At 42.9% G+C, this 42,131-nt stretch carries 40 protein-coding genes and 1 pseudogene; 18 read left to right on the forward strand and 23 right to left on the reverse strand.

The genetic code is table 11. The features are described 5' to 3' along the window. A partial coding sequence (locus ACIQ0C_RS19875; protein WP_403063106.1) for a hypothetical protein occupies positions 1 to 489 on the forward strand: 489 nt, incomplete at its 5' end. A gap of 13 nt (positions 490 to 502) precedes the next feature. Here ACIQ0C_RS19875 and bioB read toward each other — a convergent pair. Together bioB and ACIQ0C_RS19885 are read right to left on the reverse strand one after the other, a co-directional pair. Then, positions 503 to 1,468 carry a biotin synthase BioB gene (gene bioB / locus ACIQ0C_RS19880; protein ID WP_053537392.1) on the reverse strand — a complete coding sequence of 322 codons (966 nt, stop codon included), beginning with the start codon at positions 1,466 to 1,468 and terminating at the stop codon, positions 503 to 505. 45 nt (positions 1,469 to 1,513) lie between these two features. Beyond that, positions 1,514 to 1,690: a hypothetical protein gene (locus ACIQ0C_RS19885; protein ID WP_402840532.1), complete on the reverse strand. Its 177-nt coding sequence runs from the start codon at positions 1,688 to 1,690 to the stop codon at positions 1,514 to 1,516. Between the two features lie 279 nt (positions 1,691 to 1,969). On the opposite strand from ACIQ0C_RS19885, the gene ACIQ0C_RS19890 reads away from it, so the two are divergent. The 6 genes from ACIQ0C_RS19890 (at position 1,970) to arfA (ending at position 6,967) form a co-directional block, all read left to right on the forward strand. Further along, positions 1,970 to 2,554 carry a biotin transporter BioY gene (locus ACIQ0C_RS19890; RefSeq protein WP_403063109.1) on the forward strand — a complete coding sequence of 195 codons (585 nt, stop codon included), beginning with the start codon at positions 1,970 to 1,972 and terminating at the stop codon, positions 2,552 to 2,554. Then, positions 2,533 to 3,240, forward strand: coding sequence for a dethiobiotin synthase (gene bioD, locus ACIQ0C_RS19895; RefSeq protein ID WP_403063112.1), 708 nt, complete (start codon positions 2,533 to 2,535; stop codon positions 3,238 to 3,240). Before ACIQ0C_RS19890 ends, bioD begins: the two co-directional genes overlap by 22 nt. Next, entirely contained in the window at positions 3,237 to 4,619 is a 1,383-nt protein-coding gene (gene bioA, locus ACIQ0C_RS19900; RefSeq protein WP_403063115.1) for an adenosylmethionine--8-amino-7-oxononanoate transaminase, read from the forward strand. The genes bioD and bioA overlap by 4 nt, the downstream gene beginning before the upstream one ends. 226 nt (positions 4,620 to 4,845) lie before the next feature. Beyond that, positions 4,846 to 5,793 carry a hypothetical protein gene (locus tag ACIQ0C_RS19905; protein WP_403063118.1) on the forward strand — a complete coding sequence of 316 codons (948 nt, stop codon included), beginning with the start codon at positions 4,846 to 4,848 and terminating at the stop codon, positions 5,791 to 5,793. Positions 5,794 to 6,470: 677 nt separating this feature from the next. Beyond that, complete coding sequence (locus ACIQ0C_RS19910; RefSeq protein ID WP_403063121.1) at positions 6,471 to 6,743, forward strand: YesK family protein; 273 nt, start codon at positions 6,471 to 6,473, stop codon at positions 6,741 to 6,743. A gap of 38 nt (positions 6,744 to 6,781) precedes the next feature. After that, positions 6,782 to 6,967, forward strand: a complete 186-nt coding sequence (gene arfA, locus ACIQ0C_RS19915; RefSeq protein ID WP_403063124.1) for an alternative ribosome rescue factor ArfA — start codon at positions 6,782 to 6,784, stop codon at positions 6,965 to 6,967. A gap of 84 nt (positions 6,968 to 7,051) precedes the next feature. On the opposite strand, the gene ACIQ0C_RS19920 is transcribed toward arfA, so the two are convergent. Further along, positions 7,052 to 8,542 (reverse strand): peptide MFS transporter, encoded by a 1,491-nt coding sequence (locus ACIQ0C_RS19920; protein WP_402840554.1) that lies wholly within the window; start codon positions 8,540 to 8,542, stop codon positions 7,052 to 7,054. 337 nt (positions 8,543 to 8,879) lie between these two features. On the opposite strand from ACIQ0C_RS19920, the gene ACIQ0C_RS19925 reads away from it, so the two are divergent. Next, positions 8,880 to 9,104: a hypothetical protein gene (locus ACIQ0C_RS19925; protein ID WP_403063127.1), complete on the forward strand. Its 225-nt coding sequence runs from the start codon at positions 8,880 to 8,882 to the stop codon at positions 9,102 to 9,104. A gap of 85 nt (positions 9,105 to 9,189) precedes the next feature. Here the strand turns inward: ACIQ0C_RS19925 and rsiV are convergent, their stop codons facing one another. Both rsiV and ACIQ0C_RS19935 read right to left on the reverse strand, forming a co-directional pair. Further along, on the reverse strand, positions 9,190 to 10,059 hold the full coding sequence (gene rsiV / locus ACIQ0C_RS19930) for an anti-sigma-V factor RsiV (protein ID WP_403063130.1): 870 nt from the start codon (positions 10,057 to 10,059) through the stop codon (positions 9,190 to 9,192). Then, positions 10,044 to 10,559 carry an RNA polymerase sigma factor SigV gene (locus tag ACIQ0C_RS19935; protein WP_403063133.1) on the reverse strand — a complete coding sequence of 172 codons (516 nt, stop codon included), beginning with the start codon at positions 10,557 to 10,559 and terminating at the stop codon, positions 10,044 to 10,046. The genes rsiV and ACIQ0C_RS19935 overlap by 16 nt, the downstream gene beginning before the upstream one ends. Before the next feature lie 185 nt (positions 10,560 to 10,744). Here ACIQ0C_RS19935 and ACIQ0C_RS19940 point away from each other — a divergent pair, with 185 nt between their 5' ends. Continuing rightward, positions 10,745 to 12,151, forward strand: coding sequence for a polysaccharide deacetylase family protein (locus ACIQ0C_RS19940; RefSeq protein ID WP_403063136.1), 1,407 nt, complete (start codon positions 10,745 to 10,747; stop codon positions 12,149 to 12,151). A 99-nt stretch (positions 12,152 to 12,250) separates the two neighbouring features. Here ACIQ0C_RS19940 and ACIQ0C_RS19945 read toward each other — a convergent pair whose 3' ends face one another. After that, positions 12,251 to 12,970 (reverse strand): YebC/PmpR family DNA-binding transcriptional regulator, encoded by a 720-nt coding sequence (locus tag ACIQ0C_RS19945; RefSeq protein ID WP_053536610.1) that lies wholly within the window; start codon positions 12,968 to 12,970, stop codon positions 12,251 to 12,253. A gap of 260 nt (positions 12,971 to 13,230) precedes the next feature. On the opposite strand from ACIQ0C_RS19945, the gene ACIQ0C_RS19950 reads away from it, so the two are divergent. Beyond that, a complete protein-coding gene (locus ACIQ0C_RS19950) occupies positions 13,231 to 13,956 on the forward strand; it encodes a DUF4261 domain-containing protein (protein WP_402840567.1) in 726 nt (241 codons plus the stop codon). Between the two features lie 818 nt (positions 13,957 to 14,774). Here the strand turns inward: ACIQ0C_RS19950 and eutC are convergent. From eutC to ACIQ0C_RS19980, 6 genes and pseudogenes are all read right to left on the reverse strand, one after another. Next, positions 14,775 to 15,509, reverse strand: a pseudogene (eutC, locus tag ACIQ0C_RS19955) (ethanolamine ammonia-lyase subunit EutC); the annotation flags it as partial. Between the two features lie 23 nt (positions 15,510 to 15,532). Continuing rightward, positions 15,533 to 16,897 (reverse strand): ethanolamine ammonia-lyase subunit EutB, encoded by a 1,365-nt coding sequence (locus ACIQ0C_RS19960; RefSeq protein ID WP_403063139.1) that lies wholly within the window; start codon positions 16,895 to 16,897, stop codon positions 15,533 to 15,535. A gap of 18 nt (positions 16,898 to 16,915) precedes the next feature. After that, positions 16,916 to 18,322 carry an ethanolamine ammonia-lyase reactivating factor EutA gene (locus tag ACIQ0C_RS19965; protein WP_403063142.1) on the reverse strand — a complete coding sequence of 469 codons (1,407 nt, stop codon included), beginning with the start codon at positions 18,320 to 18,322 and terminating at the stop codon, positions 16,916 to 16,918. Positions 18,323 to 18,340: 18 nt separating this feature from the next. Then, positions 18,341 to 19,612, reverse strand: coding sequence for an ethanolamine utilization protein EutH (gene eutH / locus ACIQ0C_RS19970; protein ID WP_403063145.1), 1,272 nt, complete (start codon positions 19,610 to 19,612; stop codon positions 18,341 to 18,343). A 145-nt stretch (positions 19,613 to 19,757) separates the two neighbouring features. Further along, complete coding sequence (locus tag ACIQ0C_RS19975; RefSeq protein WP_403063148.1) at positions 19,758 to 20,342, reverse strand: ANTAR domain-containing response regulator; 585 nt, start codon at positions 20,340 to 20,342, stop codon at positions 19,758 to 19,760. 9 nt (positions 20,343 to 20,351) lie between these two features. Beyond that, positions 20,352 to 21,725, reverse strand: a complete 1,374-nt coding sequence (locus ACIQ0C_RS19980) for a sensor histidine kinase (RefSeq protein ID WP_403063151.1) — start codon at positions 21,723 to 21,725, stop codon at positions 20,352 to 20,354. 266 nt (positions 21,726 to 21,991) lie between these two features. On the opposite strand from ACIQ0C_RS19980, the gene ACIQ0C_RS19985 reads away from it, so the two are divergent. Further along, positions 21,992 to 22,111: a DUF4023 family protein gene (locus tag ACIQ0C_RS19985; protein WP_048686276.1), complete on the forward strand. Its 120-nt coding sequence runs from the start codon at positions 21,992 to 21,994 to the stop codon at positions 22,109 to 22,111. A gap of 50 nt (positions 22,112 to 22,161) precedes the next feature. Here the strand turns inward: ACIQ0C_RS19985 and ACIQ0C_RS19990 are convergent, their stop codons facing one another. The 4 genes from ACIQ0C_RS19990 to brnQ all read right to left on the reverse strand — a co-directional run bounded on the left by ACIQ0C_RS19990 (position 22,162) and on the right by brnQ (position 27,555). Then, complete coding sequence (locus tag ACIQ0C_RS19990) at positions 22,162 to 22,857, reverse strand: hypothetical protein (RefSeq protein WP_403063278.1); 696 nt, start codon at positions 22,855 to 22,857, stop codon at positions 22,162 to 22,164. A gap of 158 nt (positions 22,858 to 23,015) precedes the next feature. Continuing rightward, positions 23,016 to 24,932, reverse strand: a complete 1,917-nt coding sequence (locus ACIQ0C_RS19995; RefSeq protein WP_403063154.1) for a vWA domain-containing protein — start codon at positions 24,930 to 24,932, stop codon at positions 23,016 to 23,018. 15 nt (positions 24,933 to 24,947) lie between these two features. Then, positions 24,948 to 25,814, reverse strand: coding sequence for an ATP-binding protein (locus tag ACIQ0C_RS20000; protein WP_403063157.1), 867 nt, complete (start codon positions 25,812 to 25,814; stop codon positions 24,948 to 24,950). A gap of 409 nt (positions 25,815 to 26,223) precedes the next feature. Further along, positions 26,224 to 27,555: a branched-chain amino acid transport system II carrier protein gene (brnQ, locus tag ACIQ0C_RS20005; RefSeq protein WP_403063160.1), complete on the reverse strand. Its 1,332-nt coding sequence runs from the start codon at positions 27,553 to 27,555 to the stop codon at positions 26,224 to 26,226. A 357-nt stretch (positions 27,556 to 27,912) separates the two neighbouring features. Between brnQ and ACIQ0C_RS20010 the strand changes: the two genes are divergently transcribed. Then, positions 27,913 to 28,479, forward strand: a complete 567-nt coding sequence (locus ACIQ0C_RS20010; protein ID WP_402840589.1) for a sugar O-acetyltransferase — start codon at positions 27,913 to 27,915, stop codon at positions 28,477 to 28,479. A 42-nt stretch (positions 28,480 to 28,521) separates the two neighbouring features. On the opposite strand, the gene ACIQ0C_RS20015 is transcribed toward ACIQ0C_RS20010, so the two are convergent. After that, complete coding sequence (locus tag ACIQ0C_RS20015; protein ID WP_403063163.1) at positions 28,522 to 29,166, reverse strand: SDR family oxidoreductase; 645 nt, start codon at positions 29,164 to 29,166, stop codon at positions 28,522 to 28,524. Between the two features lie 358 nt (positions 29,167 to 29,524). On the opposite strand from ACIQ0C_RS20015, the gene ACIQ0C_RS20020 reads away from it, so the two are divergent. The 3 genes from ACIQ0C_RS20020 to ACIQ0C_RS20030 all read left to right on the forward strand — a co-directional run bounded on the left by ACIQ0C_RS20020 (position 29,525) and on the right by ACIQ0C_RS20030 (position 31,261). Next, a complete protein-coding gene (locus ACIQ0C_RS20020; protein WP_034310602.1) occupies positions 29,525 to 29,788 on the forward strand; it encodes a CD3324 family protein in 264 nt (87 codons plus the stop codon). Positions 29,789 to 29,932: 144 nt separating this feature from the next. Next, the gene (locus ACIQ0C_RS20025; protein ID WP_402840595.1) at positions 29,933 to 30,568 is read left to right on the forward strand and encodes a FusB/FusC family EF-G-binding protein; all 636 of its coding nucleotides are present in this window, start codon (positions 29,933 to 29,935) and stop codon (positions 30,566 to 30,568) included. A gap of 135 nt (positions 30,569 to 30,703) precedes the next feature. Further along, positions 30,704 to 31,261: an MEDS domain-containing protein gene (locus tag ACIQ0C_RS20030; RefSeq protein WP_403063166.1), complete on the forward strand. Its 558-nt coding sequence runs from the start codon at positions 30,704 to 30,706 to the stop codon at positions 31,259 to 31,261. A gap of 84 nt (positions 31,262 to 31,345) precedes the next feature. Here ACIQ0C_RS20030 and ACIQ0C_RS20035 read toward each other — a convergent pair whose 3' ends face one another. Genes ACIQ0C_RS20035 through gltB form a run of 3 tightly spaced genes read right to left on the reverse strand, consistent with a single transcriptional unit; the run spans position 31,346 to position 37,573 of the window. Beyond that, positions 31,346 to 31,501 carry a hypothetical protein gene (locus ACIQ0C_RS20035; protein ID WP_403063169.1) on the reverse strand — a complete coding sequence of 52 codons (156 nt, stop codon included), beginning with the start codon at positions 31,499 to 31,501 and terminating at the stop codon, positions 31,346 to 31,348. Between the two features lie 23 nt (positions 31,502 to 31,524). Further along, on the reverse strand, positions 31,525 to 33,006 hold the full coding sequence (gene gltD, locus ACIQ0C_RS20040; protein WP_402840601.1) for a glutamate synthase small subunit: 1,482 nt from the start codon (positions 33,004 to 33,006) through the stop codon (positions 31,525 to 31,527). Positions 33,007 to 33,022: 16 nt separating this feature from the next. Then, positions 33,023 to 37,573 carry a glutamate synthase large subunit gene (gene gltB, locus ACIQ0C_RS20045; RefSeq protein ID WP_403063172.1) on the reverse strand — a complete coding sequence of 1,517 codons (4,551 nt, stop codon included), beginning with the start codon at positions 37,571 to 37,573 and terminating at the stop codon, positions 33,023 to 33,025. A gap of 133 nt (positions 37,574 to 37,706) precedes the next feature. Between gltB and gltC the strand changes: the two genes are divergently transcribed. From gltC to ACIQ0C_RS20060, 3 genes are all read left to right on the forward strand, one after another. After that, positions 37,707 to 38,609, forward strand: a complete 903-nt coding sequence (gene gltC / locus ACIQ0C_RS20050; RefSeq protein WP_096340917.1) for a glutamate biosynthesis transcriptional regulator GltC — start codon at positions 37,707 to 37,709, stop codon at positions 38,607 to 38,609. Between the two features lie 135 nt (positions 38,610 to 38,744). Continuing rightward, a complete protein-coding gene (locus ACIQ0C_RS20055; protein WP_402840609.1) occupies positions 38,745 to 39,239 on the forward strand; it encodes a spore coat protein in 495 nt (164 codons plus the stop codon). Positions 39,240 to 39,365: 126 nt separating this feature from the next. After that, positions 39,366 to 39,965, forward strand: coding sequence for a hypothetical protein (locus tag ACIQ0C_RS20060; RefSeq protein ID WP_402840612.1), 600 nt, complete (start codon positions 39,366 to 39,368; stop codon positions 39,963 to 39,965). A gap of 491 nt (positions 39,966 to 40,456) precedes the next feature. Here the strand turns inward: ACIQ0C_RS20060 and ACIQ0C_RS20065 are convergent, their stop codons facing one another. From ACIQ0C_RS20065 to ACIQ0C_RS20075, 3 genes are all read right to left on the reverse strand, one after another. Then, complete coding sequence (locus ACIQ0C_RS20065) at positions 40,457 to 41,035, reverse strand: hypothetical protein (RefSeq protein ID WP_403063176.1); 579 nt, start codon at positions 41,033 to 41,035, stop codon at positions 40,457 to 40,459. 73 nt (positions 41,036 to 41,108) lie between these two features. Beyond that, on the reverse strand, positions 41,109 to 41,297 hold the full coding sequence (locus tag ACIQ0C_RS20070) for a DUF2712 domain-containing protein (protein WP_403063179.1): 189 nt from the start codon (positions 41,295 to 41,297) through the stop codon (positions 41,109 to 41,111). A 410-nt stretch (positions 41,298 to 41,707) separates the two neighbouring features. After that, a partial coding sequence (locus ACIQ0C_RS20075; protein WP_403063182.1) for an Ig-like domain-containing protein occupies positions 41,708 to 42,131 on the reverse strand: 424 nt, incomplete at its 5' end.

Below are 42,131 nucleotides of genomic sequence, written 5' to 3' on the forward strand. Positions count from 1 at the left end.
TTTTTCTTGAAAAAGTTCCAGCTGATTTCAGAAATCCGCTCCCTTTCCGCCGACTGGCTGCCAAGCCTCCTCACCGCAAGCGGCTCCGGGGTCTTGGCTAGCCAGTTATTCGGCAGGAGGGTCGCTCATTTCTTCCATCCAATTAGGGTTACTGTAAAAAACATGAAGGATAACCTAGATTCGAAGAAATCGCGTTTGCCTGCTGTTTTTTTCTTAAAAAAGTTCCAGCTGATTTCAGAAATCCGCTCCCTTTCCGCCGACTGGCTGCCAAGCCCCCTTACCGCAAGCGGCTCCGGGGTCTTGGCTAGCCAGTTATTCGGCAGGAGGGTCGCTCATTTCCTCCATCCAATTAGGGTTACTGTAAAAAACATGAAGGATAACCTAGTCTTGTTTTATAATCATGGTTCGGGGTGGGACCAATACGAACTCACCTTTGTCGACAAACTGAAAAAAAACACCCTAGGGGTGTTTTTTAGTTTTCCTCAATAATCATCTTTTTCAATTAAAGGGCACATTCTTCAATTTCAAATCCCAGGTCTTCGATGATTCCCCAGTCCGCTGTGGGTTCTTGACCAGCTGTCGTTAAGTAGTCGCCGACGAAGATGGAATTGGCTGCATAAAGTGCCATGGGCTGCATGGAACGGAGATTGACCTCACGACCACCGGCCAGACGGATTTCTTTACTCGGATTAACGAATCTCATCATCGAAATCAATTTCAGGCATTTAGTGGGAGTCAACTCGGAAGTTCCCTCAAGCGGCGTTCCGTCAATTGCATTGAGAAAATTACAAGGAATGGAATCTGCATCAAGGCTGCGTAAGGATAGAGCGATTTCCACCGCTTCCGCTTCAGATTCGCCCATACCGAAAATGGCGCCAGAGCATGGGGACATTCCGGCTTCTTTCACAGCTTCAACAGTATCTACCCGGTCTTCGTATGTATGTGTCGATGTAATTTTGCTGTAGTTTTCCTGTGATGTATTCAAGTTGTGGTTATAGCGATGAACGCCTGCTTCCGCTAGTTTACCGGCATGTTCCTCATTTAGGAAACCTAAACAGCAGCAGATTTTAAGATCCGTCGTTTCGCGGATTTCTTTTACCGCTTCAATGACATGATCGATCTCCCTGTTGGTCGGACGACGGCCAGAAGCAACGATGCAATAAGTACCCGCCTTGCGACGAATTGATTCTTGTGCTCCCTCGACAATCTTTTCCTTAGTCAGCCAAGCATATTTATCAATCGGGGCTTCCGAGACGATCGACTGTGAGCAGTAGCCGCAATCCTCGGGACATAATCCTGATTTCGTATTGATGATCATATTCAATTTAACCTTTTTCCCATAATGATGCTTCCGTATGAGATAGGCTGCATTCAAAATTTCCAAAACCTCTTCGTCTGGGGCTTGTACGATGGATAATGCCTCTTCCTCCGTCACTTTATATCCTTTGATAACGTTCTCCGCTAACATCTTCCAATCCCTTACCAATGTTTCCAAACCTATCCCTCTTTTCTTTTATTGTGTGCCGAATCGCCATTCCTTGAAAAAGAACATAACCCGTTCCGGTTCTCCGCACATAAAACGGATGATATCTAGTAATAGACCTGCTTCTTGCAACCTGCTGCTCCAGCCGCGGGTGTCCCCATCACCAATCCACTTTCCCCTCCAACCAACCGGTCGTATATGCACCATCAACCTCAATGGGCAATCAACATTTAGCAGTATCAATGAAGCGACAATATTTGTTAACCCAAAATACATTAAGTTAACATATCGATAGAATAATAACATACAAACAAAATATTATTCAATGGTCTTTTTTCAATATTTTCCTGGTTCGTCCTTTAAATCGTAAGGAAGCTGGCACTTTATATGTTAACTAAACCATAAATCAGTTGACATATAAAATGGGAATCAGGCAAACTAATAGTGGGCATTCTGCAGAGCCATTTCAAAAAGGGGGTTAAAAATATGAAAACAAGGACGATTTCTTATGTGGCCCTTTTTACCGCGTTAACTGCCATTGGCGCCTTTATTAAGATACCTATCCCTTACATACCATTCACACTGCAAATTCTGGCAGTCTATTTGGCAGGCGCATTATTGGGGCCCAGGCTTGGGATGCTCAGTCAGTTATGCTACGTCTTGATCGGACTTATCGGGGTACCTGTGTTTGCTGAAGGCGGGGGATTCGGCTATATATTCAAACCCACTTTCGGCTATTTGCTCGGATATATACTGGGAGCCTATGTAAATGGATGGCTGATCAACCGGTTTTCCCTCTCCACGATTCGTTCCATATTCTTTGCTAATGCCGCCTCTTTGCTGACAGTTTACTTTTTCGGCTCCATTTGGCTGTATGGTGCGATGAAGTGGATTGTGGAAACGCCGCTTTCCATCAGCCATACGATTCTTTACGGCTTCTTATTACCTGTACCCGGTGATTTAATGCTATGCATTCTATGTGCTGTCATCATTCAGCAAGTACGGCCGCGCATTGCAAGATATATAAACGTAAAGGAGCTGAATCATCCATGGGCCAAGCCTACTTTATAACCGGAACTGGCACGGATATTGGAAAGACCATCGTCACGAGTGCACTCTATCTGTCTCTTCAAACATTGGGAAAAAGCGTCACGATATTCAAACCATTTCAAACTGGAATCAATGAGGAAAATAATACATACCCGGATATATCTTGGTTTGAACAGGAACTCGGTGTAAAGGAATCAGGGTTTTATACACTGGAACCCGAAACCTCCCCACATTTGGCGATTAAATTAACCGGCAGTCTTATCGATGAGAAGAAAGTCGTGGAAAGGGTCCATGAACTTGAGGAAATGTATGACATCGTATTGGTCGAGGGAGCTGGCGGATTGGCTGTGCCGCTTATTGAACGGACGGAAGGTTTCTATATGACGGCGGATTTCATAAGGGATTGCGGCATGCCTGTCCTCTTCGTATCCAGAAGCGGTTTAGGGGCGATTCATGATGTCGTGACGACCCATTCTTATGCCCAAATCCATAAAATAAACGTGAAAACCATTTTGTATAATCATTACCGGCCAGAAGATCGAATTCATCAAGATAATATCGAAACCATTGAAAAGCTGACTGGGCTGAATGGCCTCGCCTGCATTCCAACAATGGCCGATGTTAGAAAAGACTTGAGGATCTGCATCCTTGATTTGCTTGGTGATCAAGAATATACCCAACAACTGAAAGAGGTGTTCGAAGCATGAACAGTCAGGATTTAGAACAATGGGATAAGGAATATGTATGGCATCCGTTCACACAAATGAAAACGTATCGGGAAAGTAAACCGCTGATCATCGAACGCGGCGAAGGCAGCTACCTGATTGATGCGGATGGCAAACGCTACCTCGACGGCTATGCTTCATTATGGGTGAATGTGCACGGGCATAACGAGCCGGAATTAAACGGCGCCCTAATTGAACAAGTGAATAAAGTCGCGCACTCGACGCTGCTGGGATCTGCGAATGTACCATCGATCTTACTGGCGAAAAAACTGGCAGAGATCACTCCTGGTTCTTTATCGAAAGTCTTTTACTCCGACACGGGATCTGCTGCTGTGGAAATCGCCCTTAAAGTCGCTTATCAATATTGGCAGAATATCGATCCCGTCAAGCATCAGAGTAAAAACAAATTCGTCTCCCTTGACGAAGCATACCATGGCGATACTGTCGGAGCCGTTAGTGTGGGCGGAATGGATCTATTCCATAGAATCTTTAAGCCACTCTTATTTCAACGGATTTCCGCCCCTTCACCATATGCCTATCACATGACTGAGTATGGAGATCAAGAAGCCGTGAAAAACCATTGCTTGAAGGAACTGGAGAAGTTACTGCAGAAACAATCAGAGGAAATTGCAGGATTGATCATCGAGCCGCTCGTGCAGGGCGCGGCAGGCATCATAACCCATCCCCAGGGCTTTTTGAAAGGGGTCGAGCAATTATGCAAAAAGTACAATATCCTCTTGATTTGTGACGAGGTGGCCGTAGGGTTCGGTCGCACCGGAACAATGTTTGCCTGCGAACAGGAAGACGTCGTCCCCGATATCATGTGTATGGGCAAAGGGATCACTGGGGGATATATGCCACTTGCCGCAACCATCATGAACGAGCAGATCTTTCAATCCTTCTTGGGGGAACGGGAAGAACATAAAACCTTCTATCACGGTCACACCTATACAGGAAACCAGCTTGCCTGTGCACTGGCCCTGAAGAATATCGAGCTGATGGAAAGCCGCAATCTCATTGAAGACATCCAGAAAAAATCAAAATACCTATCACAAAGACTGCAAGCGCTATACAAACTTCCGATAGTCGGCAATATCCGCCAGCGCGGCTTCATGATTGGAGTGGAAATCGTTAAAGACCGCCAAACAAAAGAAACGTTCACACTCCAAGAGAATGTCGTTTCCGAAATCATCCATACAGCACGGGAAAATGGCCTGATCATCCGGGAACTTGGTCCAGTCATCACGATGATGCCGATCCTTTCCATGTCAGAAAAGGAACTCGATTTCATGGTCGAAACCGTCTACCATGCCATTCAGGAAGTCTCCATTCACAAAGGATTGATTCCAGCAGCTAACTGATACACAAAGAACCGGAAGGGCAGGGCTCACCCGGTTCTTTCCTTTCTTCACAAATGCACTTTAGAATTACGGAGTACATATGCTCATTATCTTCCATTGTCTGCACGGCTAAAATCATCATTAGCCTCTTTTTCAGTTTTACAAACCTATTAGATTAACCTAGATATTTTTAATATTTTTGGGTATTTCTGCTATAATCAGGGTAAAAGGAAAGAGGTGAACCGTTTTGTCAGGCATAGAAAAAGCGTATGATTCCCCTACCAGAAAAGACTGGATCAGGACTTTTTATACTTTTGCTTATATAAGTCTGCTCATTCTAATAATCGTCTCTGGAATTATTCGCTATTTTCAGGCACCTGCCGGTAATATTCAAGAGTCGAAACAGGAACAAACAAGTAAAAGGGAAAAAGTAAAGGAAAGTAAAGTCATTGAAAAGGATCCCACCGTTACATCACTGGTTTTAAAACCATTAGCGGAATCACCAAAAGCAAAAATCATCTTTGAACATGTCGGTTACTTTTTAATCCTGCTATTCCTTTTTATACTTATACCAATCCCGCTATTGAGCGTTAAAAGATTTAAATTCATGACCCTCGAAGTTGAAAGAGAATCTCAAGCCATCGAGGTAGCTAGGAATTTGACCATTCAACAAGATAAATTCGGACTCCTCTCTTACTGGTTAAAAGAGGATTTTAAATCATTGTTTTTAGAAGTTGAAAGGGATAATACAAGCTATAAGGACTTTCTTGAAGAAATGCTCTTTTACATGAGAGATCACTATAAAAATAATTGGGACTCCCATTTTGAATTTGATATAGTGACGGAAACCAAGTTTAAACAGAATTATTCAGCTCCTAAACTTGTTAAAAAATCTCTTCCCTCTGCAAAAGTGAAAGGAATCGGGCTTCCTATCAATAAAGAGAATGATAGATACATACACTTTAAAAACTTTATGATCCATACAATTAACGTCGAAGAAAATCTCCTGACTGAGGAAGAATGCTTAATTACGTATGTGATTGTCCTAAAGAGCTATCGAACCATTTTTGATGAATATGACGGCCATTTAGTATCAGGCCTAGCTTCATTAACATATGAATTATACCGAAGATATCACACATCCTTGGCTATTCAAGAAGAGGAAGATATTGAATCTGAGGAAGAAATTAAGTAAAATAAAGGAAAGAGGTGATAACGATGTCTTTACCTAAAAGAAAATATAGTAAATCCAAACTATTTAAATCCGCAAGTAAGGTTGGCAAGTCACAGCCTCACGAGGTCGTTATTCCAACTTATCACTCGAACAAGTTGACACCGAATAGTCCGTCAGTAAAAAAAGTATTATCAAATGTAAATTAAAAATAACCCTGATGACTCACGGGGTTATTTTTTAAGTCCAAGATATGTATTAATATACGGTTCCAGAATAGGGCTCCTGCCGATCCAATCCTTAGCTGATTTTATATGATTGGGACTCCATACTGGTGAAGATGGCATTTCAATACCTTTAGGTTTGGACCCGACTTTCCTGGCGCTTCTCAATAGTAGCTCATACTTATACTTCCTTCCCACCATACCTTCCCTCCTGCCCATAAAACACCTATCGTTATATATAATTATGTTTAAATGACTTTTTTATGCGCAGCCATTGGTCATCCCCAACAAGGAATCGATATTAAAATTTAGATAGAACCCCTATCCGACAATATTTACCTCACCTTTATGTTGGACTTTTTTTGCTCCCACATCCAAGAAAATGACCACCATCGGCTGTCTTTCTCATTCTAATATATAAAAGGAAATTCACTTATTATGGTATTATTTACATAATGAATTAGAGGAGGTTACAAAATGATGTTGGCAGTCCCCCTCCTGGTTGCTTGCGTCCCTGGAATGCTAGTATTACTTTTAGCATGGTGGCTTAGGAAATTACATTTATCTTTATTTGTTAGGCTTTTACCAGGCATATTAACCGTTATAACTTCAATTATTTTGTTTTACATTGGTTTTGTGAACATCAGAGGGTTTGAAGGAGCTGGATTCGGAATACTGGCTTTCCTTTTACTGCCCTTTGCAATTGTGGCTTCAATTATTGCGAGCAAAAACAAAGGCGTACAAAGCTAAAATTCAGTTCAAATACTATGAAAGCAGGAATATATTCAATGACTATTACGAATAAAACCAATAAGAAAACCATTGGTGAAATGACCAATAGCCGCATGCGTTGGGCGTTTGATCCCTCCACCCGTATTATTAAAAACAAAAAAGGAAAAGGTTCTTACAACCGGAAGAAAGAGCAATCCTATAAAGGATGCTCTTTTTTTCATATTCGCTTATCATATCTGTAATTCGAGTGATCTATGTAAGGATAAGTAACAAAAAAGATGACCTCGTTTTAATTCGGGGGTCATCTTTTTTATGCTGGCTAACTGTTAGCGAATGCCTTTCATGTAACCTTGAATCTTTGGTGATAAGGCCATCAGGGCCAGTCCAAGGACCATTGAAGCAACACCAATCACTCCAAAATAAGCCATTTCGGTTTGCGGTGTGTAGAATCTGACGATTTGTGCGTTCAGTGCTTGTGCTGCTGCACTTGCCAGGAACCACAGGCTCATCGTTTGTGCCGAGAATGCGGCCGGAGCCAATTTTGTAGTTGCTGAAAGTCCAACTGGAGATAAACAAAGTTCTCCAAGCACTACAAGGAAATAGCTAAGTACAAGCCATAGCGGATTGACTAATGCGTCGGATCCACCGAAATAAACGGGAAGCAGGATCACCAGGAATGATAAACCGGCGAACAGCAGACCTATTGAGAATTTTTGAGGAATGGTCGGCTGACGCTTTCCTAGTTTAATCCATAACCATGCGAATACCGGTGCAAGGGTAATGATGAACAAAGGATTCAAAGATTGGAACCATGCCGGGTTTATTTCTATTCCGGCAAAATTCAACTGTGTCCTTTTGTCTGCATAGTTTGCCAATATTGTTGCACCTTGCTCTTGAATCGCCCAGAACATGACAGCTGCTATAAACAAAGGAATATAGGCAAGCAAGCGTGAACGTTCAACAGAAGTTGTTTTCGGACTGCGATACATGAAAATGAAATAAAGGGTCGGAATAACGATCCCTAGGATACCTACAAGATTAATAAAGGTTTCAATCGTTAAGATGCCTGCAGAAGCAGTGATGCCGATGATGGCAGCTATGATAAGTGCAGCTATCCCCAATTTAGTGAATACTTTTTTCTTTTCATTCTGTGATAATGGGTTAGCAGGAAAAGTTCCAGCCAAGCCCAGGTTCTTTTTCTTTGTTGCAACAAAGACGATGAGTCCAATCAACATACCAATTGCGGCTATGCCAAACCCAAGGTGAAAGCTGTAGTTCATGACTGAACCAACAATGAGTGGTGAAAGGAATGCACCCATGTTGATACCCATATAGAATATACTGAAACCGGAATCCCGGCGTTCATCATTTTCTGCGTAAATTTCCCCGACAATGCTGGAAACATTCGGTTTTAATAAACCAGTACCCAGAACAATGAGTACCATGGAAACAAAGAACATGGAGAGATTGCCTGGTAAAGCAAGGACAATATGCCCGAGCATGATCAAGATACCACCGTATAATACGGCTTTTGAAGTCCCAAAAATCCTATCGGCGAGCCATCCGCCAATTATTCCTGACATATATACTAAAGATCCGTAGATGGATACTAGGGAAAGGGCTGTAGTTTCATCAAGGCCTAGTCCCCCTTTAGAAACTTCGTAATACATATAGTAAACAAGAATGGCCCTCATGCCATAGTAGGAGAAACGCTCCCAGAACTCAGTAAAGAAAAGGGTGAATAATCCTTTAGGGTTTCCAAAAAAACCTTTTTGAGGTACACTATCCACAATTTTCTGTTTATTTATCGTTGCCATACCTAGCTCTCCTTTTATTATTGTATAATAACTTTTATTTTTTCTGTTGTAAACAAATATTTATTATATTTAAATAATTAACTTCAGAATAAATAGAAGTGGCTTTCCACCACGCATGCAAAAGTCCGGATCTCTCACTAAAAAACAGTCCATATAATCTAATAGAAAGCGGCCATCAATGATATATTGCCCTAACTTCTCCCATGGTATTACGTTTGATATCACTTTGGTTGCCATGCACTTATTAATGAGAATAGGAAATGGTGAATTTTGAAATAACCCCACCACAACCGTTATATTCCCCATATAATAGATATAAAAACGAGGAGGCACCATAATGTTAGGGATCATAACCGTCGTGATGGTTTTTTCCATCCCTATAATCGCCATACTGACAAGCCATTTGGAAAAACAGTCAAAGACCAAACAGAAGATGCTACAAGTTGAATTGGAACTTGAAAAACTTAAACATGAAAACTTCCTTATGGAAACGGAAAAAATGAGGCTGGAACTGGATCAGATGAAATTAGATCAAAAAAGAGACGAACCAAGGTTACTGTAATCAAGTAACGTTGTTCGTCTTTTTTAATGGGTATAGTGCCGTTTTAAAAACCTTCCGCCCGTCATAAGAATTACAATAGGCCGTTTTAATGAATATATTGATCGCCAACAAGAAGGTCTGACAGCACCTTTGTCGGGATGACGAACTCGACGGCCCCCATATATCCCGGCGCAGCTTCATAGCTGTTAAACGCGATGACTAGCTTGCCATCTTCGTTTATATAAAAGTTTTGGTTTTCATCGATGCCTTTAAAAGCAGTAAGATCATTATCTTCGACCCAATATATCTTTTCCGGATCTTCAGCCATTTGCCGCTTCATCTGTTCCTTGATGTTCTCGCTGATCACCTGAAGATAGCGATCATCTTTAAATAAACTATTTAGCGTTAACAGCACTTCGTTTTTCTTGTCGACTGTATCGAATTGACTTTCTGTAGAACTGGAAGCAGAAATCGTATCCGTATAACGCTGTACGGATAAGATCGTTTCATTATCCGTCAATATCACATATCCGCTTTCCACCGAGATATAGCCCTTTTCCCCTTCCTTCAGTTTTGCCATGGAGTCCGTGAATTCCTTATAAAGCTGCTTGCTTTCCGATAAGTATTTATCATTCAAGCTATCTTCGAGCTGTTTATTCTCGAGACCGGATATAGCAGGTGTTTTGATTACTGCCGAGGAATTATTCGCTTCTTCTTTCCATTCGACGAAGGTAATCACTTTGATGACCTTCTCGACTATCGGAATATCACTCATGGCTTTCGCCGCTGCCGGGCTGATGTTTACGGAAGCTGTCACAATCAGAAGCGCTGCAGCCGCTGACACGAGGATATTCCTGCCAACCCTTGGCTTCTTCCTTGGCTTTTCATTCAAGGCTTCTTGAACGACATCATTCAATTCCTTTGGTATCGGTATTTTAAGATATTCTTCCCGCAGACCTTTTAATTTTTTTTCCATCTTTTCGTTTCCTCCCGTTCAGTCATGTTGATCCGCAATAGTTGCAGCGCTTTATATAATCTCGTTTTAATCGTGCTTACGTTCTCTTCCAGCACTTCCGCTATCTCGTCCAACTTCAGGTCCTCAAAGAAACGGAGAACGACTACCGTTTTATACTTGACCGAAAGTCCTTCCAGTGCCTTTTGCAAATCCAGGTCAGGATAGTGATCTTCCTCACCGCTGCTTAAGTATTCTATTGTTTCGTCATCGGCGACGGTCAGTTTCTTTTTCTTCCGCAAAACATCCAGTGCCGTTCGGACGATGATCTTATATAACCAACTATCTATAGAAGCGGCGTCTTTGATTTTGCTGCTGGAGGCTAGCGCTTTCCTGATTGATTCCTGCACGATATCTAGGGCATCCTCCTGGTTTTTGACATAGTAAAAAGCAAGTCTGTACAAATTCTCTTGCCGTTCGGTTATCCGGGCCGCGATTAATTGATTCATATCTAGATTTTTCATTGCATGATAGAGCTCCTTACATTTAAATTACGTATCCTAGGTACAAAGAATAGACGTTGCTGCAGCCATAAAAGTTTGAAAATGAACAAGGAAATATATAAATATAAAAAAATGAAATTTTTAACAAACTTTTAAGGCTTTTGGCGCGTCTATATAGTAGAATGATTATCGAGGTGGAGTGCATCATGAGGAAATTAAATTATAAAAAAGTCTTTATTTTTCTATTTTGTCTAACAGCTGCCATCGGAACGATGGGGTTAGCTATCAAAAGCCTTGCTTTTGATAAGAAGAGAACCGTTTCGGCCTATACAACTGATAAAAATTACCCAGAAGCCGATATTCAAACGTATGTGAAAGATAATACGAAAGGCGGGTATTCAGCCAGCAGGCCCGTTCTGCATTTAGAAAATATCGACAAGCAGCTAGATGCATACATAAAGAAAGAAATTAAGGATTATGAAAAGAAATGGAAAGCTTCCGAAGGAAAAGCTTCCGAGCTTAACCTCACCTATACGATCCTCCATTTCAGCAAACAGACCATTACGATTTCCTTCGATAAATATGAGCAAGTGGAAGGAAAGAAGCAGTCTGGAACCCAGATCTTCACTTATGATATTCCATCTCAGCAAAAACTCTCTATAGAAGACATCTTTGCCACGGATACTGATTATTTATCCGTTTTATCCGATATCGTTTTTGAAGAGTTAACGCAGAAGGAAGAAGAAGGCATTTCAAACAGTCTCATTAAAAAGGAAAACAAACTGAAGGCAGCCAACTTCAATTCTTTTTCAGTCTTTAAAAATACGCTCGTATTCTACGTTAAGACTGATGATTCAACTAAGACCCATACAATAGCCATCAAGAAGGATCTTTTTAAAGATAGTTTGCTAGATTCATATCAAAGTCAAGATTTGAATGAAGATCGTGTAAAGGAATGGCAGCCGAAACATATCGTCGCCAAACTGCCCGTGAAAAATGATTGGATCGACCCTTCAAAAAAGGTCATAGCCTTGACGTTCGATGACGGGCCGCATCCAAGTCATACCATGTCCATTCTTGAAGCCCTGGAAAAGTATGACGGACACGCGACGTTTTTCGTACTTGGAAGCCGTGTACAGCACTATCCGAAAGTACTGCAAAAAATGCTGCAGCAAGGAAATGAGATCGGCAACCATTCATGGGATCATCCGCAACTGACGCGCTTAAGCAAGAACAAAATCGAAGATCAAATCGAAAAGACCCAAGACGCTGTAGAAAAAGCTACAGGTATTGAGCCAAATCTCGTCCGTCCCCCATATGGAGCGATTAACAATAATGTGCGGGAATACATGGAGGACATGAAAGTCGCACTTTGGGATGTCGATCCCGAAGATTGGAAAGAGCGCAATGAAAAGAAAATCGTAAACAAAGTGATGGGCAAAGCCAAGGATGGCAAAATCATATTAATGCATGATATCTATCAAACTAGCGCCCAGGCTGCAGGAAAAATCATCAAACAACTGCATGACCAAGGTTATCAACTGGTCACCATTTCGGAATTGGAAAAGGTAAAGAAAGACCGTGAACTTTCCGGAATCACCATAAGTGAATAATCAAAAGGAAAGAGCCTGTTTCGTGATTCGGAACAGGCTCTTTTCATTCAAATAAAATAAGCAGACCTTTGATCTTATAGCAAAGGTCTGCTCATTTTCTCATTCACCAAGATCTACATTATGATAAACTTGTTGAACATCTTCCAAATCTTCCAATGCATCAATCATTTTTTCGAATTGTGCTTGTGCATCCTCTGGAAGGGTTAGGTCATTTTGTGCAAGCATCGTCAGCTCCGCCACTGTAAAATCGCTGATACCTGCATCCTTGAATGCTTGTTGTACAGCATGGAATTGTTCAGGCTCGGCATAAACGATGACACTTTCTTCTTCTTCAATGATGTCACGTACATCAACATCCGCTTCCATTAACAGTTCAAGAACATCATCAGCCGTTTTACCTTCAATCCCGATGACAGCCGTTGCATCGAACATATAAGCAACAGATCCGCTGACACCCATATTCCCGCCATTCTTCCCAAATGCTGCACGTACATCAGATGCCGTCCGGTTCACGTTGTTTGTCAATGCATCCACGATGACCATTGAACCATTTGGACCGAATCCTTCATAACGAAGTTCGTCATAGTTTTCTTCCGAACCGCCTTTGGCTTTTTCAATCGCACGGTCAATGATCGCTCTTGGAACATTGTACGTTTTTGCACGCTCAAGTACGACCCTTAATGCCTGATTGGATTCTGGATCTGGTTCACCTTGTTTTGCCACTACATATATTTCCCGCCCGAACTTAGCATAAATCCGACTAGTATTAGCATCTTTTGACGCTTTTTTTTCTTTAATGTTATTCCACTTACGACCCATTATATTCCACTCTCTTTCATCATTGATATATACGAATAGATTATTAAGATACGGCCCTATGAGAAAACCCACAAGGGGAATTCCTTTGAAGATAGGCTATACGTTTACTAGATTATATTATACATCAATTGTATAATTTTGAAAAAGTCCTGCACATCCCTCACTGGCATTTATCGGTGCTTTGCGCTATTTTTCATGAAATACTATGGAAAACATCAGTAGTGGTATAGTATGAAGTGATCGGAAAGGAGAGATGATCCATGAAGGACAACCAAATCATCATCGGGATACCCGGTAAATGGAAGGACCGGACAGAATTGATTCAAACGGTCGCTTCCCGAAGCGAAGGGTATCTGTTAGCCGGGAATGTTTTTCATAACAGTGATAAGAACATTACGTTTCAGGCGGAGATCCATGATTATGAACCCACTTTAAAAGAGAGCTTTTCTTACGCCAGTAAAGACGCCTTTTCAGAGAATGCATTAGAGGAAATCAATGGCCATACCCTTACCGTTTATATAATAGCCGATGTATCCGATACCGGAACTGTTATCGATTTGATCGATGCCGGGGCAGCGATCCTCAAGGCAGGCGGAATGGCAGTGAAAATAGAAACGGCTGGAATTGCCCATTCAAAGGAAGATTGGCAGCATCTTCATCATAGCCCGGATATTCTCTCGGTATATGCCCATTTTGTCACGATCATCGGAGAGGAAGACTATTATTGTTCTTTCGGAATGAAAGCCTTTGGTCTTCCGGATGCCGTGACACTTAACACAATGAGTCCGAAAGAGGCAGCTGCTCTGCTTAACACATTTAATTATTACCATGTAGGTGAACGGCCTCTCTTTAAGAATGGCGAAACCTTTAGCATTCAACAAAATGCACCCGACTTTATATTGACGGGCCTTCAAGACTTTAGATATGAAGAAGGCCATCCCTTCTACAACCCGTTTGGATTATGGAATTTAGGGACAAGTAAATAGAGGAGCGATCCGCTCCCCCCAGACTGCAGGCAAATTCGAAAAAAATCGAGTTTTGCCTGCAGTTTTTTATTTAGGCTCTTTTCGTAAAGATTGTTGTTTTTAAAACGAAACTATTTAAGGTTGATTGGAGCGGAAGTGTGAGACTCCTGCGGGAGCAGCCGGACAGGTGAGACCCCACAGGCGTTTACGCCGAGGAGGCTCACCGCCCGCCCCGCGGAAGCGAGCATCTGGAGGGGAAATCAACCACACCGCACTACTTGGTAAATAGCAACAAAGTATGTGAAAACAGCCTTTATTTAAAAGACGTTCCAGTTGATTTCAGAAATCCGCCCCCTTTCCGCCGACTGTCTGCCAAGCCTCATCAAAGCAAGCGTCTGTGGGTCTCGGCTAGCCAGTTATTCGGCAGGAGTGTCGCAACTTTCTTCAATCCCATAAGGATTACAGTAAAAAAACATCAAGATAGTCTAGTCTTGTATTAAAATCAGGTTCGAGATGAGACCGTTCCGGACCGCCCGTGGGAAGCGAGTGCCTAATCAACGAGCTAGCCTCAATCATCGTCTGGAATGAGCCATTCCGAAACCCCTTTTTAGACAAAAGGGTTTCTATCTAAAGTTTTAAACATAGTTGATTGGAACGCAAGGTTCGAGAATCCTGCGGGAAAAGCGAGTCCATGGGAGACCCCGCAGGCGCAAAAGCGCTGAGGAGGCTGCCGGACCGCCCGCGGAAAGCGAGTGCCTGGAGAGGAAATCAACGACCTAGTCTTAATCATCGTCCGGAATGAGACCATTCCGAACCCCCTTTTTTTAGACAATAGGGGTTCAACCGAGTTTTTCACGCTTTTCTTCTTCATGTTCCTTCTTCACGAGGGACATGCCGCTTGCTTTGTATTTGAGTATCTTTTGTATGACCGTGCCCAGATGCGCTCCAGCTTCAACAGGGGGGATCCCTCCTTTATGGATGTTGGAAATGACCATCCTCTCTGCTTCAATGGTGCCCAAACGTGGTTTATAACAAATGTAAGCGCTCAATGATTCAGCACTGACCAGACCAGGCCGTTCACCGATCAACAGGACAATGACCTCAGGTCCAAGGATTTCACCGATATCATCCATCACGGCAACCCGGCCCTTTTCAATATAAAAAGGTGTACCCGTATCAAGACCTGCCACTGCCAAAGATTGTTTGAAAGATAAATAGACGTCCTCCACATTTTCTTCGATCGCCTTGGCACTTAAGCCATCGGAAATGATGATTTGAACCGTTGGGGCCTTTATGCATTTGGCTTCTATCACCCTCTTTGCTTCTTCCGAAAGCTTCCTGCCATAATCCGGGCGCCGTAAATAGATTTCCTTATCATCGGCCTTCGTTTTCACCTTGAATAAATCCAAGCGCTTCAAAAGAATATCACTGACTTCACCATATACAGCATCGACGGCCGCCGCATGGTCAAAACGGAATTTCAGCCAAGAATCCGTTTTTGGCCGTGTCCCTGACCTGCCTACCCCTATCCGCGCAGGGGTTTTCGCTATCATGGCATCCAAATCTTCCTTATTGTTCATTCCCATATCATCCACTCCTAACGGTTAAATATAGTTGGATCACCGGCACTCTTCGTTAATTTTCCGTTCTCCATGATCCCCATTTTCTCCAGCCAAGCTTCATATAATGGGGCAGGCCGCTTATCCATCGTTTGCCTCAAAGTCGCTATATCGTGGTAACTCAAAGACTGATAGTTTAACATGCAGTCATCACCCATCGGAGTTGCGATGATGAAATTCACACCAGCCGCCGTTAAAAGTACACCCAAGTCCTCGATATCATTTTGATCCGCCTTCATATGATTCGTATAGCAAATATCCACTCCCATCGGCAGTCCATGCATTTTTCCCATGAAATGGTCTTCTAACCCGGCCCGGATGACCTGCTTGCTGTTATATAGATATTCAGGTCCGATGAACCCGACGACCGTATTGACAATGTACGGATCAAAATAACGGGCAAATCCATAGTTCCTGGATTCAAGCGTCACCTGATCGATTCCGAAATGCGCTTCGGCCGATAATTCGGAGCCTTGCCCCGTTTCAAAATAAAGATGCTGCGGGCCTGTGCCGGTGCCAAAGGCCTTCGCGATCTCATTAGCTTCTTCGAGCAATTGCACGTTAATTCCAAAAGACCGATTGGCCGTTTCCGTTCCGGCTATGCTTTGAAAGATCATATCAGCAGGCGCCCCCTGCTGTACGGCCTTCATTTGCGTCGTCACATGCGCAAGCACACAATTCTGGGTCGGGATTTTCCATTTCTGGATGACATCCTGTGTCGCATGAAGCAGCCGCTTCACGCTTTCGACCGAATCATCGACAGGGTTGATTCCAATGAGTGCATCCCCGATTCCATAGGAGAGGCCTTCTTTTAAAGAAGCCAGCATGCCATCCACATTGTCTGTCGGGTGGTTAGGCTGAAGGCGCGAAGCAAGCGTTCCTTTGTATCCGATCGTGCTATTATTCTTGGTGAGCACTTCGATTTTATTGGCTGCATGGATAAGGTCGAGGTTTGACATCAACTTGGCTGCCGCTGCAATCATTTCACTATTCAATCCCCTGCTTAATCGCTTTAAATCCTCACCGGTCGTTTCGTCACTCAAAATATATTCACGCAGCTCGGCAACGCTCCAATTCTTCACAGATTGATAAATGGTTCCATTGATGAGACCATCTATGATCCGCGACACCTCATCCTCTTCCGGGGAGAGCAGGGGATAGTTCCTAATGTCCGCCAAAGTCAATTCGCTAAGGACCGCTTTCGCCGCAACCCGTTCTTGAACGGAATCTGCCGCAATTCCCGCAAGCCTATCTCCTGATTTCTCTTCATTCGCTTTGGCCAGGACTTCTTTCAACGATTTGAATTGATGGATTTCCCCAAAGTATTGAGTGGATAATTTCATCGTATAATCCTCCTTTTCCTAACTGTGAAAGGTTAGCGTTTTTACTACAACCGGAACGACCCCTGTCCGCAGCAGCCTTCCTATATCTAAATAATCACCATGTTCCACTTCTGTCTGATCAATGCAGATGACCGGCAGATCCGGTTGGTTCGCTAGAATGGTTTGACCAAGTGCCTTCCCATAATCACTATCCATTACAATGATCAGAGGCTGCTGCCGATTCGGCTTTTGCTTCAGTGCCTCGATAAAAGCGACTGCGAGCCGATGAATGTCCCGAAATGATTGATAAGGTAAATTCGTTAAATAAAAGGCAAAATTCAGCCCCTCCTGCAAGGCGTCGTATACTGTGATCGCATCCTGAACTGCTTGTGCCATTCTCGCAGTTACATCATCAAGCACACCATGAAAATCGACCCGATAGACCGGGATATTGCGAACTGGCAGATGAGAATCATTCACCTCGATAGTTGCTCCGCTGATTTCAGTTGTATGTGCGCCTGCTCCAAGTACAGTCGCCCGAACCGTTTCAACAGGCTGTTCCCACTCCCATGCGGCCAATTCTTCATTTTCCATTATAGAGGCGGCAAGCATCATCCCGATATCCCGGAAGCTTTTGTCCTCCCTTTCTTCATGATAGATGCAATCACTGACACCGCCCGAGAACATCAACACTTCTATTCGTTCTGTCCAAGATGGCTCCTTTCCAACTAATAGAAGTTCATCTTCTTTTGTGAAGGAACCAGCCAAAAACCTCGAAAGCACCTTCGCCATTTCATTTGCGATGATTGCCCCATCACCATTCATAGGAAAGTGCCCTTTTGATTTCAGCCATTTTCCTATTGAAGGAGCAACCTTCACCTTCGCTTCCTCCCACTCCACCAAACGGCCCCCTATATGCAGTGTGCAAGTTCCGCAAAGCATACCAGAACAGTATACGGCAATATTCGCCGTCCCCCCGCCAATGTCTATGTTCGCTACAGTCTTTCCTGTCTTGATGGAATGTTGATAGGCGCCGGATCCCTTGGCGGCAATGATTCCCTCCAAATCCGGGCCGGCTGCCGCTACAAGGAATTCCCCCGCCGCTTTAGATAGCCGGTATACCATTTCTTCTGCATTTTGTTTGGTTGCCGTTTCCCCAGTGATGATGACAGCCCCTGTTTGTATATGATCGATCGTGATTCCTGCTTTTTGGTATTCACTTTCCACCATTCTCTGAACAGCAGGTATATCAATTATCGTCTCGGATAAAAGCGGGGTCCTGAAAATGGGACTTCGATACAGAATTTCCTTATCGGTAATTTCGATTTTTGGCACCTGTCCGCCGCCCGCCACATTCCTAAGCGACAGCTCGCTGATAACAAGTTTCGTCGTACTTGTGCCAATATCAATTCCTGCACTGATGATTCGTTCCACCTGTTCATTCATTAAAATCACACCCCAGTTTTACACCACTTGGATTTCATTGCTGTTTTCATCCTCATTTTTCGTTTTATATTCATTTATGCCGATAACTCCTGCTGCACGATCCTTTTCTTCTAATTCCATAGCTTTCGGAACCGACAGCCAGTAAGCAAGACCGATTCCAATCGCTCCGGCAGATAGCTTCCCGACAATGATCGGTAATATTAAAGAGGGCTGAAAGTTGGCTGTGAATGATAAATGATCGCCCAATAGGAAGGCCGCACACACAGCGAAGGAAATGTTTATGACCTTATCCTTCGGCGGCATATCTTTAACAAGCTTGAACATTGCTAATATATTGGCTACCGTGGCTAATATCCCTGCACTCCCAGCTTTGCTCAAACCGATTTTCCCGCCCATCGCTTCCAATGGCTTGCCAGCATATTTTTGAATCAGGTAAATCATTGGAAATGCACCTGCCAGCATGATCCCGATATATCCTGCCGTTTCCAGGGCACGGAACTGGTCTGCACTATCGGCCATGATCGGATGGAAGCCCCAGGCACCAAAGACATTGGAAAATAATCCGGTGAAAATTTCAACGATTGAAAACACGAGTACAAGTTTAATCGCGGCATCCAATATTTTTCCAAACCACATGAAACCTTTGATCATCAAATCCGGCAGGAAATAAAGACCTAACGCGAGCAAGACCACAAAAATAAGAAGAGGGGAAAGATTCAGGGCAATTTTCAAATAGCTCAACGCGAATTCGTATGTAGAATCCGCATTCGTGGAAATCACTTCGCGGATTTTCGAATTCGTTGCCACCACCAGCACGCTAGAGATGAAAGCGCCAATCGGAATCGTCAGGATTCCTGACATGACGCCAAGTGCCATGTATTTATGATCACGCTTCTCCAGCATCGCAAGCCCCATTGGAATCGAGAATACAATCGTTGCCCCGGACATAAAGCCGACAATCATCGCCATGATCCAGCCTTCATATGATTCCTTCAGCTCGGCCGCTAATTGGTAACCCCCCATATCCGTCGCCAAAATCGTGGTTGCGGCGAGGGCGGGATCTGCACCGATCGCAGCGAAAACCGGACCGCATACTGTATTGATGAACCAAGATAAATAAGGGATCGAGGCCATGATCCCAGCTGCCGGGATAAATATATGGCCAACGGTATGCAAACCTTCCATGAAATGTTTCCCCAAGCCTTGCTCACTGTCTTTAATCGATGCAATTGCACCGACAACGGCACACACCATAATGATATAAATAACGAATTTACCTACCATCTCCATACATATTCCCCCTGAATTCCGATTTGATTTGGCCTATCGACTTTTAAAAAAGGGTATAAAAAAGACGCCTCTTATAGCCCAAACTTAGGTTTTTCGGCAGAAATGCATGCCTGTAACCAATTTGGTCCATCAAAGCGCCATTGCTTCATCTATTTACTTGTTTTTGATCATTTGCAATGATTCGACGCGCCACCGTCTCCATGGAAAGCTGTTTATCCATACTAAGCCTTCTCAGCTTATTGTAAGCGATTTCTTCTGTTACATTCTTCCTTTTCATGATGATTCCTTTTGCCTTTTCAATGACTTTGCGATTTGTGAGCGTTTCACCCAATTGAGCATTTCGTTCCTGATACTTCTTTGTATTGGCTGCTTGCAGCAAGGCTATCTCCACTGCCGGAATCAAATTAGCCTCCGTAATTGGCTTTACAAGATATCCGACGATATTCGCTCGCTTCGCCTCGTCGATATATTCACGCTGGCTGAAGGCAGTTAAAAGTAGGACCGGAATCTGAAAGGTATTGGATATTACATCGCTAGCCTTAAGCCCATTCATTTTCGGCATTTTGATATCCATCAAAACGAGATCCGGCTGTAGTGCATGTGCCAATTCAATCGCCTTCTCGCCATTACGGGCATGTCCAACCACATCGAAGCCTGCATCCTTGAGCATGATCGTTATATCAAGCAGAACAATCGATTCATCCTCCACGACCAAAATCCTCTTGACCACTTCTCCCACCTACCTCTTGTATGGAAATCTTACAGAAGCCAGGGTACCTTCTTTAATCCGCTGAATCGAAAACTCCCCATCCAAATCATTTTCCACCGTCATGCGGATGATATCCAGCCCCAAAGAAGGTTTCATTGCAGGTGAATATCCAATGCCATCATCTCTTACTTGAATTTCCAATTCAGGACCATCCTTTTGCAAGCATACGGTAATCTTACCTTCCGTCCCTTCCTTGAAAGCATGTTTCACACAATTATGAATGAGCTCATTCACCACCAGCGCGACAGAAATGCCAATATCGGAATCAATCGAATGAAGTTCACCTCTATATTCAATGCTTAGGCATTGACGCGCTTGATCCTCCGTATGAACAATCATATCGCCTATTTTTTCAATAAGCTCCAACAGATCCACATGATCGACCTGACTGCTTGCCAAAATGATTTCATAAACCGAGGATATGCTTAACACCCTGTTCAAACTGACCAATAAATGGGGCTTGCTTTCTTCAGGGGCTCCTAGCCTCATTTGCAGCCGAAGTAAACTGGCTACTGTCTGCAAATTATTCTTCACCCTATGATGAATTTCTCGAATGGCTACTGACTTGCTGATCAACTCCCTCTCTTTATCCCGCAGTTCAGTCAGGTCCCGGATTATGATGAACGTTTCATTGGAATTCTTGTTGCCCAAATGGAATTTCTTTATTTGGATAATCTTTTTACCAATGTTCATTTCCTTCATTAAAATGTCCTCTTTTGAAGCAAGAACATCGGCAAAGCCAGGAAAATAATCGAAAATCGATTCACCTAAAACACAGTCCGTCAAACAGATTTCCGATACTAAATTAATGGCGGCAGGATTCGTATAAACAAGTCTGTTTTGGTTATTAATCAGGAAAATGGACTCCTCGATAAATTCAGGAACTAAGGAATTTTGTTGATCTTGCCTATCAAACTGATTTAAAGATTCGGGTTCTTCATGAATCACCTTTTCCATGATCAAAACGGCGATGACCCGATTGCATTCCCCCTTGATTGGAACGACACTTTGCTGGACCATCGCTCCCTCTTGAGTCAATGCCCGATTCACGAACATGTCCTTTCCGGTGCGCAATACATAAAATACGGCCGGTTCAAAAGCCTCATAGGCAAATTTCCCGACAACCGGATGATTGTAAACCGATTTCACGGAATGTCCGCATGCCTCTGCGACGACAATGGCATGCCTCCCTTCACGCACCGGACAATCAATAAACACATTCGCTTTATTCAAATCGGCTATCAACGATAAATTCATTGATAGGTTTTCAAGAATTTGAATATCACTGTCCAGTAAATGAGTATGCAATTCACATAAATCTCGGACAGTCATTGTCCGTTCCATAGGCAAAACCCCAATAAACGTTTATTCATGGATATTATTATTGATTATTATAGATACCGCCCCTATTTTTGTCAATATTCAAAATATTCTAATGTGATGTATTCTAACATTAGATGGCGTTATTTAAAACGATTGACCCACATTCTTATCAACTCACTTGTGGAGCAAAGTTACCACCTCTCCATATAGTCAGATCCCTTACATACTCATGAATTCCACCTCTTCTGGTTATAGTAAAAAAGAAATTAACAGAGGAGGTACATTCCATGAAAAGTTCAAAGGAGTTTGTTGAAAGCATTCAAGAGCAGCAAAAAAAGGAAGAAGGCAATATGCGCCGTCAAGGCAATGGGAATCCCGCTCAGAAATTACCGAATAAAAAACATTAATGAAGACAATCTTCAAAAGATCCCAGCCTTAAGATAGGCTGGGATTCTTTTCACTCCGATGCACTTTTTTTCTTCTTCATCGCTTCGATTTCTTTTGAGAATGTTTCTTCAATCTCTTTTTTATTTCCATATAAAAAGAGGTTATCCCCTAATTTGATTTTATACTCATATAGCTCTTTTCTGATTTTCACTTCTCCGCTTTCAATAAATAAAATATTGATGTCGGCTCCATGTGATATGACATCAAAGGCTTTGACATCGATGAATTCGGAGTCCTCATAAATATCGATCTCCATGACCACGTCTTCATCTTCTAAAAATAGGACCTCTTCTATCGGGTGTTCCCATAGTTCATAATGATTGTACATTTCACTTTTCAACTTATTCGATATTCTATTATTCAGGAATGGAGCTTTCACTAAAACAGTTAAAACCACCAGGATTCCAATAATGATGCTTAACTCCATCAAGCGCAGATCATCTGTAAGCAATGTACTGATCGATGAAATGATGACAGCAAGCGAGAAAGCACCAAATAAAATTAAGAACATGCTAATTTTCCTTCGAACGGGGTGATCGATAATGGATTTTGACTCGTCAGTTGTAAAACCAGTACCCGTCAGCATGGAGATAACCTGAAATCTTGCCACTGTGGTTTTTAATCCTGTCAATTTCATCAAGGTGACCGATATTTCAATAACAAGAACAATGATTATTAAATAAAGCAACATAAAAAGTAAATTCATCAAAATGTTCACTTCCTCATCTATGGTTTACCCCAATCACGACAAAAGAAATCTCATTCGATGTTCATTTTAAGTTTCCATCTATAGCTGACATAAGCAAACAAAAAAACACAGTAAGATCCAACTTGAACCCTACTGCGTTTTTATCTATATATTTCTTAAATGGTCTTCAGCAGCAGTTTTTTTAACAGCGGTGTAAATTGTTCTGGCAACTCAGCTACACTTGGAATCATCAGGCGTTCTTTGCCATAGATGTTCTTCATCGTCATTTCTTCACTTTCATCGATGCCTCCATCCGCTAAAAACAGGCCGATGACTTCGATGCCTTTCTTCCTGGCTTCCGAAACAGCAAGGTGTGTATCGACAATGCCATTTTGATCATAATCGCTTGCTGCCGGCTCACCGTCTGAAAATACGAGCAAGAAACGGTTTTTTTCACGTCTTTTTTCCAATTCCATTGTGGCAACCCTGATACTGTATCCATCCCGGTTGTCTTCCTCTGGCTCAAGCTGCATGATTTTAGCTCCTGAGTTTAGATAAAGGGAATCGGAATGGGACTGGATCACATGGAAATAGTTCGGCTGATATCCTTCTCTCACTTCATTTGCATCTTCCCAAAATCCCACGATCGAGTGGGGGATCCTTAATTTCTTCAGCACTTCATGAAACAGGACGACCCCTCGTTTCGTTTCATCCATTTTGTTATGCATGGAAGCCGAGCAATCGATAAGCAATGTGAATACGGCATCCATTTCATTGGAATCCTGGTTCTTTTTATAAAAGACCCTTGGATTTTCTTCAAATACAAGCGGCAGTAATTTCTTTGATAAACGGCCAAAAACCAAATCTTTTCTTGGTGCGTTCTTTTTATTTTCCAGCGTCTTTTCAATTGTACTGGAGAGTTTTCTCTTGAACGGTTCAATATCCGCAACAAACTCTCGGTAGTGTTTCTCTTCCGTAAGAGTTGGTATTTTTGCTTCTTTGATTACCTGAACGACGTCTTTATTTTCTTCACCAAATGGATGTTCACCGCTTTTGCCCATATTGGTTTGTTTCTTCTCCAGCGTTTCTTGCTGATTGTATTCCTTTTGTTGACTTTCCCCTGATGAACCCTGGATCGAAGCCAGTGCTTGGTCGGCATCTTCCGCTTCCCGGGCACCTCCGCCCATCAGGCTTGTTTTCGTTCCCTGCTCCAATTCAAATTGGAGAAAAGTCGAATTACTCTCGCCGTTCTTGTTCTCCCGATGCCAAGTCGAGAATTTTTCATCAATGAACTCACTTTTTTCTTCATCTGCATCATCTGTATCATCGTTCAACAGTTCATCATTTCTAGTCAGTTCATCAAATAAAGTATTTGCTTTATACTTTTCCACACTTGCAATGGGGAAAATGAAATATTCATTCATCGTATCCTCGTATCCATCGTTCACACGGAAAACGATTTGCTCGCAAATCCTTGTGATATCACTGGTTTTAGTAGCTTCAAAGACCAAATGGATGAACGGTTTGAGCTTCTCCAGTTCTTCCAGCTGCCTTTCATTGGCTCTTGGAAAAATCGGATCCGGCCTGTCAGATTGAAGCAGTAAATATATGAGGCAGTATAATTCATCCAGTGCAAAACTTCTTGTGACATTCGTCGCCAATTGGCTTTCGAAATATTGTTTAAGGTAAGCACCCCTTACCGAAAACCATTTTTTCGTGCCTGGCCTTTCTTTCTTCACCAATTCTTCCAATCGCAAATCTTCCAGTAAAGCGAATAATTGGGCTGCAAACTTCGGAAGCGAACTTTCCCCAATGCTCTCCTGGTACTCCTTCATGCTCTGGATCGTTGTATGATGCAGCGTACCTATCGTTCTAAGAAGCACGTCCGTTTTCAGCCCCGCTTCCTTCACTTCCTTATTGCCATTTTCCCAAAAATGGCTGGCTGTGACCTTATTCTCGATCAGATCAATGAAGGAGCCATAATTGTATTCGAATTCCAGCTCAGGAATGCCGGATAAAACAGTCGAGAGATCTTGAAGCTGTAAAAAAAGAGCCGTATCTATTATTGAATCATTGAACCGGATATACTTCATGAGGCATTCTCCTAGTTAGAATAATGTGTCAGCCAAGTTCTTCACGAACTCACGCTCACGTTCCTCGTCCAACTTATCCACAATGGAACGAAGAATCGCCCGTTTCGGCGGGATCAACACACTCAGATCGCAAGCATCAAGCAAAGCCCTGATCGATGCCGCATCTTCAGCCACCTTCCCTTGATTCACGGCATTTATCAAATCACTCGACAGTTTAACGAACAAATCAATACTTCTTAGGTCCTTCAACTTTGTATTAGTTTCTATCAATTGCTTTAACTGCTCCCCTTCGATATAAGGAACTTCAATTACGACAAATCTATTTTTTAGCGCTTCATTCAGCGGCACTGTACCAACATACCCTTCGTTGATTGCAGCAATCACATTAAAGCCTTCTTTTGCCGTTATGACTTCATTCGTGAACGGATTCGTTATCGTCCTTCTGTAATCAAGCACACCGTTGATAAGCGGCAGAGTTTCCGGTTTCGCCATGTTGATTTCATCTATATATAGGAAGTGACCGTGATTCATCGAATTGGTCACTGGTCCAGGTACGAATTCTATCACTTGTTTTTCCTCTTTGTAAGCCAGCGTCTTGAAGCCCAATAAGCTTTCGGCATCCAAGTCTACTGAGCAGTTGACACTGAACATCGGCTGGTTGAATAAATTCGATAATGTCTCGGCAAACTTTGTCTTTCCAGCCCCTGTCGGACCCTTCAAAAGGATATTCTTCCCCATGCTCAAGGCCGTGATGGCATCCACCATCAACTCCATCTCGGGAGGCAGATATCCGCCGCTCCTGATCAATTCCTCAAATTGAGCAGGATTCTTTTGGCTTGCTTGTAATATATTCGCTATTTCTATTGGTAATCGATTGATCATTATGTTCCTACACCCCTTTCTGAACATTTTAAGGCTCTTTCGCATTAAAAACAAACACTAAGAAAAGGAGCTGTCATCAAGACAGCTCCCAGACTGTAGAAAAACTCGGAGTAAAGCGAGTTTGCCCTGCAGTTTTATTCAGAAATCCGCCCCCTTTCCGCCGACTGGCTGCCAAGCCTCCTCACTGCAAGCGGCTGTGGGGTCTCGGCTGGCCAGTTATTCGGGAGCAGTGTCGCAAATTTCTTCAATCCAATGAAACAACCCAGTTAATTGGAACGGAAGGTACGGGACTCCTGCGGGAAAAGCGTGTCCAAGGGAGACCCCACATGCGCAAAGAGCGCCGAGGGCGGACCGCCCGCGGAAAGCGAGTGCCTGGAGGCAACGTTATTCGAGTTCATTTTGATGACCCTTAATAGGCTTCCTTAGGGTCACCTTTCAATAAGTATACCATATAGCCCAATACACCGCCGATGATGGCAGGAATCACCCATCCCACCCCTACACTATATAGTGGAAGGTATTGATTGAAAAGGTCAGAAACAGCTTCCATTTTAATGCCTGATGCCACTATTCCATCCATTATGCTGATGATGGCCGTTAATAATAAGCTTCCTAAATATACCTCCGATTTCCCTTTGAAAAAGGAATGGAAGAACGTAAGAACAATCAAAACGATCGCCACGGGATAAAGCGCCGTTAACACAGGCACTGTAATGGAAATCAGCTTGGTCAAACCTACATTGGCAACAGCCGCACTGAAAACGGAGAAGATGACGACGTATGATTTATACGATACGGCAGGCATTAATTTATTGAAATACGTAGCACAAGCCGTTATCAAACCGATGCTTGTCGTCAGGCAAGCAGCGATTACAATCAACCCTAACAACACGGCGCCAGCCGATCCGAAAAAATGATTCGAGGCTTGAGCCAAAACGTCTCCGCCATTACCCAGCAGACCGAGTTTTTCCACACTTGTTGCCCCGACATAAGCTAAGGACGTATAAACAATCACCAGCAAAGCGGCAGCTATAATGCCGGCTTTCAGACAAAAGCCTAACACTTCTTTTCTGGATGTTATCCCTTTATCTTTGATCGCGTTGATGACGATGATCCCAAAAGCAAATGCTGCCAGCGTATCCATAGTCAAATATCCTTCTTTAAATCCCTTGAAGAAAGAATTATCTGAATAATCTGCCGCTGGTGACTGGATTTCACCCATTGGGTTAATAATTGCGACCACAATGAGAATCCCGATGAAAATCAATAATAAAGGTGTTAATATTTTTCCGACGATATCCAGCATTTTTGATGGATTGATGGATAATAAACAGGCAATTCCAAAGTATATGATCGTGAATATCAGCAGTGGTAAAAAACCGACATCATTAGATAGGAAAGGTTTAATCCCTATTTCGTAGGATACACTCCCTGTTCTGGGAAGCGCGAAAAGCGGTCCCAAAGATAAATAAAGAACGACTGTGAAAATGATGCCGAATAACGGATGTGCCCTGCTCGCAAGCGATTGAACATCATTTTTTCCCGAAAAACCAAAGGCCAATATTGTAATGAATGGCAGTCCAACACCAGTAATGATGAATCCTAAACTGGCCGACCATAAATTGGTCCCTGCGGATTGACCGAGCATGGCAGGGAAAATTAAGTTTCCTGCACCAAAAAACAAAGCAAAAAGCATTAATCCTGTTACAATGACAAAAGACAGCGGTGCTTTCTGTGACATATAGAGCCCTCCATTGTTTTGATTATCTTAAAGAAGAAAGAGTTGTCCAACAATTCCCGGTAAAAAAGACATGAACTTCGAACCATTCTACTAATCAGTTAAAATGGACCTCATGCTATGAATCATCCATGACTCTCCTTACTATAAAATCCGGTGGAACGTTTGTCAAAGCTATTTCATTCATTATTCGGAAAAATCTTTCTTTTCTTACTTCTTTTTAAGAAAACGAGAGAGACATTTAGATTCAACAGAAAAGTTGAGTAAAAAGTACTGCAATTTATTTTGCGGAAAGAATGTTTTAATATTCAGATATTTATCCAAACTATATAAAAAACAAGAAAAACAGGAGGAGTAAACATGAATACCGAAAAAGAAAAGATGGTGAGCGGGAAACCTTACATGGCCGCCGATCCGGAATTAATCAGAGATAGGGAAAATGCCAGAAAGTTGACCCGGTTATACAATCAGACAACGGAAAGCGAAGGGGATGAACGGACTGCACTGCTGAAAAGGCTTTTAGGTTCCACTGGGCTAAATGTATATATTGAACCCACTTTCCGTTGTGACTATGGATACAACATTTCTGTCGGGGAAAACTTTTATGCTAATTTTGATTGTGTCATTTTGGATGTTTGTGAAGTGACAATTGGCAGGGACTGCATGTTGGCTCCCGGAGTGCATATCTATACAGCCACACATCCACTGGATCCCTTTGAACGCAGTTCTGGAGTGGAATACGGAAAACCGGTTACGATAGGGGATCATGTATGGATAGGCGGCAGGGCCATCATCAATCCTGGCGTTACAATAGGGAGCCATTCCGTCGTCGCCTCAGGGGCAGTCGTAACAAAGGATGTTCCTGAAGGCGTTGTTGTCGGCGGAAACCCAGCGAAGGTCATCAAGCATATCGAAGGAATTAAATAAGCAGAGCCTACTCCCCCCGAGTGGCTCTGCCCCTGTTTTTCGTTAAATTTTCCTCAATGCTTCCGCGATTGCAGTATCGCCAGAGATTAAATCAAATGAACGCTTATAGGTATTTTCTTCGGTCAATGAAGCAAGAATCGTTCGAGCCACATCTTCACGGGCAATCGAACCTCTTTCCAATTCCTCGGCCGCGGTCACTTTGCCTGTTCCCGGTTCATTCACCAGTCCGCCAGGCCGAATGATCGTATAATTTAAATCGCTTTGTAACAATGCCCTATCCGCATAGTGCTTGGCCACATAATACGGTTTGATGGCTTCATTCCAGTTTTCGCGATTATTGGCCTGAAAAGCACTCACCATGATGAATCGGTCGATTCCCAAGTTTTCTGCCGCTTCAATCGTTTTAACTGCACCATCCAGATCAATCAACAGCGTTTGATCAGCGCCGGTGCTCCCTCCGGATCCTGCTGTGAACACGATGGCATCACAGCCTTTTGCCGCATTCGTAATCTCATCCACTGATCCAGTTAAACTGACGACTGCAGATTCAATTCCATTTTTCTCTAAATGCTCACTTTGCTCTTCTTTGCGTACCATTGCCCGTACACGATGTTCCGGGCTATCTTTTAATAAATCTACAAGATGTTTACCGATCTGCCCATTTGCCCCAACTACGAATACTTTCATAAAGTCAGCTCCCATAATGGTTAGTTTGGATTCCTTTCAAATTATTTCATGGACTCAGAACATTATCAAACAATCAGCCCGCCGATTCAGCTTTAACATTGGAAAAAGTTTGGCAACTACACTTATATATTTTATAATAAGAACAACACGTGTTATTCAGAAACACAAAGGGGAGGTGTAAAGATGGCAATAATAATGTTAATGCCACCTTCTGCAGCGTCTCATGCAAAGCCTAGTATTGGAGGCGATACTTTGCATGGGGTTGAATTAAGCTAAACTCAATCGCCCGCCTTATCATTTCTAATATTCGGCTTTGCACCTTATTTCATTCTTAATAAAGAATAAGGGGCTGGCAGAAATGAAATATGTAAAAGCGACGGCCGTTTTACCTGAAAAGCTGATCGTTGAAATTCAAAAGTATGTGCAAGGTGAAACCATATATATCCCTAAACCCGAAAAGGCCCATCACAAATGGGGAACCCGTTCGGGATCAAGGGAATTGATCGATGACCGGAATGCCTCTATAAAATATGCATTCAAAGACGGTCATTCCATCCATCAATTAGCCGAGGAACATTTTCTTTCCGCGGAAACCATCAAGAAAATCGTTTATTCTAAATAGGATTACACGGGTAGCACTGATAATGATGTCAGTGCTATTTGTATGCCGAGTATGTTTCTTAGTCGTTTTCCCCCTTTTAAAGCAGATGCAATTTATGTAAAGTAAAGTGAAACGGTAACACATGCAGAAACAGGAGTGAAGAAAATGGAAGCTTTTATCAGGAGCGAGCAGTATAACTTCATAAAATCCCAAACACAAATTCTCATAAATGGACACGCGACTGCCAACGATAAGGATGTGATCAACACCCTGAAAACAGTCGCCAAAGAACGAGTACTAAGCTTATTCAGTGACTTGAACGAAGAGCAAAAACAACTGCTGGACCCAGTGGATACCATCAAGGATTCCGCACAAGCCGAGGCCTTTCTCTTACAGGTGAAGCCATTTGTGATCCCATTTAAAGAAGTAACCGAAAAAACGATAAAAAAATTATTTCCTAAAGCAAAGAAATTAAAAACCCCTTTGTTGGAGAACATCGATTTGAGAGAGATTTCATACCTGGGATGGGATGATGTCGGATCCGGAAAGAAATTCATCATTGCACCCCATCATAATAAACTCACCGGATTGCACGGGACCATTAAACCTGCAAATAAAAAGGGGATCTGTGCCATATGCAGCCGGTTTGAAGAAGTAGGGATGTTCATGTCTGAAACAAAAGGAACAGTCCAAGGGACATTCATTAAAAAAGGGAATTATATTTGTCTGGACAGTATGAAATGCAACCAGAACATAACCACTTTGGATAAAATGACCGACCTGATCGAACGGCTGAAATAACAAGGAAAAGCAATCCTTCAATGGTGAAGGATTGCTTTTTCCCTTGTTAAAAAATTCTCATTTTGTCCTGTCTATCGAATTCCAGTATAATGGAGGCGATACTAGAAAGAAGGATTGATATATTGAAAAAGCAAAATGAATCAGTTGTTCGAAGACCAGAAAAATGTTCATGTGCTGTATTCCTATACTGAAATGGAAAATTACATTAAACAAGTTTTAAGTTATATCCAAGATGGCATCATGGCGGGAGATCATGTCATTCTTGTTGAAAATGACCGTATTTACCCCATTATTCATAAAGAACTAAGCACTCGGTTAACGAAAGATCAAATGGAGCTCCTTCACTTTGTGAACAACTTCGATTTCTATTGCTCAAGCGGCAGTTATCATCCTCATGCAATCGAGGAATACTTTAATAAAACGGTACAGCCCTATGTGGAAAATAAAATCTCTTTCCGATCATGGGCACATTTGGAATGGGCGACCTTGGAAGAACCGCTGCATATCATAGAGGAATTTGAGAGAACAGTAGATAAAGCTGTAAATCTGCTGTCATTTCCATTAATTTGTGCGTACAAAGGTGAGAGGATGCCAGAATACCTGAAAACCATATTGCTGGAAACACATCCTTATGTTCTAAAAGACGATGATATCATCACCTGTGAACAATACTTGCCAACTAGCTTGAAATAATACACAACACGCTTAGGAATTCCCCTAAGCGTGTTGTTTTTGTATCATTATTGAATTATCATCATGAATCCCTAATGGTTTTAGTTAGTCACCCTTTGAGCTTTGTGCTTTACTCGTGAGTTTTGGCGTTTTACTCGTGAATTCGGGGCATTTACTCGTGAGTTTTGCCGTTTTACTCGTGAATTCCGGCCATTTACTCGTGAGTACACATTTCACACCACACAAAAAAAGAAGCACCATAACGGCACTTCCTTTTTTCGGAATTAAGGTAATACGGTCGCGCCCATCAAGTAGCGGTCCACTTCTCTTGCCACTTCTCGACCTTCATTGATTGCCCAAACGATGAGGCTTTGCCCTCTTCTAGCATCTCCGGCAGCGAACACCCCTTCAACATTCGTTCTGTATTCGCCATAAACGGCATCAATTTTTTGATTTACTGTTTCTACGCCAAATTGAGTTAATAGCGGCATTTCGGTTCCTTCAAATCCGATTGCGATGAAAACGAATTGTGCAGGCCATACTTTTTCAGTTCCTGGAACTTCCCTGAAAATGTACATTCCGTCATCGCCTTTGATTTTTTCCATTGAAATTGTGTGCAGTTCCTTAACGTTGCCGTTTTCATCGGCTACAATCTTCTTTGTTTGGATTGAATATTGACGCGGATCTGCACCGAATTTCGCTTCCGCTTCTTCATATGCATAATCAAGGGAAAATACATTCGGGTAGGCTGGCCACATATTATCAGATGTACGGGCCGTCGGAAGGATTGGATGCTTCCCGAATTGTACGACGCTCTTACATTCCTGGCGAAGGGCAGTTGCGACACAGTCAGCTCCTGTATCCCCGCCGCCGATGACGATGACGTCCTTCCCCTTTGTATCAATGAACTTGCCGTCTTCAAAATTGGAATCCAGCAGGCTTTTAGTCGAGGTCGTCAAGTAATCCATTGCAAGGTGAATGCCTGATGCCCCGCGTCCTTCAATTACCAGGTCACGCTGCTTTTGGGCACCTGTGCAAAGGATGACTGCATCATATTGATCTTGCAGTTCTTCGGCTGTTATATCTTTGCCTACTTCTGTATTGGTAATGAAATCGATGCCTTCCTGAGTCAATAATTTGATTCGGCGTGCAACGACATCTTTTTCAAGTTTCATGTTCGGGATGCCGTATGTCAACAGCCCTCCTGCACGGTCTGAGCGCTCATAAACGGTGACCGAATGCCCTGCTTGATTCAACTGGTCGGCACTCGCCAATCCTGCCGGGCCTGAACCGATGATGGCAATTTTCTTGCCGGTCCTGCTTTCAGGGATGCGAGGCGTTATCCAGCCATTTTCAAATCCTTTATCGATGATGGTCCGTTCAATGTTCTTGATGGTAACGGCAGGATCGCTTATCGCTACCGTACAAGACCCTTCACAAGGGGCCGGGCAGACGCGCCCGGTGAATTCAGGGAAATTATTTGTTTTCGATAAACGGTCCAATGCTTCTTTCCATCTGCCGCGGTACACCAAATCATTCCACTCCGGAATCAGATTATGAATCGGACAGCCCGTTGTGACTCGGTTCAATTCCATGCCCATATGGCAGAAAGGAGTGGCGCAGTCCATACAACGCGCTCCCTGTGTACTTAACTTTTCATCAGAGAAAGGAGCTGTATACTCTCTCCAGTCGTTTAAACGAGTGAGAGGATTCCGGTCTTTTGGTTTTTCTCGCGGATAATCCATAAATCCTGTTGCTTTTCCCATCTTTCTCTCCCCTTCCTTACTGCATCACAGCTTGTTTAGTGATTTTTTTATCTTGAACGGCATTTGCTTGGAATGCACTCATGATCGCTTCTTCATCCGTTAGCCCTGCACGCTTCTGCTCATTGATGCTTTTGATCATCCGTTTGTAATCTTTCGGAATGACTTTTACGAATTTCTTGGCGAAATCCTCCCAGTTCTCCAGTACATACGATGCTTTGGCACTTTCTGTATAATGAAGGTGGCTGTAAAGCATTTCTTTTACCTCGTTTGCATCATCCATATCATCAAGCGTCTCGAATTCTATCATTTCACCATTGCATAATGCCTTGAATTCTTCTGCATCATCAGCAAGTACATAAGCGATGCCGCCTGACATGCCTGCCGCAAAGTTTTTGCCGACATCGCCCAGGATGACCACGCGTCCGCCTGTCATATACTCACAGCCATGGTCTCCAATTCCTTCAACGACGACATTGACTCCGCTATTCCGCACTGCAAATCGTTCTCCCGCACGGCCATTAATGTAGGCCTCGCCGCTTGTTCCACCATATAAGGCGATATTTCCGGCAATTACATTGTCCCCAGCCTCGATCTGATTGCCAGCAGGTGCTGTGACAATGATCTTCCCGCCAGATAAGCCTTTCCCAACATAGTCATTGACATCACCTGTCAAATACATCGACATCCCTTTTGGAATGAACGCACCGAAGCTCTGGCCCGCCGATCCCGTAAAACGAAGTGTGATCGTATCTTCAGGCAACCCTTCTTCACCGTAGCGTTTGGATATTTCACTGCCGACAATCGTTCCGACCACACGGTTCACGTTTGTAATCGGGAAGCTGACATCCACCTGGGTTTGGTCATTTAAAGCAGGCTCCACAACAGGTAAAATCTCACGGATATCCAAAGATTCTTCTATTTTATGGTTTTGAGGAAGTTGGTACGTACGAATCCCTTCCGGTTGGAAAAGAAGTGTCGTCAAGTCCAGGTGCTTCGCTTTCCAATGGTTTTGTGCCCGCTCGCTCACTTGTAAAACATCAGTGCGGCCGACCATTTCTTCCAGTGTTCTAAAACCAAGCTCAGCCATCGTTTCCCGGACTTCCTCAGCGATGAAGCGCATGAAATTCACGACATGATCCGGATCTCCAGTGAATTTGCTGCGAAGCTCAGGGTTTTGAGTAGCTACCCCTACAGGACATGTATCCAAATGGCAAGCACGCATCATGACACAGCCAAGGACCACAAGCGGTGCTGTAGCAAAGCCAAATTCTTCCGCTCCAAGGATAGCTGCCATGACTACATCGCGTCCCGTCATTAACTTTCCATCCGTTTCAAGGACTACACGGCTGCGCAGGCCATTCAGCATCAATGTTTGGTGTGCTTCGGCAAGACCCAGCTCCCAAGGAAGACCAGTATGTTTGATACTCGTTTTTGGTGATGCACCCGTACCGCCATCATACCCGCTGATAACGATGACATCTGCGGCTCCTTTGGCAACACCGGCTGCAATCGTGCCTACGCCTGCTTTTGACACAAGCTTGACGCTGATCCTGGCATCACGGTTCGCATTTTTTAAATCATGGATCAGCTGTGCCAGATCTTCAATCGAATAGATATCATGATGCGGAGGCGGTGAAATCAGGCCGACACCTGGTGTGGAACCACGGACCTCTGCTACCCAAGGATATACTTTGTTTCCTGGCAGCTGGCCGCCTTCACCCGGCTTTGCACCTTGTGCCATTTTGATCTGAAGTTCATCGGCATTAACAAGGTAATGGCTTTTCACTCCAAAACGACCGGACGCAATTTGTTTAATACCGCTGCGGCGGTCATCGCCGTTTTCATCCAGTTGGTAACGGCCAGGGTGTTCCCCGCCTTCACCGCTATTGCTTTTTCCGCCTAATCGGTTCATCGCAATCGCTAATGTTTCATGTGCTTCCTGACTCAATGAACCGAATGACATCGCACCCGTTTTGAATCGGCTGACGATGGATTCCACGGATTCCACTTCATCTATTGAAATGCTTTGGCGTTTTTGATCGAACGAGAATAAATTCCGTAAAAACCCGAGTCTCTCTTCATTCGCCAAGTTTGAATATTGCTTAAATAAATTATAATCGCCTTTCCGGCAGGCCCATTGCAGTGTATGGATCGTTTTAGGATTGAAAGCATGATGTTCCCCTGTTTTTCTCCATTGAAAGTCACTTCCGCTTTCAAGAGTTTCATCAAGGGAATCGGCAGCAGCTTTCCTATGGCGAATCAACGCTTCATCCGCGATCGTTTCCAAATCGATCCCGCTAAGCTGCGATGCCGTACCGCTGAAATAGCGTTCGATAACGTCAGCACCGATTCCGACCGCTTCGAAAATTTGTGCGCCGCGATAACTTTGAATCGTTGAAATCCCCATTTTCGACATCACTTTTACGATGCCTTCTGTCACAGAGCTTACATATTTCTTCACCGTTTCTTCGTAGCTGATGGCCAAACTGCCTTCCAATACCGCCTGCTTATATGTTTCATAAGCAAGGTACGGGTAAATCGCATCCACTCCATACCCGATCAGGGACGCATAATGATGGACTTCCCTTGCTTCCCCCGATTCAACGATAATGCTCACTTTCGTACGGTTCCCATGACGGATCAGCTCTTGATGAAGGGCACTCGCAGCCAGCAGGGAAGGAATCGCAGCTTTTTCTTTGCTCATATCCTTGTCAGATAATATCAAAAGGCTGACACCATCAGCGATCGCTTGTTCCGCTTCACGGCAGATGCGATCGAGTTCGCTCTCTAAATCTTCTGAAAATAAAGTGTGAATGACTTTGCTCCTGAATTCAGGATAGGCATTTTCTTTCAACTGCAGCATTTGACCTGGCGTCAAAACAGGTGAATCCAATTGGATGCGGCGGCTGTTCGTTTCATCCGGTTTCAGCAAATCTCCTTCCGCACCGAGAAATGTCATCGTTGACGTGACGATCTGTTCACGCAGCGAATCGATCGGCGGGTTGGTTACCTGTGCAAAAGATTGCTTGAAATAGTTGAAAAGCGATTGCGGACGATCTGATAAGACCGCTAACGGAATGTCATTGCCCATGCTGCCCAGTGGATCCTTGCCTTCGTTAATGACCGGCAGTAAATATTTTTGGACATCTTCATACGTGTATCCGAACGCTTTTTGCCGGAATGATAAATCACTCAAAGGCTCAACTTCGAGCACAGGTTCTTCGTCACTTAATTGAACAAGCTGTTCGTCCAGCCATTGCTGATATGGATTTTCCTGAGCCATTTCCGACTTGATCTCTTCATCGGAAACAATACGGCCTTCCTCTAAATCTATTAAAAGCATTCTGCCTGGGCTTAAACGATCTTTATATAATACATTCTCCGGCTCCACATCGATCACTCCGACTTCAGAGGAGAAAATGATGTAATCATCTTTTGTCACATAATACCTTGCCGGCCTTAAACCATTTCGATCCAGGATGGCACCGATTTGCTTGCCATTCGTAAAGGATATGGCCGTAGGTCCATCCCATGGCTCCATGAGCATGCTATGATATTCGTAAAATGCTTTCTTTTCTTTCGTCATATGCGGATTTTCCGTCCACGGTTCAGGAATGAGCATCATCGCCGCATGTGCCGGTTTACGCCCGGCAAGCACGAAGAATTCAAGTGCATTATCAAGAATCGAGGAATCACTGCCGTCTATATCCAGAATAGGCAGGACCTTTTGCAGGTCATCCCCGAATGCTTCCGAAACAAACTGCTGCTCACGCGCTTTCATCCAATTCACATTACCTCTAAGCGTATTGATTTCGCCATTATGGATCAGGTAGCGGTTTGGATGTGCCCTTTCCCAACTTGGAAAAGTATTTGTGCTGAAGCGGGAATGCACTAAAGCGAAAGCCGAAACGAAAGACTCCTGTTGAAGGTCAAGATAAAAAGCATCCACCTGCTCTGGCGTCAATAATCCTTTGTAAACGATCGTAGCACTTGAAAGGCTGGCAAAATAAAAACGATTGCCGCGTTCACGAGCCCAGTTTTCAGCTTGTTTCCTGATAATGAACAATTTACGCTCAAAAGCTAAATCATCGGTCATCTCTACGCTTGCCCCGATGAATACTTGGCGGATCGTCGGACATGTCTCCTTGCCGACCTCCCCGATTTTCGTTGCATCAACAGGAACCGTTCTCCAGCCTAATAACGTTTGGCCCTCTTGTTCGATAAATGCATTCAAACGAGCTTCGATTTCATTCCGTTCATCATCATTGTTAGAGAAAAAGAGCATGCCTACACCATAGCGTCCTTTTGCCGGCAAGTTCATTTCCGGGCATGCCAGCCTGAAATATTCATCAGGAATCTGTACCATTAATCCTGCGCCATCTCCTGTAAGGGGATCGCTGCCTTGTCCGCCGCGATGATCTAATTGGCACAGCATATTCAATCCTTGTTTGACGATGTCATGTGTAGCAAGCCCCTTTAAATGAGCATATAAACCGATCCCACATGCATCATGTTCAAATTCAGGATGGTAGAGCCCTTGTGCTTTTGGTATTTGATTGTATGTCATATTAATCGCCCCCATCGTATTCTTACACCGTTATGTCACTTACATTTATTCTAGGTTTTCAAATCGATATAAACAATATATAATTCTAGTAGAATCTATCTCACTTTGAGATAGATGCCAGGAGGATGAATAAATGGAACTACGACAATTACGTTATTTTGTTGAGGTCGCCGAGAGGGAACACGTCTCAGAAGCCGCAGAGCACCTGCATATCGCACAATCAGCAATCAGCCGGCAAATCTCCAGATTGGAAGATGAGCTTGGCGTGCTTTTATTCGAGAAAATCGGCCGAAATATCCAGTTAACCCCTATTGGCAAAATTTTCTTAATTCATGCCAAAACGGCGATACAGGCGATTGAATATGCCAAATATCAAATTGAGGAGTTTTTGGACCCTGAACACGGAAGCATTAAAATCGGGTTCCCGACCAGCCTTTCCACCCATTTATTGCCTACCGTCATTTCCGCTTTTAAAGATGAGCAGCCGAATATCGGCTTCCACTTAAGACAGGGATCTTATTCCTCTTTAAAGGAAGCTGTCAAAAATCGCGAAATCGGATTAGCCTTCCTTGGACCGATCCCGACAAACGATCCAGATATCGAAGGTCATATCCTGTTCACGGAAAACATATCCGCTTTACTGCCAATAACTCACCCATTGGCTGATAGGAAGAGCCTGCGCCTAAGTGACTTGCGAAATGATCCCTTCGTCTTGTTTCCAAAAGGCTATATCTTTCACACTATCGCTCTCGAAGCGTGCAAAGCAGCCGGCTTCACACCGAACATCGCCTCGGAAGGTGAAGACATGGATTCCATAAAAGGTCTCGTTTCTGCCGGCATCGGAGTCAGTCTGCTCCCTGACAGTACCTTTTATGAAGTCATTCCAAGACTGACTGTCAAGATCCCGATCGATACACCCGAAGTCAAACGGACTGTCGGCATCATCACTCCCAAAAACAGGGACTTGGCACCATCAGAAAAACTTTTTTACCAATTTGCCAAAAAGTTCTTCTCTGTTCTCGAGCAATATCAATAAAACATGGCGATCCTTCTAAACTGTAATGGAAATCGAAGATGGGACAGCTCTTCCCATAAATATTTCACTAGACAACTTACCTATAGCCCACTGAACGAATAATGTATCAAGATTATTCGTTCAGGAGGAATTTAAATGCAACCCACCCATTCACATCTTGCTTGGCATGAAACACTCGAGCTTCATGAGTTGGTCGCTGCACAGTCCAATGCCCTTATGAAATTTAAAAAAGCTTATCCAAAAATAAAAGACCCCATTCTAAAAACGATTTATAAGCAAACGATTGACACCCTTACCCAAAACATCATGGAGCTGCTGCAATTTTACCCGTTGACGCCTAAGACGGGCCGGGATGACGATGTATCAAGGGATGAAGCATCGGCCGCCGCTGCCGGGGAATTGCTTGGCTTTGCCAAATCATCCATCAAAAATTATGCACTGGCGATTACTGAAACAGCCACCCCTTCCCTTCGAAAAGTATTTAAGAAACAGTTAAATGGAGCCATCGATACACATGCCAAGATATTCAACTATCTGTATGAAAGAAACCTCTATCCTGCTTATGACTTGAACCAATTGCTTCAAAATGACGTCGATGTTGCCAATAAGGCTCTATCCCAACCTTTCTAAATGCAAAAAAGGCAAGCATACCGATTGCTTGCCTTTTTGCCGCGTTCCGATTCCGTTTTCATTACCATGTTATAATATACAAGAATTGGTTTTAATTAGGTTAAAAGTATTCAAGAGGTGAAATTCATGAAAAAGATCTTTTTATCCATCATCCTATCCCTTCTCTCATTTTCTTTAGTCGCATGTAAGGCCGATGAGCCAAAATCCGAGAATAACCTTTCAATTCCTGAGCTGACAGCAAGGGAAAAGGCCATCTTGGAAAATTCAAGTGAACATTCCTTTCTTATTGATTTCAATGTTGATGATACATACAAGGAGATGTCCGTCTGGGTCGAAAAATATGAATTCGGCAAACTAGTTGAAGAGGAAAAAGGCCGCATGACAACTGGGGTTGAAAAGAATGGGACGATCATCTTCACCACATCCAAAACGGATGCTGACCAAAAACGATCGATGTTCAACGTCAGCATTCAAAACGATGATGGTACGGATACGGTTACTTATCCTGAAACCATTGATGAAATGGATTCCAGCGTATGGGGCAGTGCTGGCAAACTCAAAATAAACAGCACAAACAAACTAGCATTGGCGAGTATATGTTACTCAAGCGGAAATGAGGGCATACGTTCACTTTCCACTGATTTTTATGGTGATATGGATGCACATATGGACGAGTTGAAGGAATACGATGTTGTCTACCTCTTGAGAAGTGAATTCACTAAATGAGCTGACCAAACGCAGGGGCAAGTTTGTTTTAGCACGATACTATGGCAAAAGTGGATCGTTCAACTCTATGGCTTCGAGAAAATAAATGGGCATTTGAAAGAATCAAAAAAGGTTTGTCATCTAATGGATGAAGGTGGAAAAGCCCATTAGATGACTGACTTCGCTCATTCGATAGATGAGTAAGTTCAAATTATAGGATGGAAGGTTTTAATGTAGTAAATTTTTCTACATTGTAAAAAGGGGTTGAAGGAAGAGGTATTTGGGTGTAATCTTTAAAAATAAAAAAACGGAAAGAAGATTATTAATTTGAAGAAAATCATCCTCCTCTTTGCAGCAGTGGTCATCGCGAGCTCTCTAGGACATCAAATAACCGGCGGATATATGGACCCTCGAAAATCCCGCCCTAGGTATATACATTTGAAATAAGGAATCCGCTTTTGCGGCTTGATTCCTTATCATTTCGGAAGTAAATTAATATTAATCCCCTTATATTACTCACTATCCTCATCATTTCTCTCCAATACCAGATCACCCTTATTTGATATATATCCATCTTTTCCCGCTTTATCGATATACACGTTATAGCCTTTTTTCAGTTCGATTTCGATTGGTTTTTTCACTTTTTCGTCGATTTCCCATTGAATCGTTTGCAAACTTTCGGTTTCCGTTTCATCTTTTATATCAACGAACACTCGGATGTTATCAGATGTCCTTGATAGTACATAATTCCCTGCTTGTATTTCTGTACCGACCACATAATGACCAGGTTCTTTAAGGATGATTTTTTGACCAATTTTCGCCGCTTTTTCAAATTTAGATGGCCTGAATTCAATTTTCCCTTTAAGCGGGATATTACCATTCATATGAAAAGGCACCGCATGAAACACATCATTTTTATGCATTTTGTCACCAAAAAATTCCGATTCATTTTCGAGGGCTTTAATATCATAATAGCCTGGATCGATATCTTTACCGACAATGATTTTTTGTGATTGTAACACCTTATAGGAAGCAGTATTATTTTCAGCATTTCTGGTACCTTTACTATCAGGTGAAGAAACAAAGTACAATTCATATCTACTAATACGAGTAAGCTTAACGCTGCCATTCTTTTATTTAGAGTCAAAGACGATTCCTCCATTATCAAGTAGTTAAAGCATTAGTTCCTTCTGTTGATTTATACATTCTAACTTTCCATGTATTCCGTTCCATAGTCGTTTGGCGATACTCTGTACCTGTGTACGAGTTAGCTTGCTCTTTCTTAATCGTAAATGAATATCCCGAATTATCATGTCCTGCTTCAACTGAAAGCGTTCCTAACCAATTGAGCAAGCTAAAATAGTCCCTAATGCCATTACTCTTACTTTTTTCATTTTATTTCCTCTTGAATATTTATTTCCTAGGTTAATAGTACCACTTTATACCTATTCTACCAATATTTTTATGGTAAAAAAGGACTATTTTGTAAAAAAATATACTTATACTGCATTTCCTTATAGTAGTTTTTTATAAATCAATTCTTATGTTACTAAAAAAATGACATTGGCAAGTCAAAAAAAATAGTCGCACAAAAAATGTCGGAATTCTCATCGATTTTAATTAAGATCATCTCATGCTTATCATCTTATCTTAAGCCACATCAAATCGGCCGTCGGGGCAGGGAAACTGGCATCTACATTAGCTAATGGGCTTCTCACAAAAAAAGGCCGTTTAACATGTAGTTAAACGGCCTTCACCTGTTACTAATTAGATTTTTTAACGGTTACTTTTGCTGCTTTTCCTGTATTGCCGGCTTTGTCTTTTGCTGAGACGTATAATGCGGACCCTGCTTTTTTCTTGCTGATTTTGATGGAGAAGTTCCCCTTACTATCAGCTTTTGCCGTTCCGATGTTTTTATTGCTGTGCTTCACGGTAACGGTTGAACCGATTTCGGCTTTACCTGTTACTTTTGTTGCTTTATCGTTTACTTCATTCACCTTTGGTGCTCCTGGAGCCGTTTTATCTTTAACTGTTACTTTTGCTGCTTTCCCTGTATTGCCCGCTTTGTCTTTTGCTGAGACGTATAATACGGACCCTGCTTTTTTCTTGCTGATTTTGATGGAGAAGTTCCCCTTACTATCAGCTTTTGCCGTTCCGATGTTTTTATTGCTGTGCTTCACGGTAAAC

Source organism: Peribacillus sp. NPDC096448, from assembly GCF_044762675.1.
Classification (GTDB): domain Bacteria; phylum Bacillota; class Bacilli; order Bacillales; family DSM-1321; genus Peribacillus; species Peribacillus frigoritolerans_B.

Coding starts and splice junctions, on each gene's coding strand:
- bioB (WP_053537392.1), bottom strand. CDS start 1,468: ATGTTAGCGGAGAACGTTATCAAAGGATATAAAGTGACGGAGGAAGAG.
- ACIQ0C_RS19885 (WP_402840532.1), bottom strand. CDS start 1,690: ATGGTGCATATACGACCGGTTGGTTGGAGGGGAAAGTGGATTGGTGAT.
- ACIQ0C_RS19890 (WP_403063109.1), top strand. CDS start 1,970: ATGAAAACAAGGACGATTTCTTATGTGGCCCTTTTTACCGCGTTAACT.
- bioD (WP_403063112.1), top strand. CDS start 2,533: ATGGGCCAAGCCTACTTTATAACCGGAACTGGCACGGATATTGGAAAG.
- bioA (WP_403063115.1), top strand. CDS start 3,237: ATGAACAGTCAGGATTTAGAACAATGGGATAAGGAATATGTATGGCAT.
- ACIQ0C_RS19910 (WP_403063121.1), top strand. CDS start 6,471: ATGATGTTGGCAGTCCCCCTCCTGGTTGCTTGCGTCCCTGGAATGCTA.
- arfA (WP_403063124.1), top strand. CDS start 6,782: ATGACTATTACGAATAAAACCAATAAGAAAACCATTGGTGAAATGACC.
- ACIQ0C_RS19920 (WP_402840554.1), bottom strand. CDS start 8,542: ATGGCAACGATAAATAAACAGAAAATTGTGGATAGTGTACCTCAAAAA.
- ACIQ0C_RS19925 (WP_403063127.1), top strand. CDS start 8,880: ATGTTAGGGATCATAACCGTCGTGATGGTTTTTTCCATCCCTATAATC.
- rsiV (WP_403063130.1), bottom strand. CDS start 10,059: ATGGAAAAAAAATTAAAAGGTCTGCGGGAAGAATATCTTAAAATACCG.
- ACIQ0C_RS19935 (WP_403063133.1), bottom strand. CDS start 10,559: ATGAAAAATCTAGATATGAATCAATTAATCGCGGCCCGGATAACCGAA.
- ACIQ0C_RS19940 (WP_403063136.1), top strand. CDS start 10,745: ATGAGGAAATTAAATTATAAAAAAGTCTTTATTTTTCTATTTTGTCTA.
- ACIQ0C_RS19945 (WP_053536610.1), bottom strand. CDS start 12,970: ATGGGTCGTAAGTGGAATAACATTAAAGAAAAAAAAGCGTCAAAAGAT.
- ACIQ0C_RS19950 (WP_402840567.1), top strand. CDS start 13,231: ATGAAGGACAACCAAATCATCATCGGGATACCCGGTAAATGGAAGGAC.
- ACIQ0C_RS19960 (WP_403063139.1), bottom strand. CDS start 16,897: ATGAAATTATCCACTCAATACTTTGGGGAAATCCATCAATTCAAATCG.
- ACIQ0C_RS19965 (WP_403063142.1), bottom strand. CDS start 18,322: ATGAATGAACAGGTGGAACGAATCATCAGTGCAGGAATTGATATTGGC.
- eutH (WP_403063145.1), bottom strand. CDS start 19,612: ATGGAGATGGTAGGTAAATTCGTTATTTATATCATTATGGTGTGTGCC.
- ACIQ0C_RS19980 (WP_403063151.1), bottom strand. CDS start 21,725: ATGGAACGGACAATGACTGTCCGAGATTTATGTGAATTGCATACTCAT.
- ACIQ0C_RS19985 (WP_048686276.1), top strand. CDS start 21,992: ATGAAAAGTTCAAAGGAGTTTGTTGAAAGCATTCAAGAGCAGCAAAAA.
- ACIQ0C_RS19990 (WP_403063278.1), bottom strand. CDS start 22,857: ATGAATTTACTTTTTATGTTGCTTTATTTAATAATCATTGTTCTTGTT.
- ACIQ0C_RS19995 (WP_403063154.1), bottom strand. CDS start 24,932: ATGAAGTATATCCGGTTCAATGATTCAATAATAGATACGGCTCTTTTT.
- ACIQ0C_RS20000 (WP_403063157.1), bottom strand. CDS start 25,814: ATGATCAATCGATTACCAATAGAAATAGCGAATATATTACAAGCAAGC.
- brnQ (WP_403063160.1), bottom strand. CDS start 27,555: ATGTCACAGAAAGCACCGCTGTCTTTTGTCATTGTAACAGGATTAATG.
- ACIQ0C_RS20010 (WP_402840589.1), top strand. CDS start 27,913: ATGAATACCGAAAAAGAAAAGATGGTGAGCGGGAAACCTTACATGGCC.
- ACIQ0C_RS20015 (WP_403063163.1), bottom strand. CDS start 29,166: ATGAAAGTATTCGTAGTTGGGGCAAATGGGCAGATCGGTAAACATCTT.
- ACIQ0C_RS20020 (WP_034310602.1), top strand. CDS start 29,525: ATGAAATATGTAAAAGCGACGGCCGTTTTACCTGAAAAGCTGATCGTT.
- ACIQ0C_RS20025 (WP_402840595.1), top strand. CDS start 29,933: ATGGAAGCTTTTATCAGGAGCGAGCAGTATAACTTCATAAAATCCCAA.
- ACIQ0C_RS20030 (WP_403063166.1), top strand. CDS start 30,704: ATGAATCAGTTGTTCGAAGACCAGAAAAATGTTCATGTGCTGTATTCC.
- ACIQ0C_RS20035 (WP_403063169.1), bottom strand. CDS start 31,501: ATGGTGCTTCTTTTTTTGTGTGGTGTGAAATGTGTACTCACGAGTAAA.
- gltD (WP_402840601.1), bottom strand. CDS start 33,006: ATGGGAAAAGCAACAGGATTTATGGATTATCCGCGAGAAAAACCAAAA.
- gltB (WP_403063172.1), bottom strand. CDS start 37,573: ATGACATACAATCAAATACCAAAAGCACAAGGGCTCTACCATCCTGAA.
- gltC (WP_096340917.1), top strand. CDS start 37,707: ATGGAACTACGACAATTACGTTATTTTGTTGAGGTCGCCGAGAGGGAA.
- ACIQ0C_RS20055 (WP_402840609.1), top strand. CDS start 38,745: ATGCAACCCACCCATTCACATCTTGCTTGGCATGAAACACTCGAGCTT.
- ACIQ0C_RS20060 (WP_402840612.1), top strand. CDS start 39,366: ATGAAAAAGATCTTTTTATCCATCATCCTATCCCTTCTCTCATTTTCT.